The sequence below is a fragment of the Halobacillus massiliensis genome (assembly GCF_900166625.1).
Lineage (GTDB): Bacteria > Bacillota > Bacilli > Bacillales > Halobacillaceae > Halobacillus_A > Halobacillus_A massiliensis.
Map to the genome: position 1 here is coordinate 784,551 of NZ_LT800499.1, position 55,652 is coordinate 840,202.

The window sequence follows — 55,652 nt, forward strand, 5'->3', positions numbered from 1 at the left end:
GGAATGGAGGGAGTTCTGTATCTTTATTGGCGTTAAGGGTTAATTTCTTCTGGCAAAATAAACACTTGTTACCATTAGTGATAAACAATGTAGGACATATAAAATCGCGATTAAGAAAAATGAAAAGGAAATACCTTCGTAAACAATAACAACGGCCCAGGCAATTAAAAACACAACCAATGTGATGTTCCAGGAACTTGCTTTCGCTTGATTCCTTATTTTTTGCTGACGCTCATCAAACCACCTATTTTTCTTACCAATTCTCTTGTTAATAAAATAAGTAATGATAATAAATGCTACACCGATACCTAATCCGGAAAGGGCAACTAAGGTGTTAAAAAGACTTTCAGTCAATATTTTCATCCCCCTCAAAAATAAATAAATCTTCAATCCTACAATTGAAAATTTGGGCGAGCTTGTGTGCTAAAACAAGTGAAGGTTTATACTTGCCTTTTTCAAGCGAAATCACTGTTTGTCTGGACACATTTAATTTGAGGGATAATTCTTCTTGAGTAATGTCCATAAAATTACGCTTCTCCCTGATGAAATTTTTCATTTGTCCTCCCTCATTAATGTAAAGTTAGCTATACGTAAAGCTTACTTTACTTTGAGTGCGATGTCAATTGAATATTTTGCAATAATTTCTTTGACAAACTTGGCGATTTTTTATTGAGTTAACTGTAAGTATATGGAACGATAGAAGGAGAATGGCTTTTTGACCACTCTGGATGATCTTTATGAAAAAGAAAGGGTTCTTTAGGGAGGGATAAGAAACTGAGTAAATATGCGAAAAAATCAGTTGTTATAGGGATCATCACTTTCTTATTATGTGTGATCTTCTTTTTAACCATTTCTTCACCCTCTCCATTTATAGGCGGAGGTGGTTGCTTTTATTATCTTCGAAATTAGCTTTTATCACTTTTATGGTCGAGAAAAAATAAACAACTGTTGAATTTAGTCTAGCAGTTACAAGTGTAGGGGGATAAAGAAATGCCAGGCCTTGAGTCTATGGTTGATTTTAAAAAATTATTAAGTATTGAGCTTCAAATTTAAACGAACTAAATAACCAATTAAGATCTTCCTTTGTAACAGAATCATTGATTGTAGAGGGAGAAATGAACCTTAAGGAATCCGATTTTAATGCAGAAAAGAGCCCTCTTGGTAATTCTTTGTGGAGTTATGAACAAGAGCCCAAAACGGATATAAGCAATAAAGAACTTATAAACGTTACATCTTGTATTTATTTACGAGAAGTCAAGCTTACTCCCATTTCTAATCTAAATGCTCCTATGTTTTTGGAAGAGTTTATACTTTTCTCTGATCACATTTTAGGAATTACATTATTAAAATAAGCGGTTTAGTAATACAACGGATTTTATGAAAGGCTGTCATTTACATGATAATTAAGGACAAGATTTATGGTGAGTTTGAAGTAGAAAAGGTACTGGAAGAGTTAATACATAGCAAACCTGTTCAACGACTAAAAGGAATTCATCAGGGAGGCGCAAGCTATCTTGTTAATAACCAATGGAACGTCACAAGATACGATCATTCCATCGGTGTTATGCTTTTAATCAGGAAGCTGGGAGGCTCTGTTGAAGAGCAGATTGCGGGATTGCTGCACGATGTATCCCATACTGCTTTTTCCCATGTTGTTGATTATGTATTTAAAAATAAAAACGAAGATTACCATGAAATGATTTATAGTTCTGTAATTTTTAAATCTGAAATACCTGAGATATTAGCCAAATTTGGTTACCATTACGAAGATATACTATTAGATGATTCGAAATGGACGCTGCTTGAACAGCCGGCACCTGAACTGTGTGCAGACCGCGTTGATTATACATTAAGAGATATGTTTGAATATGGCCAGATTTCGCTGCATGAGGGAGCCGCTTTTTTAAAGCAAGTAGTCGTGGTGGAAGGGAAAATGTATCTCAAAGATCTTGAAGCAGCCCAATGGTTTGTCAGCACCTATTATAAAGAAGTGATCGACTTCTTTATGGATCCCCTCAATGTATATGGAAATGATGTGTTAGCGCAGACGTTAAAACTTGCTCTGGATAAAGAAATCTTAACACATGATGACTTTCTTGGAGAAGATGAAGCGGTGATTGAAAAGCTAACAGCTGTGAATGATCAAGAAATCCAAGCCCATTTAAGACGTCTTCATCAACAGGTAAGGGCAATCGAAAACGAAAAAGATTATGATATTTACCGAAAAGGCAAGGTTCGCTTAATCAATCCGTCAGTTTTTAATGGGGAAACTTTAGTGAAAGCTTCTCAGCTCTCTAATGAAGTAAAGAAAATGAATGAAGCGGCATATGCAAAATCAATGAAAGGCAGTTATATAAAAGTATTATTCTTTTAAACCGCTTGTTTACTGGGAAAATATTTAGTGTGTAAAAAGTAATATTCAACATGGTTTTGAAAAGAAGAGGTGATCATCAATGATGAAGCAAAAAATAACAACTTTTGTTTTAATTGGAGGCTTTGCAGGGGCAGCAACGGATGGAGTCATGATAGGAGTGGGCGCATCAGCACTTGTATTTATCGGCTATCAGCTTGAAAAACAATTAGAGAAAGAATAATTAAGAGAGGAGTCGAAGAACCATAAATGAAGCGACTATTCAATTAGAATAGTCGTTTTTTTATTATCGTAATTTCGTGTGTGAAAAAGTAAATAGGGAATATTCTGAAAACAATTGACAAACTTACTACATAAGTAGTAAAGTAATTTATGGAATATATATACTACTTAAGTAGTAAAAGGAGAAACGTATGAATGAAATTGTAGGAACATTAAAAGAATTTGGGTTGACGGAGTATGAGGCAAAGATCTATGTCTCTCTCCTTAGCAATCAACCATCCAACGGCAATAATATTGCGAAGTTATCAGGGGTTCCGGCTCCAAAAGTATATGGAGCTTTGCAAAAAATGAAAGAACAAGGACTGGTTTTTACAGTTTCTGGGGGGAAGAATGGAAAACAGGTGCGTTACAGTCCTCTTCCGTATAAAGATTTATTAAAAACGAAGAAAGACACTTTTATGAACCAGCTTGACTTTTTAGATGATTCACTTGCAGAGGTCTCATCAAACAGTGATGTTGACTGGTCGGAATTGTTCATGGTAGAGGGATATGAGTCTTCCATGGAAGTAGTAAAGACTGCTATTGAAGAATGTCATTCACAAATCATTTTAAGCTGCTGGAAAAGGGAGCTTAATGGATTGAAAGATCTTCTTTTAGAAACACACCATCGTGGAGTAAAAGTCGTAACTTTAGTTTTTGACGATAAGCCAGTAGATGTCCCTTGGATCAGTTTCACCCATTTTAAAGAGGGTTTAGCTCTGGAGCGCCATAATGGAGAATTTTCACTCGTAGTTGACAATCGGAAGGCCATTTTGCTTCAGTCCCTGGAGAATTCACCTCACTCCGTGGTATCGAGTCATCCTGTTATGGTTTCAACGACGCGGAATTATATAAGGCATGACATTTATGTCAATCGAATGATCAATGATTTTGAGAAAACAATTACTGAACACTATGGTACTGAATTAGAAAATTTGATTGCAGATTTTTAATTGAACGGAGATAAAGTAGGGATCAATCATTTGGTCCCACTTTCTTCATAGATTTTGAAAGCGCTTTATAATTCTAAATTATTATTGGGAGGAATTTAGCATGGAAAAATTAATAATCACAGTAGCACCAACGGGGGCACAGACCACTCGTGAGCATACACCTTACGTGCCATTAACACCTAAGGAGATTGCAGATTCGATTTATGAGTCATGGAAAGCGGGAGCAGCTATTGGTCATGTTCATGTAAGGGATATTATGGGTGAAAATACAATGGATCTAAAGGTTTACCAGGAAGTAATTGATCGTGTACAAGAAAAGTGTGACATCATTCTTAACTTAACAACCGCTGGGGGATTAGAGACGACAGAAGAAGAACGACTGCGTGTATGTGAATTAAACCCGGAAATGGCTACATTTGATGCCGGCTCAATGAACTTTGGGGAAGGGGTTTTTTATAATACACCTAGCTTTTTAGAGAAACTGGCGGAGGAAACACAGAAGCGGAATATTAAACCCGAAATTGAAGCTTTTGACGTAGGGATGATACATAATGCTTTGCGTATAGCCAAAAAAGGGCTGATTGAAGAACCTTTTCATTTTCAATTTGTTTTAGGTATCGCGGGAGGCATGCCGGCTACTCCGAAAAATCTGATGCATATGGTTGAAAGTATTCCAGACGGCTCTACTTGGTCAGCCATTGGAGCAAGCAAGCATCAGTTAACCATTAATACAATGAGTATTTTATTAGGTGGTCATGTAAGAGTAGGAATGGAAGACAGTATATATTTTAGGAAAGGTGAGCTGGCTCAGACAAACGCTCAGTTTGTAACTCGCATTGTAGAGCTGGCCGATACATTAGGCAGAGAAGTAGCTACTCCAGAGGAAGCTAGACAGATTTTAAGTATGCAGCCTAAAAGCGAAAGCATAGGAGGTAGAACATGAGAATAGCAGTTTTGGGAGCAGGATCACTAGGGATAATTATTGGGGCGCTCATAAAGAAAGGCGGTTATAAAGTTGATCTAATCGATATAAATTCGGAGAACGTAGAGGCGTTAAATCAAAATGGAGCAAGGGTGACTGGATTTTTAGAAGAAACTATTCCCGTCTCCGCCATCCACCCGGAACATTTAAGTCATACTTATGACCTTGTCTTTTTACTTACTAAGCAGGTTTATACGGAGGATTCCTTAACAGCCATTCTTCCATTTCTTCATAAGGAAAGCATTGTTTGTACCCTGCAAAACGGTGTTCCTGAAGAAAAGGTGGCCGCTTTAGTTGGCAGTAATAGAACAATGGGCGGAGTTGTTGGATTTGGAGCGACCTGGTCCGGCCCTGGTGTTTCTGAACTAACTACAGAGCTACACATTATGAAAAAATATGCGTTTGATGTTGGGGAACTGGATGGAAAACCAACAGCCCGGGTTCATACAGTGAAAAAAATTCTGGACAAGGTCGGACATTGCGAGATTACGACAAACATTCAAGGGGTGAAGTGGTCTAAATTATTAATGAATGCGACCTTCAGCGGAATGTCAGCAGCACTTGGCTGTACGTTCGGAGATGTATTAAATAATGCAGTGGCTATGAAAAGCTTAGCAAACATTGCTGATGAGACGATTAAGGTCGCTCGTTCACATCACGTTGAACTCGAAAACATGCAGGGGAAAGATTTTAGAACGCTGGAATTGCAATCACAAGAAGATGTGAAAGATAAACTGGAATTCTATCAGGAAGTATGGGGCCCCCATGCAAACCTTAAAGCCAGTATGCTGCAAGATTTAGAGAAGGGCAGGACAACGGAAATCAGCTACATTAACGGTTATATTGCAAAAAAAGGAGAACAGACAGGTATAGAAACTCCCTTTAATGATTTAGTCGTTCAGCTGGTGAAAAAAGCTGAAGAAGAAACCAAACTTCCTGTGTTTAAAGAGAACATAACGAAGTTCGAGCATTTACTAGAATCATATGCAAGCGCCTTCAAGTGAAGGTGATATTCCTAAGAAAGGTGGTGAATGGCATGCTCACTGCATTAATCATCTGGTTGAGTACGATTATATTTTCGCTCACTTTAGGTACATATTTGTGCTATAGAATTGAGCGTCACGGGGTAGAGCGCTGGGGAGCTAAAGGAAGGCTTTTTAAATATAAGTAAGAGGGAGGAGTGATGGAGATGACCTATTTAATTGTGCTCGGTTTGTATGTTGCTTTTATTATTTGGACATCCATCAAAAGTCTAAGACAAGCAGAATCTATGTCTGACTTCACCACCGGCGGCCATCGGATGGGACTGTTATTAGGGATCGGAACAACTACAGCTACATGGGTTAGTGTGGCTTCAGTTATGGGGGTTCCAGGCTATTTATATAGTAATGGCGTATCTGCGATTATTGGCTGGGTTGCTGGATGGTTTTTGGCAACCGCACTCATGCCCTTAGTTGCTTATAAAGTTCGAAGACCAGAAATTCCAGCACGAACCTTTCCAGAATATATTCATATGAGATTTGAACCCTTTCGAAAAGTCAGCCATTTACGCACAATAGTCGGTGCCATTATGTTTATCGGATACTTTTTATTTGTTCATTTACAGGTAGTTGGATTCGGTATTGTCTTCTCTACAATTACAGGGTTTGATTACAAGTATGCGATATTCGCTTTTTTAATTTTTCTGCTCTTCACTAGTATTGGGGGATTCTGGTCTGTTGCAGCAACCGATACGTTAAATACGACATTAATTGTCGTTGGGGTCGTTTTAGGCGGCGGTGCAGTGCTAGCGGCAACTGGAGGCTGGGATACCATCATGAATACAATCTCTACAACGACAAACCCAATAAATATAGGCGGCAGTGACATTCCAGAAGGGTCAATGATATCTCCAGTAGGTACGTTTGGTTTAGGAGCTTTATTTGCCATTTTCATGTCAAATGCTGTAGGCTCGATAGTCTCCCCGCACTGGGTCACAAGAATGCTGGCTCCTAAAAATATTAAAGTTGCTGTTCTTCAAATCATGGGCTCAATACTTGTCTTAACAGTTATTTTTATTCCATTAATTATTATGGGGTTAGGTGCTAAAACCTTAATACCCAGCCTGCCTGCTGGTCAGACAACAGATTATATCATTCCAGTCATTATACAGGAATATACACCTCCTTTAGTGGGAGCTCTAACCTTAGTGGCTTTATGTGCAGCAGCCGTTTCTTCAGCAAACTCCATGCTGTTACATTGTGCGACTTCTGTATATTACGATGTTTATTTAAATATTTTCCCTAAGAAGAATGTTGATGAGAAGAAATTTAATATGAATCTCAGGATTGGGATGTTCGGAATCGCTTTGATTGCAGTTATAAGTGCCATTACTCCACCTTGGTTTTTAGCTATGGGCTTTACTTATGTTTACGGAGGCTTTGGTGCGGTGTTTTTTGCTGTCGTAATTTTAGGGTTATATTGGAAACGAATGAATCGAGCCGCCGCCTATGTGTCCATGCTAATCGGACTCTTTACATATATCGGCGCGCAATTTGCGAGTGCTACCAATCCATTTTTAATTGCTTTAGCTGCCTCTTTATTAGGTGTTTTATTTATAGTCTTTACTACAAAAAGGTCACCTGTGGAAGGCTATGAGCCTTATTTCACAGCAGAAATCAGTCCATCAACTAAACAAACGATTATTAATATACAGAGGAACCAATCTGATCAAAATGTAACAAGTGATGAACAAGAATTCGCAAAGAAAGACGCATGAATAACGTATTGATTTTGTGAGGTGCTTATAATGAGGTTTTCTGGTCAAACGGTTATGATTACTGGGGGCTGTAAAGGTATAGGGTACTCAACAGCCATAAAGTTTTTAAAAGAAGGCGCTAATGTTGTGATTCTCGATTTAAATACACAAGAGACTGAAGCGGCAGTAAGCCGTCTTCGAGAATACGGAGATAAAATAGAGGGTACCGCAGCAGATGTAACCGATCGATCATCAGTAGCTGCCGCTATTCAGTTTACAATCAATCGATTTGGTTCTATAGATGTATTAATTAACAATGCAGGTATCACTCAGGATGCTCAATTATTAAAAATGGAGGAAGAGCAGTGGAACAGCGTGATAGATGTGAACCTCAAAGGTGTCTTTAATATGACACAAGCCGCTGCTTTACAGATGAAAGAACAAAATAGCGGAGTTATATTAAATGCTTCCTCTGTAGTAGGACTTCATGGGAATTTTGGCCAGACAAATTACGCAGCATCTAAATCAGGAGTCATAGGCATGACAAAAACCTGGGCTAAAGAACTGGGACGCTATAATATTCGTGTGAATGCCGTAGCTCCAGGGTTTGTACTGACGGATATGGTGAAAAAAGTGCCGGAGAAGGTATTAAACTCAATGAAGGAGAAGTCTTTGCTAAAGGATATTGGGTTGCCTGAAGATATTGCAAATGCCTATGCATTCCTGGCATCTGAAGAAGCAAAGTTTGTAACAGGAACCGTGCTGAGTGTGGATGGAGGTCTGACCCTCTAAGAAAGGGGAGGGAAACCATTAAGAAGAGAGAATTAAATGTCTCCCTTCTTTTTTTATGAAGTTAATAGCCTCGTCCTCTTGCACACATTTCATGAATTTCCAAATACGGCATATAAATAGATGAGGGGTGGGAATATGGAGAAGAAAAAAGGGAAATTGGATTGGTCAAAGTTTTCCAATGAAGTGGATCAAGTGCTTGGGGAGGATTTCTGGAATGATCTCACACATGTTATCCCAAAACGAGGGCCGTCCTATGATATGTATGAGACGGATACAGAAGGAATTATTATTTTTGAAATGCCGGGGCTGCAGTCGCTAAACGAGATACAAATTAAGCCACAGGGAACGAATCTTGTACTGGAGGGTATAATTAAATCTCCTTATCATATACCACATGACCAGCTGCTTCATAATGAACGATTTACAGGGAAGTTTAAACGCTCGGTTTCTATCCCTTTTCATTACTCTTCAGAAAAAATAAGTGCTCGATATAAAAATGGGCTCCTCGAAATCCGAATACAAAAAGAGCCAATTAATGAAATTAGGATCAATATGGAAGAAGAATAAGGATGGGATTTCCTCCACCGTAACATGGATCATTTTTGCCGATCCAGAGCAGCTATCTGAATTACTGGGAGGTGAATATCATGACTCCTCATATCCGATTTAACAATTTCACCATTGATAATGTAGCAACTTCCTCAGGTGTGTTCTCAGGTGATAATTTTCAAAAGGGATTCTCTTCAAAAGGCCGCAATTATGAAGGGAACGGATCAATCTCCGGTGATCACAATCTCATCATAAATAACAAACATATCATTAAGAAACATCAAATAGAACAGGAACTTCCTTAATGTGGTTTTCAAGACGGAATAAAAATAGAGACGAGAAGACCGATAAGGATGAAAAAAGCGAAATTGAAAATCTGAAGCAGCAAATTTCTCTTTTACAGCAAGTGTTAGAAGCAAAAAAACAACCAGTTGAATATCATTTTCATATTGATCATGTTGATATTCATCACCCGAAGCTGGAAGAACTCACTTTCCAGCTGGATCAGATCGATATTGAAGACTTGAGCGGGGCATTGAACGTAGGGAATAACTTCGGGGTCACGATTGGGAGTAAGAAGAAAAAGGAAATCGAAGAATCAGATAAACATGGTCCAAAAACTAAAACGACGAAAGATGGGTATTCATTTTCTTTTAATCAAAAGGAGGGATGAGATACATGCTTTCGCCGAATTTTTTCATTCATACGATCAGAATTGGAACGGTAGAGGGAGCGTCATGTGTTAATTTCGGAAATAATGCACCAAACGGTTTTGAAAGTTACCAGAAGCTCAATCAAGGCTTCGGCTCCATCAGTGGAGACAACAATTCCATTGAAGGGCTCCGGTCTTTATTAAATGACTCAGCGATCCTCGACATGCTGATCAATAGTGAGGAACACCAGCTCCCGGAATGGACGCAGGAAATGATAAAAGAAAAGCTAAAAAAGGACGGTTAATTTCCGTTTCCTTCTTTAGCTTTTCTAACGGGAAAATCGATCAGGTCATTGTCCTCAACGACATTCACATTTTGATAAAAGATATTATGTTTCCCGATAATACTCCCTTGCCCAAAGTTATTTTTAATATAGGAGTTCCAATTAGACTGAGTGTTTTCCCCATTAAAAACACCTGAGTTTCCCGATAGATTATTAATATTGATGGAATCGAAAATAATATTCATCATAACCCTTAGTACTGGATATTCGGAAGTGGGTTTCCATATTCAGGGTTGAAGCTTGGTGTATCGATCACATCATTGTCATAGAGTACATTTAAATTATTGAGTGCGATGAAAAAACCAATAGGCATTCCAGCTGCGAAATTGTTTTTCCCCTGCCAATTCCAGTCCTGTTGATTATTTTGCCCTGTAGAAATTGTGGCGTTTTCGTTGATGGAATTGACGGCAATTTGATTGAATACAACGGATACAGGCATGTAATCCCTCCTAATTAAACTCTGTATGGTTAGCCTATTCCTTCACCAAAGTATTGGTGCATCCAACTGATTTAGCCGTCACAGGCATTACTCCACTTGATGATTTCTATTTACTAATCCATCTCTTCCTTTAAGAATGAGAGGTTTTTTATTTTTCACTAAAGGCGATTTTCAATCCGATAAATGCAAAGAGCGAACCTTCCACCATATTGATCTTTCTTGAAATGTATGGATGCTTACGAAGATAATGGCTAATTTGTCCAGAGAGAACACTAATGGCTGAAAAAATAACCAGCGCTTGAACGAGAAAGATTAGGCCATATATAAGCATTTGAGAAGTAACATTTCCGGCCGATTGATTGACGAACTGAGGCAGAAAGGCAAGAAAAAACAAGGAAACCTTTGGATTCAGAAGATTCATAATGACACCTTTTCTATATAAAAAACGATAATTTGAGGTATCTTTTGCTTCAACATTAAGATTAGAAGCTTTTGCCGTGAAAGCTTTATAAGCAAGAAAAAGTAAATATAGAGCACCAGCATATTTAACAATAGAAAAAGCTATTGCCGACTGATAAATAACGGTGGAAATCCCTAATGTGGCTGCAGAGATATGAAATATTAAGCCTGTGCAGAGTCCAAAAGCTGTAGCAATCCCTGAATTTTTTCCATTCGAAATGCTTTGAGCAAGAACAAATAAATTATCTGGACCCGGCATCAAAGTAAGCAGTATGGCAGCACCTAAAAAGGAGAGAAGTAATGTAATTTCCATAGTTATTTCCTCCACACTTAGTAAATAACTAATATCTTAGCATAGATTTCTAGTTTCTTGGAGGAAATATCCCAGGTGGAGGTATGATTACTTCATTAATTTTTGAGATAACGGGTATACTCCAAGGCTTTGTACGACTAAAGAAATTAATACCGCTGCAAATCCAAGAGAAAGAATCATATCAATTTCTCCTCCTCCTTTGGATTGAAGTTCCAGGATGAGGTAAACGGACATTGTTCCTTTAAGACCTGACCATGTGAGCATGATGGATTCTTTTGAATTGATCTTATGCCTCCAGTGAGGGAATAGCTGAGTGGTACCAAAGATAATAACAAACCTTATAACTAGTGAGAGTAAAAAGATAATGATAGCAAATCCCCAGGCTCCAAACATAAGGTGTTGGGCAGATTGGATGCCAATTAAAAGAAAGATTAAGGCTAATACCGTCAGTTCAATAATATTCCAAAAACCATCGAGTTTATCACGCAGGTCATTTTCCTTGATCGCTTTTCCAAACTCAAAGGAAAGCATAATGCCGGCGAAAACTGTAGCAAGTACACCAGAAAGATGGAGAGCCTCCGCCAAATTGAATACACCAAAGGCTAACACAATCGAAAGCATCACCTGATACTCACGGTTATGAGTGAAGTGGACAGCCTTGCTGACGAGCCAGCCAAATAACACACCGATGAGAGTACCGCCGATAGAAACGATTAGGAATTCCCCTAAGAACGAAAGAGCTTCAAATGATTTCGCTTCTGTCAACATGCCTGCCAGGACTGTGAAGATCACTATACTTGTTCCATCATTAATCATCGATTCCCCTTCGACCACATCAGCCAGCTTTTCATTACTTGTCGAACTTTTCAGGATCGAGGTAACAGACACCGGATCTGTCGGTGTTAAAATAGAAGCGATCATTAAGGCGCCTAAAAAGGATAACGAAACAAACGGACCGCTTAACACAAAAATCGCTGCCCCAAGTAATACTACTGTTAATATAATCCCGATTGTCGCAAGGAAACTGATAATACCGGCATTGTTTTTAAGGCCTTTTGATGGAAACCGGTAGGCGGACGAAAACAGCAGTGGAGGAAGGAAGAGGTGATAAATCATATCCTTCGTCACTTCGATTGATGCAAAATAAGGGATAAAAGACAAGCCGATCCCTAGTAGAAGCAATACGGTAGGTACAGGGAAATTCTTTTGCTTTTTATCAATTGTAAAAATAATATAGCCAATAAATATCAGCAGAATAAAAGGTGCAGTTTGCACAACAAAATAACCTCCTTATAGACTAATCCCTGGGTATGAATATTTTGCTGGGATAAGGTCTTAGTTATAGTGGTTGGTTATCCTTTTTCTACTATAATAAAACCTGCTGCATTGAGATGAGGAAGTTCCACCTATGGAAGTTCTAAAAGTGAAGAAGGGTCTTTTTAGTAATGAGAAAAAAGATGTCCATTTAGATAGATATCCTGTAAAATTAACTTGACTGAATTTTCTAAATAAATAGGAGAGGAGCTGGTAGAATGAAACAAAATATGAAGGTGGTACAAACCAGGTCGTTTCGTTAATGTGACTAAAAATTTTTAGGAGATGAGACGTTGAGAGCATTGTTCTTTTTATATGAAGGATATGTCGATTGGGAGATCAGTCCTCTATCCTACATGTTAAATATTTCAGACGTCCAGATTAGGACGACAGCTTTAAGTGATGAAGTTACTCATAAAGGGAATTTTCGAATAAAGGTTGATTTGAATATTGAAGACTGTGATCCCTCTGACTTCGATATTCTGATTATCCCTGGAGGTGAGCCTGCTCCGTTTGATAAGGATGAACGATTGGTAAACCTTGTAAAAGGCTTTGATGAACAAGGGAAAAAGGTTGCAGCCATTTGTGGAGGCCCGGCATTTCTAGCAGCTGCAGGGGTGCTTCGGGAAAGAAAATATTCAACATCTATTGATGACAATCCAGAGTATAGCCACTATTTCAATGAAAAATTTATGAGTGAAAAAGACGTGACCGTATGTGAAAACTTAATTACTGCTGAAGGCAATGCCTATATAGAATTCGCTATTGCTGTTGGGAAAGAATTAAGGATTTTCGAAGACAGGGAAGACGAGTTAGAAACGGTCTTGTTTTTTAAGAATCAATTAAGAGGATAGGGGAATTCCTCTTAAGATACCAAGGATTTCTTTAGAGAGGAGAGCGGTTTATGGGAAATATCCAAAAGATCACCCCAAACTTCTGGTTCGATCATCAAGCGGAAGAAGCGGCACAGTTCTATACCTCTATTTTTCACGATTCAGAGATTTTACAAGTCCATCGTTACATGAATGCAGGGCAGGAAATACACGGAATGGAAGAAGGCTCTGTCATGACGGTAGATATCAAATTAGAAGGGCAGAACTTTGTAGCATTAAACGGAGGCCCGCATTTTAAATTTAATGAAGCCATTTCCTTCATCGTTCACTGCGCCGATCAGGGAGAAGTGGATTACTTCTGGGAAAAGCTGTCTGAAGGTGGAGACGAAGCAGCACAGCAATGTGGCTGGTTAAAGGATAAATTCGGAGTCTCCTGGCAGATCGTCCCTGATCAATTGCCAGAACTGATCAACCATTCAAATCGGGCGGTTGCTGAAAAAGCAATGACGGCAATGCTGCAAATGAAAAAAATTGATATCAATGTTCTAAGAGACATTCAGGAAAGCGGTACTGAATAGGTTTGTTTTTTGGAAAAACTAGAAAAGGTCGATCACTCGCAGTGATCGACCTTCTTGACTTATTCATCAAAAGTATCTGGATAGAAGCCTTCCGCAAACGTTTCAATAGAGTAAGCCATTCGGTTTCCCGGTAGAACACTTTCCAATGAAATCGTTACGAAATTTTCATTTTGTACACTTTCTAATTGGGAGAGTACGGGATGGTTTTTTATTTCTTTTATTTTTTGGTCCAGGGAAGGTTTGTCATAATCATGAATCACAATAACATCCGGATCTCTGGATAATACTTCTTCATAGCTGACAGTGGCCCATTGTTTGTATGTTACATCATCGAAAATATTCTTTCCACCTGCTGATCCAATCAGTAATGTTTCAAAGTTGGTCCCTCCCGCTGTGAACACTCCTTCACCGCCGCTGTCATAAACGAGGACATCGACAGGATCTTCCTGTGAGACTTTATCTTCAACATTAGAAATTCTTTCTTTTTGATCAGCGATAAAGGCATCTGCCTTATCTTCGGCATTGAAAATTTTACCAATGTCGTTAATTTCTTTATAGGTTTCTTCTAAAGTGGAGGCGCTATTTACATAGGTTGTAATGCCATAGTCTTTTAGTTCATCTATATTTAAGCCTTCTTCGCCAAACTCCCAGTCAATTCCATATATAAAATCTGCTCCGCTCGTTAAGACAGCTTCTCTCGTAGCGGATCCATAAGTTAATTCCGGAATCTGTTCATATGCCTCTTCATACTGAGGCAGTGCTCCACGGCTGTGATTATCTAAGCTGTTTCCGATCACATAATCACTGAGGCCTAAGGCTATAAATAATTCGGTTGCATTGGGTCCCAGTGTTAATACTTTAGAAGGCTTTTCGGTAATCGACAGCTCTCTATCATAATTTTTAATAGTGATTGTATCGCCGGAAGCTGCATTTTCGGTTGATTCTTCCTCTGACGATTCTCCACACCCGGCAAGAGCTATACTAATGAGTCCAATCCATATCCATAATCCCCACTTACTTTTGAGCAACGTTGACCTCTCCTTTTGGAATAATACTTTCTGGTAAGTATGTAATCATTACCTTATTTGTGACAGGGTGGATTCTGACATCTGTATTTATTTTAAAAACTTCATGTAAAACTACGGATGTTAATATCTCTTCTGGAGTTCCTGATGCATAAATGGATCCGTCTTTCATGACATAAATCCTGTCACAATAAAGTGCTGCAATATTCAAGTCATGAATGGCGGAAAGTACAGTGACGCCTAAATCCTTAATAACATCAAACAATCGAAGCTGATGATGGATATCCAGGTGGTTTGTCGGCTCATCCAGGATAAGAAAGTCTGTCTGCTGTGATAACACTCGTGCCAGCAGGACGCGCTGTTTTTCACCACCGGAAAGATAGAGATAATTTCTTTCCGCCATTTCCTGCATCCCGACTTTTTTAAGGGAATCATGGATGATTTGTATGTCTTCTTTCGTGTCACCTTCAAAAAGCTTTTTATGAGGGCTTCTTCCCATGGCGACAATATCGTTTACAGCAAAGTCGAACGGTAAGGTATTGTCTTGTCCAATGACGCCTAGCTTTTTAGCTATTTCTTTTACCTTGATATCTTTATAGTTTTTATTGTCTAAGTAAATAGATCCTGAGTCAGGACTGAGCACGCGATACAGGTTTTTCAACAATGTAGACTTCCCGCTGCCATTCGGCCCTATGACGCCAACAAATTCTCCATGAGCAACATTCATACAGATGTCTTTTAAAACTGTACTCTCGTTATATGAAAAGCTGAGGTTTTCTACCTGTAGTTTCATAGTTAGTCTCCTTATTTTCTAGCCTTTCGTTTTAGTAACCAAATAAAGAAAGGACCGCCAATAATGGCTGTTAAAACACCGATTGGCAATTCTTCAGGGGCTATAATTAATCGTGCGGCAACATCTGTCCAGACGACTAATATTCCTCCTATAAAAGCACTGACGGGCAGAACTTTTTTATGGTCAGAACCAATTAACAGTCGAGTAATATGGGGAACCATTAAACCTACAAACCCAATCGATCCGCTTACGGCAATCGTCACACCGGCTAATAGTGAAGCAATTATAACGAGCATGGTTTGGAGGATATTTACGTTAAACCCTAAAGTTCCAGCTGTTTCATCCCCGGCCAATAAGGCATTGAGCGCTCGATAATTGATTAATAGAATCGTCATGCACAGGATCATTGCCAGAAGGGGAAGGGTTAAATAACCCCATTTAGCGCCTGCTAAGCTGCCAGCCATCCAAAACGTAGCATTATGTAATCCTAAGGCATTAGGGGCACTTAACGTAATAAACTTTGTGATCGATTCCATGATCAAGCCTATAGCCACACCTGATAACAGTAATTGAGTGATGTTGATTTTTCCATTCACCCGGGAGAGAGCATACACAAGTATGATGACGAAAGCGGCACCGAAAAATGCACTGATAGATAGGGAATAGGTACCGAGAAAAGAGAAGGTACCAAATAACATACCGAGCGTAGCAGCGGCAGAGGCCCCTGAAGATACACCAAGAATAAACGGATCGGCTAAATGATTTCGCACTAATGCCTGTAAAGTAACACCTGTTAGAGATAAGGCAGCCCCTACTAATAAACCAAGAAGAACTCTAGGCAGTCGTAATCCCCATACAATATTTTCGTCTACTTGAGTCCAGTCACTTTCTATCACATGAGACAATAAGGGAAGTTTACTGGCAAGGATCTTTAATACCGTTGGGGCAGGGACAGAAACCGGCCCTATTCCTGTCGCAAAGATTACAGTAACGATACTTACTAATAGTAAAGCTAGAATAATAATGGTAAGCTTTGTTTCTTTTAAACCTCTAGGTCGTCGTTCTATGAAGTTCAACATTTTTTCATTCCTTAAACTATAATAAAGTCCTTTTATGTAATCATACAGAACATTCTTTAATATGAAAAAGTTAACATATTTTTATAATTCAGAATAGGGCTAATTATCGTCTGGTCTTTATTTTTTTCGAGAATAATAGGGAGAGGTATTTTTAGTAATAAAGAAACTTTTTAATTAGAGGAATCGTATTTAATATATATCGTTTTAAGCGTCTGCAAAGGGGAGTTAAGGTGGAATAGTGGATTTCTACATTTATACTAAAAATAAAAGAGGTGAGGTTATTTAATGAAAACCACTGATTTTTCAAAAGTAGCGCAAGTTTACGATCGCAACCCATTCAGATTTGAAAAACTAGAAATGGATATGGATGTAAGAAACTTTATAAATAATCACCCTAAATCTACATACAAATTGTTAGATCTTGCTTGTGGAACGGGTATTTACCTTCAACATCAACTTTCCTCCTTTAAGAATTACAACATGGACTGGTATGGGCTTGATGCTTCTCAAGATATGCTGGATAAAGCAAAAGAGAAATTAGAAGATGTTGTATTTAATCATGGTCGTGCTGAGAACATGCCTTATGAAGATGAAACATTTGATATCATAACGAATTATTATGCTTTTCATCACTTTACGGAAAAAGAAAAAGTATTAGATGATATTCATAGGGTTTTAAAGAAAAACGGAGTATATAAATTGCATAATATCAATATTTATGGCATGAAGAATTGGTGGCTCTATCATTACTTTCCAGCTGCTTTGCTAGAGGATTATAAAAGGTTTTGGACTCATGAAGTAATTTTTAGGGAGCTTTCTTTAAGAGGGTTTGAAGTAAAGACTGAATGCATATATCAAATGGAACATATAAAGGCAGCAGACTATATAGGGCACATTGAAAATAGAGATATTTCAGTGCTTACACTTATTGCAGATGAAGAATATAACCAGGGTTTTAATAGAATGAAGTACGATTTAAAAAGAAACCCCGAGCATAAGATTCTCAATGACTTTTCGGAAATGGTTTGTATTGCTGAGAAAAAATGAAAGGGGTTTTTACCGTGGGAGATATTAAAGTGGAATTCGAAGTGAAAGCCTTTGGAGAAGAAACGTCTAAGGACTACGAAGAGGCAATAAAAACATTAGAAGTTTTTAGAACAAAAGCTCTTCCTAAAGAGACGACGCTTGCACAACTGGAAGAGAGTATTAGCGAACTGTTCAAGGAAGTAAAACAGAGCTATGAGCATGACGAAATCCAGCTTGGGGCAAAAGTGGTCATAAGGGCGAAAGAGGAAGATGGACATGTCGTGTATTTAGGTTAATTTAAATCTTCAAGGAGGGAGCTTATGGGTGAAAAGAAATCACCTGAACAAGAAAGGGAATCCTTAAAACAAAAGGAGGCAAAGGAAAATTCGGCAGGTAATTTAAATGATGCTTTTCAAAGAGGCTCTAGTGGCAGCTTATTTGATTTAGTAGGAAGTATGAGCTGGAAAGTAACAGGATTAATAATTTTGTTCCTGATCATAGGCTTTATTGTGGCAGCATTCTTGCTTAATTGATTACAGTTTTAATTAGATGGACAGACGTAATCCCAATTGGCGTCTTGCATGGAAGTGTGGAGGAGGTGGCGAATGTGGAGGTTATTAAAAGGAATATCACTATTAGAGAAGGACGGCCAGAGGATGCAGCAAGGATACTTGAAGTTCAGAAGCGTGTAATTGATGAACGAATTTATTTAATTACCGCTCCAGAAGAATTTAATCAAACGAAAGAAGAAACAAAAAGCTGGATACAAAAAATTGAGCAAAACAAAAGAGAGACCCTTTTTATTGCAGAATATAAAGAAACCATTGTCGGGTGGCTGGTCTTTCAAACAAATAATCGTAAGAGGCTGCAGCATACAGGTTCCTTAGGAATGATGATAGCAGAGGGTTATCGAAACATAGGAGTGGGAAAACGACTTATACAAGAACTTTTAGCATGGGCAGTTGAAAGCCCGGGAATTGAAAAAGTCTGCCTGGGAGTATTCCGATAAATGATGCTGTGGATCACCAGCAAAAACATGGAGGATTCCCAAACAGTACAAATGGAAAACTTCCGCTGCCTATTAGGTTGATCGGATACTTCATAGCTGTCGGGATAGTTTTAATCATTCTATCTGCTTTGATTGGAAACTTTATGTTTAATTAAGTAAAGGAGGCGGGAGAATGAATCTCGAAACTGAAAGGCTTAACTTTCGCAGATACAACGATCAAGATATTGACTTTCTCTTTCATTTATTAGCTGATTCTGAAACTGTGAGATATATAGGTGAAGGGAAAACAAGAGATAGAGAAGGTGCTCTTAACTTTCTAAAAAAGATTTATGCTACATATAAACTTGGACCAGACACAGGGCTGATGATCATAGAAAAAAAGGACGACAACATTCCAATAGGCCATGCAGGGCTGATACCACAGGTAGTAGAGGGAGCGGAAGAGCTCGAAATAGGATATTGGGTTTCTCGTGATCAGTGGGGGAATGGATATGCTACAGAGGCAGCAAGAGCTCTTAAAGATTATGGAGTGAAGCAACTAGAAAAACAAAGAATGATCTCGTTGATTCAGTCTGGAAATACGGCATCAAAAAGAGTGGCAAGCAAAATAGGAATGGAATTAGAAAAGAAAATTCAATTAGATGGGCAGAATGTTGAGGTTTATTCCGTTAAAGACTGAAGCTGTACGCTAAGATGACCTTAGGTTGAGGGGAAAAATGAAACAATTCTTTCTTACACCATTAGTATCACGTAAAATCGACAAATACGTCCTCATTCCTGGTGTGATCATTGGCGTTTTTATTTCAAGTTATGGAAGGATGAAGGGACTCTCCCTTATAGAAGAGCTTTTTCTTCTCCTTGCTGTGATCTTTTTATTCACTATAGGTGTCGCAGCGTTCCGGTGGTGGTGGAAGAAAAGCAGGAGAAAGAATTAAAATGCTTCCTTCTAGTACCTCTCTTTTTTAGAGAAGGATAACATGTGAATCCAATCCGCCATAATTGGTATATGGAAAGTCGGGTACATTCGTTTTTTCATTGATAAAATAATCACTGAATGGAAGGTGATAGGATGGATTCGCTAAAAGAAATGAATGAAGCGCTCACTTATATTGAAAAGAACTTAGAGTATGAAATTGATCTTGAAGTAGCTGCACAAATCGCCCATTGTTCAGTTTTTCATTTTAAAAAAGTCTTCTTCTATCTCTCTGGAATCACGTTAATCGAATATATACGGAGACGAAGATTAACCTTAGCGGGTTTTGATTTAATGGAGCCAGATACAAAAGTCATTGACGTTGCTTTTAAATACGGCTATCAATCTCCGGATTCATTTACGAGAGCCTTTCAAAATCTTCACGGAATAAACCCATCTGAGGTTCAAAAAAATAAGCATTCGCTTAAATCCTATCCTCCTATGACCTTTCAATTAACTATTCAAGGAGGAAACGCTATGGATTTTCGTATTGTAGAAAAGAGTGAATTTTTCATTGTTGGAAAAAAGAAGAGAGTGCCTATAGTTTTTAACGGTGTAAATCCTGAAATTGCAGCTATGTGGAAAAGCTTAGACGATAACACAATAGCTGAGCTAAAAAGAATTTCTAATACAGAACCCTATGGTCTTTTAAGTGCTTCTACAAACTTTTCTGAAGGAAGAATGGAAGAAAAAGGGGAGCTTGATCATTACATTGGTGTGGCAGCTGCAAATGCGGATCGTGTAAACTTTTCAAGACTTAAAGTTCCGGCATCGACTTGGGCTGTATTTGAATCAGTCGGACCATTCCCGGAAACGCTTCAAAATATTTGGGGAAGAATATATGCGGAGTGGTTTCCATCTTCTAGCTACGAGCAGGCAGAAGGTCCGGAAATCCTTTGGAATGAAAGCAAAGATATTCATTCACCAAATTTCAGAAGTGAAATATGGATTCCTGTTAAAAAGAAATAAGTGAAAACAAAGCGGCCAACTAAACTGGCCGCTTTTTTGTTATGATGGAATTGGTTGGTACTAGTAATAAATGGTACTTATATATGTGCTGATTCTATGAAAAGGTCGCCCTCAAGAAATGGAATGATTTTGAAGAGGAGGATGCTACATGGATCTCGCAATTTTTGGAGGGGTAGCTTTTCTCGGAACCATTGTGGTTATAATTGGTTTTATAGTGATTATAATAAGGAATATTATGAGACCCAATCGCGAATTACATCAAAAAGTAGATAATTTGGAGAGGGAATTGAAAGAACTCAAAGACAAGCAATAATGGGAAATTCCAAAAAAGCTGTTGAACAGTTTTTTTGTTCTTTATCAAAATCTACGTATACAAGTAGATTCAGCCAGTGTATATTTAAATTAGAATTTGCTCCCGCCCTTTCTATCGTAGAAATCTTCCTTCCAGAGGAGCCCCTTCATCTAGATCCTCATCTGCGAGACAAAAAACATTTTGAGGTGATCCAGGGATGGCTTTCCAATCAAGTGGAATCTTTGTCAATCTGCCGGTAAAAGACTTGGAAAAATCAAAGAACTTTTTTCAGAGTGTAGGGTTTGAGTTTGATCCGAATTTTTCAGATGAGAAGGCAGCCTGCCTTGTGATTGGGGAAAATATTTGTGCGATGCTGCTCGTTGAGGATTTTTTTAAGACGTTCACTAAAAAAGAAGTAGTCGATTCAACACAAGGTACTGAAGTGATCCTGGCTTTAGCAGTAGAGAGCAGAGAAATGGTCGATGAACTCGTTGAAAAGGCCTTATCAAATGGTGGTATGCCATCGAATGAGCCGCAGGACCATGGATTTATGTATTACCGCAGTTTTCAAGACGTAGACGGTCATCTTTGGGAAGTATCGTTTATGGATATGCATGCCGTAGAACAAGAAGAAGCGGGAGCTTAAGCTGGTCTTTGCTGCTGTCTTTTCGAGTTCTTAATCTAAATAAAAAAATAAGAAATAATATAAAAGCCAGATCATTAGGTGTGATCTGGCTTCTTTCTATTTAGTCCTCTAATTCCCATTCAGGGTTCCATACAATTTCCCACAGGTGACCGTCTAAATCAAGGAAATGGCCTGAGTAGCCGCCCCAGAAAGTATGTTTAGCATGATCTGTAATTTCAGCTCCAGCCGCTTCGGCCTGCTGCATAACTTCATCGACTTCCCTTTTGCTCGCCACGTTATGTCCAATAGTAAATTCCGCAGAACTTCTTGGGGATGTGGGTACATTTGCTTCATTAGCTAGACTCTCCCGGCCCCAGATCCCCAGTTTCACTCCATACTGCAAATCAAAAAAAGCTACAGCGCCATTATCGTATTCCTCTCCGATGATTCCCTCTGTCGGAAGTCCGAGTCCGTTTTTATAAAAGTCCAGAGATTTCTTAAGATCATCAACAGCCAGCGTGAGTACTGATACTCGTGGTTTCATTGGGTTTCCTCCTAGATTGTTTGATGTTCCTATTAATCATACTTTTTTAGATCCTAACAGAATTGTAAAAAACGGACATTTTATTTGCGATGCGGGAAAACTCTACTAGGAACCATCCCATAAAACTGCTTAAACTCATTGATGAAGTGAGCCTGATCATAATAGCCATACTTTAAAGCAATCTTTAGAAACTCTTCTTGAGGATGATGATAGAGCTCTTTTAAAAGACTTTGAAATCGGACGATGCGCGAGAATTCTTTAGGGGAGACTCCTAATTCTTCTTTAAAAGCTCTTCTAATGCTTCTCTCACTATAATTAAGTTCTCGCGATAAGGATTGAATGGGCTTTCCGCCACGACCTTCGTATATATACTGTAATCCAGCTTGAAGCAAGTCTAGACTGGGGAGGGATCTCTTCTTATTTAATAAGCTCATTAGTTTAACTTCTACTACTTCAATTTTTTCTTTCATTCCCTGTGCATCCATAACTTCTTGAGTGAATGGAAGGGCCTCTTTCCCCCATATATCCTCAAGAAACACTTGGTATCCTGTCAAGTTTTGAGCGGGATACTTTATAAAGGATCGTGAATAGTTAGAGAAAAAGCGAATTCCAAACAATTCCTGGTTACTTGTAAAATTTATGACTTCAAATCGTGTCATCAGTCCAGTAACAAACGCAGCCTTTGACAGGGAGGGGGCCGTTAAGTCGAATATAATATCTACACAGCCATCTGGCAGTATACGATGAATTTTCTCCTTTTTTGAAGCATAATAATTCAGACTCCAATAACAGGCGACATACTGATGGAGCATTGGATTTGGTGCATATTCTCGGTAAACATAATCGGAGTCCTCTTCTCCTGTAAGAAACGGAGACTGGATGGGAAGGTAGAAATTCATTTGATCACCTTACTAAAGAGTCAGTTACTTTTAATCTTTTACTTTTTAAAAATCCGTATTGGACAGGGTTTTAAAGACATAAACCTTTATATAAAGGGTCGATATTTACTTAGCAGGACGTTATTCTTATTAATAAAGAGACAGGAAGGGAGGGAGCTTAATGAATGGTGATCCGGTCGTATGGTTGAATATTTTCACAGTTGGCTTTGTTATTTTATGTTTTTATTTTACCCTTACATTTATAGAAAATGTACATAATAGAGGAGAGGAAAGGATCACTAAACAGTCAAAAGCAGCAGCCATTATTTGTCTAGTGATCGCTTTGTTTATTCCCATTATCGCTGCTAGTTTAATCTAAAATTGTTCCGCCATTCCTGGGATTAATAGGACAGAAAGACTTCATGCTGCAAAAAAGGAAGAGATTGGTTCCAGCAGTGGTGATAAATGATATACGGAAAGGGATCTAACACAACAGACCCCTTTCCTTTATTTCTTCTATCGATTCATATAGCGGTATTCCATTAACCGTTTTAAAATAGAAACTTCTTCTAACATTTCTTCTCCTACATTTGTTTCCCGCACCTTTTTACGATCAAGTTCTTTGTCCACTAATCGCTTGACCGATAGCACGTCCGTTCCATTCGTCAGCACATCTTCTTTAGAATGGAATTGCTTGTGGGCGACAAGCTGCATGCCGTAAGAATTATATAAGAGCGTATAGCCGGCAATCCCTGTTGTTGATTGATAGGCTTTGGAGAACCCTCCATCAATAACGACCATCTTGCCATTGGCTTTAATCGGATTTTCTCCTTCAATTTCTTTCACTGGAGTGTGGCCGTTTATGATATGACCCTGGTCAGGATCCAGGTCGAATTCCTTTAAAATGCTGCGGCAGACTTTTACATCTTCGCGTAAATAATAGTAGGGATTCTTTTTCTCTTTATGGGTATCTTTATCACTGATGAAATATCTTTCAAAGGTGGTCATTTTTCTTTTTCCAAACAGGGAGGAATATTCTCCTGTCCATAAGTACCACACCATATCTGTTGCCAGATCATCCGTTTCTTCCGGATGGGTGAATGCATATCGGAGAAAACGTTCAAAAATATCAAGCAAATCACGGCCGGCATATGTTTGATCTTCAATCACCATTTTCTCCATCTTCCCGTCTTCATTTAAGGGAATACAGCCATGGATTAATAGGTTTCCATTATATTTTAAGTAAAGACTGCCTTTTTTCATAAGAAACCTCATATGTCTGGCCAGCTTTTCGGAATGCTGCAGAGAAAATAACAGTTTGTCGATAACTTGCTGTTCTTCCTCTAATAATTGAGCCGGATTCTTGGGGTCAACTGTTGCAAAGCAGCTGTTCTCCAGTGGATATGTTTTATCATGAATGGTTAATTCATTGTTCTCATAATCGACGTTTTCCAGTACTAGCCGTTCTGACATATTAAAGTTTGGCCGGCGCTTGATAATCGGGCTTTCAAGCTTAAATTGTATGATTGAAATCGCCTGGTGAATTTTCGTGATTTGTAACTTTTCATGCTCTGTCGTTTTATCAGAAGGGACCTTTGGCCGAAAGGCGGGATTGTCGTCATAATATTTATCCGCCAGATTCAGAAGCGGCCGCAGGTTAATACCATAGACATCTTCTATAATATCAAGGTTATCGTAACGCGCGCAGATTCGAATGATATTGGCGAGACAAACCTTTGAACCGGCAAAGGCTCCAATCCATAAAACGTCATGATTTCCCCACTGAATATCGACAGAATGGTAATTAATAAGGGTCTCCATAATTTTATCAGGTTCTGGTCCCCTGTCGTAAATGTCTCCTACGACATGGAGGTGGTCGACAACCAATCGCTGTGTACTGTAGGCGAGCCCGATAATCAACTTATCTGCCTGTCCTAGAGATATAATCTGCTGAACAATTTGAGAGTAGTATTGCTCCTTATTTGCGGATTCATCTGTTTTATACAGCAGCTCTTCGATAATATAAGCAAACTGACTGGGCAGTGCTTTACGTAATTTAGCATGTGTATATTTGGAAGAGGCATAGGAAACCAGCTTAATCAACCGTCCGATCGTTTCCTTATACCACAGGTTTAATTCTTGATCATTGGCAAAGCTGTTTTTAATCATCTGCAGCTTTTCTTCAGGATAATAGACTAATGTTACCATCTCATTAATTTCACTTTCATAGATGGACCCATTAAAAATATCCCTTATTTTCTCTTCGACCCGGCCTGAACCGTTTCGTAACACATGCTGAAAAGCTTGATATTCCCCGTGTAAGTCACTAACAAAGTGTTCGGTCCCCTTTGGCAGATTAAGAATGGCTTCAAGGTTAATAAGCTCAGCAGCTACTTTTTCTTCACTATCATATTTCTCGGCAAGCAAATCTAAGTATTTTGTATTCACCTTCAGACTGGCCCCTTTCAAGATTATCTCGGTATAAATGCAGCGTCGGAAAATTCTTTTTATTTTATAATCGTACCATATTTCCCTCTTCAAGAAATTGTAAGATTGCTGATTTATATATTTGATCGGCAGGAAGAAAGTGATATATTCCATTATTCCTACATATTGTAAAAATAAAAAGTGGGTGTAGGTTATGTGGGATCGAGAGGGAGGTTCATTGAAATACCCGCACGATATGCTCTCTATCATTAGGGAAGGGCTTGATAAGGCACCGATCCCTAAAAGAGTGATCATTATCGGAGGGGGAATGGCTGGACTTACAGCAGCATCTCTGCTTAAAAATGCCGGTCACCAAGTCGTTATAGTAGAAGGTAACAATCGGATTGGCGGCAGGATCTATACCGTTAGAGAACCCTTTCAGCCAGGAAACTATTTGGATATGGGGGCCATGAGAATACCTGACAATCATAAGCTGGTGATGGAGTATATTAAGAAATTTCAGCTTCCTGTCCATGTGTTTAATAATTCTTCCCCGGAAGATTTGATTTTTACAAATAACGTTTTAACAACTCGAAAAGAATACGAGGCCAACCCTGATATTTTAAATTTCCCTGTAGAAGAGGATGAAAAAGGGAAGACGGCGCTTGAACTGCTTTTAGAAGCTGTCCAGCCTTTTCTCTATCTCTATGAACAAAGTACTCCTGAAGAGCGTGAACAGTTGGAAGAGGAGTATGGCAAATATTCAATAGGAAATTTTCTGCAATATAATCCATTAGGAAAACCTCTCTCGGTAACTGCCATTCGGTACATTGGTGTAATGCTGGGACTTGAAGGATTCCCGAACTTTTCATTTGTTGATATATTAACGGATATTATTTATCCGATTTTCAGTGAAACTGTGAATTTTTTAGAAATAGATGGGGGAAATGATCATCTTCCAAAAGCTTTTCTGCCACAGCTTTATCCTAATATTTATTTAAACCAGAAAGTCGAGCGTATTTACCAGAAGCAGAAAGGGGTCAGGGTGCAGACGAGAAACCCACAAACCGGAGAAGTGAGCAATTTCTATGGCGATTATGCAATTGTAACCGTTCCATTTTCTGTCTTTCAATTCGTAGATGTCATTCCGTATGATTCGATTTCCTTTAAGAAATGGCAGATTATTCGTGAATTAATAAATGTGGCTGCTATGAAAATTGGCATTGAATTTAAAAGCCGTTTTTGGGAGAAAAATCATGCAGGGAATGCAGTTTCAGATCGAACGACACGATTTTCATATGTTCCCAGTCATGGGATTGGTACGCAGGGGCCAGCGGTAATGCTGGCCAGCTATGGATGGGGGGATGATGCGCTCTTATGGTCGAGCACGCCTCCAGAAGTAATGACTCGCGAAGTATTAAGTGACCTGGCTAAAGTTTACGGTACCATTGTCTATAAGGAATATTTGCAAACAGTTTCTTTTAATTGGAGCCTTAATCCTTTTTCGGCAGGCTGCTTCACTCTTTTTTCTCCGGGACAGGGTAAAGAATTTTTCGATATTATCAAACGTCCTGAAGGAAGGCTGCATTTTGCTGGCGAACACACTTCTTCTTTTCATGGGTGGATTGAAGGAGCGATTGAGTCTGGAATCCGGGCAGCTTATGAGGTGAACGTAAAAGAGTTTATAAAACCGGGTCTCTATTTAAAATAAAATGCTTAAAATTTTGCTACTGTGGGTAATTATTTAAATATAATAATTACATAGCAGGAGGACATCATGTTTAGCTTAGAAGTAGGAAGTCTATTAAAGAGTCGATGTAAGAGTTGTTACCACAATGAAATGCAGGTTATAAAAATCATTCCAAAAGAATTCACGAGAAGAGTAGCTTTCGTTGTATGGATGCAGTGCCCTGAATGCGGGCAGAACGACAACAGCCTCACACAAATAAGATAATCAAAAAACTATATAGACCAAACAAAAAAGACACACTATGAGGATTGTCATAGGGTGTCTTTCTCATTTGCCACGTTTTTAAATGGTGTGTAGTGGGAATGGATTACTTAAATACTACTGCAAGGAGCTGTATAATGATTTCACACCATGAGAAGCTCCTATTTGAGAGGGAGAGGTATAGGCTGCTTTTACTTCTGTCTCAGACATGTGACAGAGACAGTTGTGAAATGCTGGAAGGACAAATTGACTGGTTTAAGGAAGTGCTAGAAAAAGAGGAATGATTTCCACTCATTCCTCTTTTTTTAGCGCTTTGTTATGTAAGTTTTGAGGTGAAACCAATTTATTACCTATTTCGTAAATAAGTAAAAGACGAAAGTGATCATTTTTTGTAATAGACCGAATTTGCTATCAATCAGTGAATAACTGGAGGAGGACAAAGGCCATTAATGGAATAGCTATTCCTACACCTCTATAAATAAGCAGTTGATTTTCAGTAACTTTTTCTCCTTTTTGCTCCTTCCAGGCCGGATAAAAAAATCCAAGCACCCAGGCAGAGGTTAGGGTGATAGACATGATGATTGTTCCTACCACAAAAAACATAGAAGCACCTTCCTTAGTATGAAAATACCCTATAGGACTAAAAGAAAACAGCTTTGCTGCCATTATTGTGGCCATATATTTTGTAGGGAACTTTATTACTGTTTTTATTACCAGTCTCTCGTTAATACTTCATCTAAATGAGACTGCGAGTATTTTAAACGGTGGCCCTACAAGGGCCACCCTGGGAGATTCAAATTAAATGGTGCTCGTATCAATAACAAAGCGATATTTCACATCTGAAGCTAAAACTCTTTCATAAGCTTCGTCAATTTGATCGGCATCAATGATTTCAATATTAGGGGCAATCTGATGTTCAGCGCAAAAATCGAGCATTTCCTGAGTCTCACGGATGCCGCCGATCATTGAACCTGCAAATGAACGGCGATGACCGATAAGGGAAAATACATTTACGGGTAATGGTTCAGCAGGTGCTCCCACATTTACAAGAGTTCCCTCTAATGTTAGCAGGGAGAGATACTCATTAATGTCAATACTGGCACTTACTGTGTTAATGATGAGATCAAAGGTACCCGCAAGTTTTTCGAAGGTCTCAGGCTCACTTGTAGCATAGTAGCCTTCTGCACCGAATTGTAAGCCATCTTCTTTTTTATTCAATGTCCTTGAAAGGACGCTGACTTCTGCACCCATAGCATGTGCGATCTTAACAGCCATATGACCAAGACCTCCCATACCGACAACAGCTACTTTTTTGCCTGGGCCAGCGTTCCAATGATGTAGTGGTGAATAGGTAGTAATCCCTGCACAAAGTAACGGAGCTGCGGCATCAAGCTCGATGTTATCTGGAATTTTAACTACAAAATCCTCGGTTACGACAATATGTGTAGAGTAACCGCCTTGAGTCGGCTCTCCGTATTTGTCGACACCGGCATAAGTAGGAACATTTCCTTTCAAGCAGTATTGCTCTTCTCCTTTACGGCAGTTTTCACATTCTCCACAAGAGTCGACCATACAGCCAACCCCGACACGGTCTCCTACCTTATACTTTGTAACGTTCGGTCCTGCCTCTGTAACGATACCTGCAATTTCATGACCGGGTACGAGAGGGTAATTTACAGGACCCCAGTCCCCGTGTGCTGTATGGATATCTGAGTGGCAGATACCTGCATATTTAATTTCAATAAGCACATCCTGTGAATCAAGGTCACGACGTTTAATTTCAGCGGCTCGAAAGGACTTATCGGGTCCGTCAACCGCGCGGGCTTTAACATTTACCATGTAAAAAAACCTCCAATAAGTAGTTTTCAAGAGAAGTATTATTTCTCATACTTTTATTCTCCTGTAAAACAATGGTACGCCTTATAGTTAACTCTAGGTCAAGGAATTAACTTGGAAAATTCTTTTCCCAGCACATTAGAAATCTCAGATTCTATCCCTTCGCGATTTTGACTTTTAAATAAGGGCCATGGTAAGATTCTGCCAAATCATAGAGTTCTCTCGAGGTCTATATTATAAAGAATAAAGGAGATAATACATGAAAACATATTCGATCAGTGAAGTCGCCAAGGAGTTAAATCTGACTGTATATACTTTGCGCTATTATGATAAGGAGGGACTTATGCCCTTTGTGGAAAGATCAGGGAACGGAACAAGATTGTTTAAAGAATCGGATATTGGTGCATTAAAAATAATAGAATGTCTTAAATCTACCGGAATGCCTATTAAGGAGATTAAAACTTTTATAGATTGGTGTTCAGAGGGTGATGGCACTTTACAGCAGAGGTATGACATGTTTATGGAAAGAAAAGCCGATGTGGAAGCACAGATGGAAGAATTAAAGAAGACGATGGAAGTTATTGAGCATAAATGCCTGTACTATAAGACGGCGCTGGAGGCCGGGACAGAGGATATTCATAAGCACGTTCATATTGGAAATTCTGTTAAAAATTAATACAATTAAAAAACACTCCCTGCCTAAGATAGGAAGGGAGTGTTTGAATGGATTAAGCGGCATCTGAATCGTCTTCTATTTTTTTGGTTTTTGACTTAAAGCCGAGAAAGAATGGGATAGCCAGGATTAGAAGGACCGCCGTGATCACTGTGATATTAGAAGCGACCATATTAATCAGGTTACCAAGGATAATTCCGACAACAGCGAAGTCGGCATCCCCGAATGTTGTTCCCTGGAATCCTAGAGAACCTAGGACTGGTAATAACAGGGCTGGCAGGAAGCTGATCATAACACCGTTTGCCATAGAACCGATGATGGCTCCTCTTCGGCCGCCGGTTGCGTTACCGAAGACACCTGCAGCTGCCCCTGTGAAGAAGTGAGGAACTAGTCCGGGCACGATGACTTTTAGTCCGAGTAAAGGTAAGAACAGCATACTGACAAGTCCAGCGATAAAGCTGCAAAGAAAGCCAATGATGACAGCGTTTCCAGCGAATGGAAAAATGGCTGGACAATCAAGTGCTGGTTTAGCGTTAGGGACGATTTTGTCTGCAATCCCTTTGAAGGCAGGAACAATCTCACCAAGGAGCATACGTACACCCGCTAAGATAATATATACACCAGCAGCAAATGTAAGACCCTGCATAAAGGAAAAGACGAGGAAATTCTGTCCGCCGCTTAATTCTCCTTCAACGAAGGCGGGTCCTGCTGCACCGGCGACGACAAAGAAGAGGATAACCATAGTTAAGGAGACTGAAACAGATGTGTCTCTAAGAAAACTGAGGGATTTTGGTACTTTGATTTCCTCTGTTGATCTCGATCCTTTTCCTACTTTTTCTCCAACGTAGGCAGAGACTAAATAACCGAAAGATCCGAAATGACCGATGGCAAAGTCATCTGATCCTGTTATTTTACGTGTGAAAGGCTGGAGCATAGCAGGGAATAGGACCATAAGTGCTCCTAAAATAACGGCGCCAAAAATGATCATCGGTACACCGGAAAATCCTCCAGTGGTCAAGATAACAGAAATGAGACAGGCCATGAACATCGTGTGGTGTCCAGTTAAAAAGATATATTTAAAAGGACTGATTCTGGCAAGCAGTATATTGACAACCATTCCGAAGAGCATGATCATCGCTGTCTCTGTACCAAAGGTTTCCTGGGCGAGTGCTACAATTGCCTCATTGTTAGGAATGACCCCATCAACAGCGAAGGCTTCATTAAACATGCTCGTGAATTGACCGAGGGACTGGACGAGTACATTGGCCCCGGCCCCAAGAATTACAAAGCCCATTACAGTTTTTAATGTACCGGAAACAACATCTCCGGAATTTTTGCGTTGTACTAGGAGTCCGACGAGAGCGAATAGGCCGACAAGGATAGCTGGGGTTCCTAAAACATCCTTCATTATTAAATCAATCATGGTGATCGCTCCTTTTTATTATTGTAAATTTAGATATTTTGTTCTAAAGCTTCGCGAAGTTCATTTTTATCCATCAAGTTCCTAAGCTTCACAACATTTTTATTTCCATCTTCAAGACTTCCTACAATATCTTCTGATCCTAAATAGAGGTCAGCCTGCTCGCTTTTGGCTGTCGTTAAGTCTGTGTGAGAAACTTCCGCCTCTTTTCCCATTTCCTTTAGAGCTGCTTTTACATTCATTTCAACGATCATACTGCTTCCTAAACCATTTCCACATACCACTAATACTTTTTTCATAATAATTCCTCCTTATTTTTTAAACTTCGACAGATTGATAGATTAAATCTAAAACGGTTTGGCTGTCGTTTGCTGAGATTAATTTCTTAATATTTTCTTCATCTGATAACAGTTCTGTAAGCTGTGCTAATGCTTTTAAGTGGGTTTGATTGTCTATCGCTGCCAGCACAATGATTAACTGGGCGCGATGCTTTTCTTTTTCAGAAAAATATACAGGATCTTTCAGTCTGAGAAAACTCATTCCAAGCTGCTCGACACCGGCTTCAGGCCGTGCATGAGGGATAGCGATGTTTGGCGCAATGACAATATATGGTCCTAGTTCATTCACATTATCAATCATGGCCTGCACATATTGAGGGTGAATCGATTGCTGATCGATCAAAGGCTGGGCAGCTGTTTTGATGGCTTCCTCCCAGTTCGACACATTGTCTTTAAATTGGATAGTTTTTTCTGTTAATAATTCATTGAGCATAGGCTTTTTAAGCTCCTTTTTTCTCGGAGAATTTTGATTTAAAAGATAAGCTAAATCTTGTTTGAGCTCTTCTTTCTGGTGGATCGTTGCATAGCGGGTGATCACATCCATCAGCTGATCGGTTAGATCTTTTTCAGATGGTTTTGCATCAAAAAGCTTATTCATTTGCTGGATAACCCGTTCTTTTTCGATGTTGGTCAGAATAGCTGGTACATGGACAACTGGGATGTCCTTCGGTTTTATATAATTTGTTGAAAAAATAACGTCTGCTTCATGATGGCCATTTTGAAATTCTCTCATGGATAGTGTCGTAATGACTTCTAATCCGGCAATCAAGTTCTCGAGCTGGGTCCGAAGCATGTTGGATGTACCAATCCCGTTTTCACAAACGATGATAGCTCGGAGCTTTGGCTCTACCTGCTTCTTTTCTTTCGTAAGCCATCCACCGAAGTGTAAAGTAATGTAAGCAGCTTCTTCATCGGGAATCGGTTTTCCAACATACAGTTCCAGGTGGCGCATGACACGCTTCGTCAAATGGAAAATGTCTGGATAGGTTTCCTGAATGGTGGCCGCCAGATCGTTTGCAATCTGCACCCCATACTTCAGTCTGTAATAGGTCGGCTTAATATGGGAAATTAAGTTTTCCTGTAGTCCTTCTTTGTCATCGAAGACTACACAGGAATACAGTTGAAAATCAGCGATCATCCGGTGAACGACTTCTTTAAGCCCAGACAGTTCTCGCTCGGTATAACGGCTGAAATCATCATGATGGACTTTAGAACCCAACAGGTTCATGGTAATAAAGCACACTTCATCTTCCGGGAAGGCAGTTCCCAATTGGTTTTCCAGTCTTTTTGTAATAAGCAAGGAAGCTTGATAAGCTTTTGTTTGCTTGAGAACCTGTTTTTCCGCAGGCTGCACAGAAATAATCTCCTGTAACTCAATTCGCCTTATAATTACAAGGATCTGTAAAGAAAGAATCTCAACCATTTCATCTGTCAGCGTTAATCCAAGTTCTCTTTCAGCTTCGAAAAGCAAGTGGCTGACTAATAGCTTCTGATCGGTTTCCTCTGATGAGGTATAGGCTTCCGGCTGAATCATCTTGTGAACTTCATTTTTTACGTTCAGCCAATCAGGATTCGAAAAGATTGTGGCCAGAATATTGGAAAGCATTGTTCGCTTCGCTTCCTCCGGCCCTTTCAATCGGTAACCTGAGCCTTTCTTGTAGTACAACTGCAAACCAGCTTGATTGAATTCCTGCTTGATCTTTTTAAGGGCCTTGACTATTGTTCCGCGACTCATACTCGTAAGATCCATAAAGCTTTGCATCGAGGCGTCTCGTTCCTCTAATAGAACTTTCGCTTTTATGAGCACCTCGCGTTCCTGCTTGGATAACTGGTATTGCCAATCCTCAAAACTCTGATCTTTATGAAGTGTCAGCTTTGATTTTGAAGACTCTGGTAAAAATAATCCTACTCCATGTTTACTTTCTATAGGCTCCAGCTTCATCGTCTGCAGCCAATCGTTGATCTGGTCAATATCATAATAAATGGTGCGCTGAGATACATTTATTTTTGAAACTAGTACTTTAGCAGGTATAGGCTCTGTTGACTGTTGAATGATGGATAATAGATGTGCACGTCTTTTATCCAGTACCATAGGGATCCCCCTCGTTTTATCTCATAGGTGTAAGTTTTTGCAAGATTATACAGTTGGGAATGTGATGATCATCTTATGAATCTATTATATACGCATTCTATGGATAATGTAAGGGGTTTCACTGTACAGACTTTGTATCTAGTGTTTTTGCAAAAGTGAACAGTTGGGATTGGGCTAATCACAATAATTGTCCTACAGGTAATAAGGGGCTTTGATTTATATGATTTATCATGTTAAATTTAGAATGATCGTTCTACATAAGGAGGGACTGCATGAAAAAGTCTAAGAAAAAAGAAGATATTATAAACACAGCTCAAAACTTGTTTTATCAGCACGGCTTTCATGCGATTGGAATAAAAAATATTCTTGAGCAGGCCGGAGTAGCAACAATGACAATGTACTATCATTTCAAATCAAAGGAAGAGCTCATTAAGGAAATTTTGCTGCAAAGGGAAGATAAATACTTTCAGTTGCTAGAGGCAAGGATTCATAAAGAAAAGGGCATCGAGCACTATATATACTCTCTGATTGAAGCCCATCTTGAATGGATGGAAAAAGAGGGTTACAATGGCTGTTTATTTTTAAGAGCTAAGCAGGAATACGAGGGTGTTAACGAAGAGATCGCCTCACTAAGCAAAGAACATAAAACAAGACTCATTCATAAAATTGAGCAGGACTTAACGCTTTTCGGTTCTCCAAAACCTCTCAGTGTGCAGCTGGCTGTTGTACTGGAGGGAATTACATCGATGGTGCAAATACTTGAACTAGAGCAAGTGAAAGCCAGTGCTTTTGCTTTAGCGAAAAATATTCAGGTTTAGGGAAATTGATAGATAGGGAGAATAGCGCAGAAGATGGCGCTGATATTCCCTATTTTTATTTTATACATTTGTTATAATGATCGTTCTATATAAAAAAGGAGGATGAAACATGAAGGCACATCAATTAATTATGGCAGGATTGCCGATGATTGCGGTAACCTACGGTTTATCCAGGTTTAGTTATGGTTTAATGCTTCCTTATATTAACGAATCCATTCATATGGAGCAATCGACCAGTGGGATCATTTCCTCTTTGTCCTACTTGGCTTACTGTATAGCTATAGTGGCAGTCATGGTATTTTCAAATAAAGTGAAGTCAAAGACGATTCTTGTAACCGCCGGCTTATCATCAGTAATAGGACTAGGGGTTATTGCCATATCACCCAATCCCGCTGTCCTTGGTTTAGGTATCTTTATAGCCGGGTTGAGTACAGGTCTCTCTTCCCCGCCCTATGCAGATATTGTAAGCGGCCATATTGAGAGGAAGCTGCAGAATCAGACGAATTCATGGATTAATTCCGGCACAAGCATCGGCACAGCCTTTACCGGAATCATTGCGATTCTTATGACAGATAGCTGGAGAGAAACTTATTTAGTGTTTATGATCATCGCTGTTCTCGTGCTGTTGACTAATTATAAAGTACTGCCGAAGCATCAGAAAGCTGAACAAGAAAAAGCAGCCGGCTGGTCAAAAAAGGAGTGGAGGCGTTCAACTCAATTAATCCTTGCTTCTTTATTGTTAGGGGTATCCAGTTCCGCCTATTGGACGTTTTCCAGAGATTTTATTATCCAAGTAGAGAGTGCTCCTGAGTACCTCGGGGAGTGGTTTTGGGTAATAATTGGGACAGCGGGTTTGTTAGGAGGAACGGCTGGTACGGTAATCAATAAGGCTGGTATAAAGAGGGCGTATCGGCTTTCTGTATTCATACTTGCCACTTCGTCTCTTCTTTTAGGAATTTCCCCAGATCACCCTATGACAGGGTTTCTTTCACCGATGTTATTCGGAAGTGCTTATATTTTCGTAACAGGGGTTTTAATTGTGTGGGGGATTTCAGTTTTTAGAACGAATCCTTCCTTAGGATTAGGTGTGCCCTTTTTAATCCTTGCTCTCGGACAGGCTTTAGGGTCGATACTCTCAGGATTAATTGCAGGGGTGTTTGGATACTATTTTCTCTTTGCGGGATTTTCATTGATAGGGTATGTAAGCTTAGTATTTAAACCTGCAGAAGTAAGACAATAGTATCCTGTAAGTCTTATTATATAAGTGTAAAACTGCTTTGGCCGTGTATTTACGTTTACCTCAATCAAAACTTAATTAAGAAGGCGATAAAGAGCCTGTTTGAATGGAATGATAACCATTAAATAATGGATAGCTTTTCAGTCAAACTACAGCTAATCTTAATGTATAAAATCATACTTTGGAAAAAATTTTTTTAATCCATATGTCGATCATGGAGTTTCCCGTTCGTTGTATCTATAAAGAGGTAAAGAAGGAGGGGATTTTTATGCTGTTTATGTTAATTGTCAAAGCCTCAAAAAATTCGGAAGCCGGAAACCTCCCGAGCCAAGAGCTCAGGGAAGCGATGTCAAGATACAATGAGGAATTAGTTAATGCAGGTGTCCGGGTTGCAGCTAAAGGGCTTCATCCAAGTTTAAACGGTATTCGCCTTTCGTTTCCAAATCCAGGGGAAAAGCCTGTGATCACGGATGGTCCATTTACGGAATCGAAAGAATTGATTGCCGGGTTCATTTTGATTGATGTGAAGTCGAGAGAAGAAGCCATAGAGTGGGCCATGCGAATGCCAGACCCGCAAGGACATGGAGAAGGCCAGATTGAAGTGCGTCAAGTATTTGAGTGAAGCCCCGGTCCAGGGCATCTGAAAAAAATGATTACTAAAAAAATCTCCCCCTTTCTCATGTGCTTCAGAAAAGGGGGGGAGATTTTCTATTTATTCATTCAAAAGATTTAAAAACTGCCGGGCCCGCTCATTTTTCGGGTGAGAAAACACTTTTTCCGGATGACCGCGTTCCAATATGTGTCCTCCATCCATGAAGAGCACCTCGTCCGCTACTTCTTTGGCAAAGTTCATTTCATGTGTCACGATTACCATCGTCATTCCTTCTTTGGCTAATTGCTTCATCACTTGAAGAACTTCACCTACCAGTTCCGGATCAAGAGAGGAGGTGGGTTCATCAAAGAGCATAACTTCCGGATTCATAGCGAGCGCGCGGGCGATGCCGACTCGCTGCTGCTGGCCTCCGGAAAGCTGATAGGGATAGTAGTCTACTTTGTCCCCAAGTCCCACTTTTGTAAGAAGCTCCACAGCTTGAGGCTGAACTTCGGATTTTTTTCTTTTTTGCACCGTAACCGGCCCTTCCATAACGTTATCCAGGGCCGTAAGGTGGGGGAAAAGATTGTATGTCTGAAACACCATGCCGGTTTGCCGCCTGATGGCACTTATATCTTTCCTCTGCACCTTCTCTGAAAAGTTCATCTTCTGATTGTTGATTTCCAGAATTCCTTTAGAAGGAGTTTCAAGGACATTGAGACAGCGCAGTAATGTAGTCTTGCCGGATCCTGAGGGTCCGATAACTACGATTACTTTTCCTTTTTCTATATTTAAATCGATACCCTTAAGCACTTCAAGCGTACCGAAGTTAAGGTGTAAATCTTTAATTGATAACATATGGCAGCTCCTCATGTTTTAACATATCGATTAAGTCGGTTCTCCATTTGGTCTTGAATGAGAGAAAGAATAAAGCATAATACCCAGTAAATGAATGCCGCTTCTGTATATAGAAGTAAAGGTTCATAGGTGGTTGCCACAATCTCCTGTGATTTTCTGAACATCTCTGTAACAAGAATAGTGGAGGCAAGAGAGGTATCCTTCACTAAACTGATAAATGAATTAGACAATGGAGGTATGGACACCCTTGTAGCTTGCGGTAGGATGACCCTTTTTAAAGCCTGTGTATAATTCATATTAATGGAATAGGCCGCTTCCCATTGTCCCTTCGGTATAGACAGGATGGCTGCACGGATAATTTCTGACGCATAGGCGCCTGTATTTAATGAAAATCCGATGATGGCCGCAGGAAATGGGTCTATTTTTAATCCGATAGAACCAAGTCCAAAAAAGATGATAAACAACTGAACCAATAAAGGAGTTCCGCGAATAATAGAGACATAAACTCTCGCAATACCGCTCAGCAGTTTAATGCCGGACAACCGAAATAAGGCAGTGACAATTGCAAGGACGAGACCGATTGTGAATGCGATCAGCGTCATTGGTATGGTGTATACCAACGCACCCTTCAACAGTGGCCAAAAAGAGCTTTGAGCGATTTCCAAATATCGCTCAAAGCCTGTGGCTGTAGTTAGTAAAAAATTATTGGCTGGAAACATCTTCGCCAAACCATTCTTTAGAAATTTCTGCTAAGGTCCCATCTTCTTTCATTTCTTCAATCGCCCCATTTACGGCTTCCACCAGATCATCATTTCCCTGACGGAACATCATGGCACTTTCTGCCGCATCGCCAGCTTCATCTACAATCTGAGCGGGAGCATTGTCACCTTTTTGATTTAAGTAGTCAAGTACAGATAAACGATCATTTACTGTTGCGTCAACTCGTCCTGTGGCAATCAGCTCCATAGCTGGGTTAAAGCCTTCCACACTTTGAATCTCTGCCCCGTGTTCTTCCGCTATTTCTGCATAGTTACTCGTTAAAGATTGAGCGGAAGTTTTTCCTTCCAAGTCTGCAAAGGATTTGATTTCCTTATTGTCTTTGCTAGTGACTAAGACGGCTGTTGAGTACGTATAAGGAGTAGAGAAATCATATTTCTCTTCACGGTCAGGCTTGATTCCTACCTGGTTGGCGATCATATCAAACCGTTTCGAGTTCAAGCCCGCAAACATTGAATCCCATTTCGTTTCCTGGAATTCTATTTCTAAATCGAGACGCTTGCCGACTTCTCGGGCCACTTCGACATCATATCCTGTCAGCTTATCCTGATCATCATGAAAAGTGTACGGAGGATAAGTTCCTTCCGTCCCCACCGTGAGAACACCTTTTTCTTTGATCTGCTCATACAGGTTTTCATCAGAAGAAGCACTGTCTGAGCCTCCTTCTTCTGAGTTTTCATTACTTCCGCCACAAGCTGAAAGCAACAAAACTAACGTGAATGTTATGAGATAAAATGATAACTTTTTCATGTCATTCCTCCTATTATTTTTATAACATAGTAATTTGATAGGTATTATAGCAATTATACATATTACAATGGTTATTACCGCTTGTCAATGTTATAGCCTTGATAGGACCAAATACTGATAAAAATTTTAATTATCACAAAAAACTTCAGCACTATGCTGAAGTTTCTGTTTTAAACTTTTCTGGAAACTGTTTCACAACGCCTTCAGAGATAGCATCCGCCATCATGATGATATGTGTAACCCCATCATCAATCGCCACAATACGTTTATCCCAATCTTTTTCTAAGCTTGCGGTTAAGTCATCTGTTACTAATTCTAAATGCCGATACAGCAATTTCTTTAGATCTTCATTTTTTAGATTAGGGTTAGCCCCACTAAGGAAAGCCGCTATATCATCAGCATTTTTATACCATTCTTTGTTTAGCTGATTCACCATGTCGACATTTCCACTTTTAGCTGCATCCACAATTTTGCCAGCGATAATAATATGTTCTTTAAGCAAATCGGTAAGTTTGTTGCCTGCGTCTTCACCATATACCGGCTTGATAGCATTACCTATATCTTCCTGGTTTTTCAAAAGTCTTGATAGTACTTGCTTTTGATCCTCTGCTCCTGCTGTTGTGGCACTAGTAATATAATTACTCGTCCATAGCACATGGTCGATCCAAAGTTTTCTGAATTCATTTTTGAACTCTACTTCAGCTTGGCTTAAACATTTATCCTTTGTTTCAGCATGGACACTCATGGCCCCAGGCAGCATGTTGAGCATAAATACCATAATTAATGTCATCAGCACTAATTTCTTCATTCGTTTACTCCTTTCAAAAATAAAAAGTTCTCTCCTATTATTGTGATGTGCTGTTTTTTCATTCATTAAAATCCTTTTATATAAAAGGAAGTATTATACATAAAAGTAATTTGGCTTTATGGGATTTTTAAATATCATTTAAAAGTGAATTCTTCTTCTCCAAAAGGTGATAATATAATAATTAATATAAGGGAAGCAGACAAGAGGAGGCAGTTTTTAAAACCGTTGCTATGAGTGTTCCTGTATTATTCGCCATTTAATGATGAGATAGCTGTCAATTTATTACGAAAGGAAGCTGATTATGATTTATGTCGCACTTCTTCGAGGGATAAATATTGGCGGGAGAAACAAAATTGATATGAAGCTGCTTAAACAAACCTTTGAAAAAGCCGGAATGAATGATGTCGTCACATACATCAATACAGGAAATATTATTTTTTCAAAAGAGGGACAATCAAGAACTGATCTGTCACGTGTTTTGGAAGAAGTAATACTTGAGGATTTCGGATTACAAATTAAAGTTGTCGTTCGCAGTTTAGAGGATATCAGAGGAATCGTAAAAGAAATTCCTGACACTTGGAAAAATGATAAAGACATGAAAAGTGATGTTCTGTTTTTATGGGATGAAGTGGATAATGAAGCAGTACTGAAGAATGTAGTGATCAAACCAACCATTGATAACGTGAAATATGTTCCAGGCGCCATCCTCTGGTCTGTTGATAAGAAAAATGTAACTAAAAGCGGAATGTCCAGGATCGTTGGTTCAAAGTTATACAAACAAGTTACGGTAAGAAATGTAAATACAGCTCGCAAAATATATGGGCTCATGCTGACTCAAGAGAGTCGGTAAGGGGCTTTTGATGCTAAAAGACTTGAGGAGGTTTTTTAGTGAACAAGAACGAAGTCATAATTATACCGTATCATCCTAAGTATGCAGAACAAACGGTGTTGATGTGGAGAAAAAGTAAAGAGCTGGCGATTGGTCAGAAGGAAATTCATAGTTTCGAAGATCACGTCTATTTCGTACAAGAGATTTTAGCCGAACAGTATCAGATAGAGTTAGCACTAATGGATGAGCAGGTAGTTGGAATGATCGCCTATAATGAAAACGAAATAAACCAATTATATATTCACACAGATTATCAAGGAATCGGAATTGGCAAGACATTAATTAATAAAGCAAAAGTACAATCAAGTGGAAGATTATCACTGTATACATTTGAAATAAATCAGAAGGCCCAACGATTTTATGAAAAGCATGGATTTAAAGTCATCGGCAGAGGACATAAAAATGAAGAAAACTTACCGGACATTTTATATGAATGGATTTCTGATTGAGCGTCAGTTAATAAAGGAAAAATTAATCCACCAAAACGTTTACTCAGCTCTGATGGATTGTTCATTTTTCTCTTCTATTTCATAAGAAGCTTTCTTTTGAAGTGCAAGTAATAGAGTCATGCCGATAATACAAGCCATACCTATCCATTGAAATACCCCAAAAGGTTCTTTTAACCAAATGACCATACTTAACACGGCGGACAAAGGCTCTAGGTTTCCAATGAGACTTGTTTCTTTAGGAGGAAGATATTGCAGGCTTTCAATGTAAAACCAAAAGGCAAGCATCGTACCAAATATTATGACAAACAGGAGATACATATAGATTTCCGGTGTAAAGTTTGAAAAATCTGCTTGCCACGGATGGTGGACAAAGTTTAAGGTTATCCCTCCAATTACCATCGACCATCCCACAACAACAAGGGAATCAAATTCTTTAAGTAAAGGTATGGCGTAAAGAGTATAAAAGGCTAAAGATGCCCCTGATAATATCCCCCAGAAAATTGAGATTGCCGGTACCGATAATTCTGAAATGGATCCGTTTGTAAGTAATAAAAAAGTGCCAAGGAGAGCAAGAGTCACAGTCATAACATCCTGTTTAGTGAAAAGGGTCAGTTTACGTAAGAGTAAGTAAACAATAATCATAACAGGGGCAAGGTATTGTAAAAGCGTGGCAACCGCCGCATTCCCGTGATTGATCGATGCCATATAAGTGTATTGAACCGCCAGCATGCCAAGCAATCCGAAGGTAATCAGCTGAACAGCTGATTTTTTAGTCTTCCAAATCCTCATAATATGGAAAAAATCTTTCCTCACATATTGAACAGTCAAAAGTAATATTCCGGCCAGCAGCAGTCGAACGGTTACCATCCAGTTGACATCAATAGAATGATCCTGAAAAAGCTTCTGGGAAACTGTGCCCCCTACTCCCCAAAAAATGGCTCCTGCCATGACGAGTAGAAGCCCTCTGCTTCTAAGATGACTTTGTATCATTTCCTACCACCTCAATAATATAACGATAATGCTATAATAGTTAAAAAATTACGGAAATAATAGTCAAACCTGATGAAAAATTATAACGATATTGAAGTGGCCATGTGCAGATCAAAGATTTTAAATGAGATGGAAAGTTAAAGGAACTTACAAACCACCGGACTACTTAATTACCTATAGCTTGCTGTGAAAGGACGATTTCCGAAAATGTAAATGGTTATATTCCGCTTCATTGGCATGAAGAAGGGCAGTTTGTACATGTTACGAAAGGTGAAGGCGTTTTTATATAAATGAAGAAAAAATGGTAATAAGAGAAGGAGAGGGACTGTTTATAGTGGCAGACTGCACATGGCTGAAAAAGATTCCACTTCAGGCTGTATCTTCTATAAGAGAGTTATTTTTTTTCAACAATTCGTATTAAATGGTCAGAAAAAGCCTCAGCAATTTCCTCTCCTGATTGAGGCCCATCCTCCTTATACCACTGTAAAATCCAGTTTAAGGCACCCAATATAATAAATCGCACCATGCGAACATCGATACTGTGATCAAATTCTCCTTTTTCGATTCCTTCCTTTATAATCACATCAAAATAATGGGCATACTCTTTTCTTTGCTGAAGCGCATGATCGAGGTGGTCTCCTGAAAAGTTTTGAGTAGGTTTATCCATCATCATAAACATGGATTTTTCGCTTGTAGCAAGCAGTACGTGTGAATGAACAGCTTTTTTTAATTTCTGTGTTGGACTTAAATGACTGTGAACAGCTGCTTCAATTTTATCAATACTCATCTTCATAATCATTTGATGACATTGATAGAGAAGATCATCTTTATTCTTGAAATAGTAATACATCGATCCTTTAGTCATCAGCAGATTTGCCGCCACATCTTCCATAGTCGTACCGTGAAATCCTTTATCAGCAAGGACGGAGGCCGCTGATCTTAAAATCTCTTCTTTTTTCTTCGCTGCTTTTTTTTCACGTAAGGACATGATTGGTCCCCCTCCAACTACCTATTTTTCCTTTTTTTAATAGCTGTTTAAATCGTAGGTGAAAAAATCTGAAAAATCAAGGTCGTTTGGTTATTTTTTAAACTACTGTTCAAAAAATAAATGTATTGTATAAAAATCTGAAAATTGTTAGTATTGTATTTGGAAGCGCTGTCATATAAAGGGATTATTTGAAAGGAGTTATGCTGTGTGTCCTTGCCGCTTGAAGGAATCCGCGTCCTTGATTTAACGAGGCTATTGCCCGGACCTTATTGTTCGTTATTACTTGCTGATTTTGGAGCTGATGTCATTAAGGTGGAAGCCCCAGAGATCGGAGATTACGCCAGGTGGAACGATCCTAAAGTAGGGGATCAAAGCTCTCTGTTTCTTTCACTGAACAGGAACAAACGCAGTATGACTCTTAATCTTAAAGAAACAAAAGAACAGGAGATTTTTCTTGAATTAGTTAAGACAGCAGATGTAGTAGTGGAGTCTTTCCGACCGGGTGTGATGGAACGGCTGGGGCTCGGATATGAAGTGCTGAAAAAATACAATTCAAAATTAATTTATTGTGCGATCACAGGCTATGGTCAGACAGGGCCATTCGCTCATGAGCCGGGACATGATCTGAATTTCCTTAGTTACTCAGGACTTTTACATTTGCAGGGAGAAGCTGGTGGAAAACCAATGATTCCTTCTGTTCAAATCGGCGATATAGGCGGAGGATCGTTGATGGCTGCCATTGGGATATTAGTTTCCATCATTGATGCCAAAAAAACCGGAAAAGGCCAATTTGTGGATGTTTCCATGCTTGATGGAGCGATATCGTGGATGCAGACGATCCTCCCCGATTTATGGGCAGATCCTGAGCGGGTACCCAATCGAGGAGAGCTTACTTTAAACGGAGGGAAAGCCTGTTATGAAGTATACCGGACGAAAGATGACAGGTACCTTTCTGTAGGGGCACTGGAATACAAGTTTTGGAAAAACTTCTGTGAGGTGATCGGCAAGGAAGAGTTGATAGACCAACTCGAGGCACCGATAGAAGAACAGCGGCAAATGAAAATCGAAATCGAAGAAGCGATGGTTCAAAAAACGCTGAAGGAATGGACCTTCCTTTTCGAAGGAATTGATGCTTGCGTTTCTCCTGTCCTTACACCACAGGAAATGGAGAACCATGAGCAAGTTAAACAACGGGGAATTATTGAGGAAGTAAATCATCCAAAAGCAGGGCCTATGAAGCAGATCAACACACCGATTAAATTCTCAGGACAAAAGATGAAATTAAGACGTCACCCTCCTATACTCGGTGAACATAATGAGGAAATTCTCGAAGAATTAGGCAATGTAAGTCAGGATAGTGAAAATTGAACAAAAAGGAGAAGGATAGGCCATGAAAATTGAAGATTCAATAGCTGTTGTTACTGGAGGAGCTTCTGGTCTCGGAGAAGGAACTGTAAGACACCTCGTTCAAAAAGGCGGGAAAGCAGCCATTTTTGACAGGGCAGAAGAGAAAGGAAAGAGATTAGTAGAAGAACTGGGCGAGAATGTTATTTTCATCAAAACCGATGTAACAAGTGAAGAGGAAGTAAAGAAAGCACTGGACCAGACAGAGGAAAGCTTCGGCCACTTTAATACGGTCATCAACTGTGCGGGGATTGGTCTGGGAGAAAAAACAGTCAGTAAGGGGCAGGCACATAATTACGAAAACTTTATAAAAGTCATTCAAATTAATTTGATAGGAACTTTCAATGTCATTCGCCTTGCTGCTGAAAGACTTGTTGATTTACCCGCAAATGAAGATGGTGAACGTGGAGTGATCATTAATACAGCTTCCGTTGCGGCATATGAGGGACAGATCGGACAGGCTGCCTATAGTGCATCAAAAGGAGGAGTGGTCGGGATGACACTGCCAATTGCCCGGGACTTAGCTAAAAGCGGGATTCGAGTAGTCACCATCGCTCCAGGCCTCATTGAAACACCTCTGTTCGGCGGACTGTCTGAAAAAGCGAGAACCGCTTTAGAATCGCAAATTCCTTTTCCTTCCCGTCTAGGCCGCCCATCTGAATATGCGCAGTTAACTCAGTCTATCCTTGAAAATGTCTTACTGAATGGAGAAACGATCCGATTGGACGGCGCCATCCGTATGGCACCACGATAAAAGTTTCCTTCAAGTCTATGAATCTATGTAGGAGAGTGAACAGATGATAGAATTCAAAAGATCAAAGCAGCTCTTAGTTGATCAGATGTTGATTCGCTCAGCGAGAAGATCACCAGATAAGGCTGCTTTAGTAAGCGGGGAAGTAAGGATAACCTATCAAGAGTTGAACGATCGAGTGAACCAGCTTGCTGGATGGTTTCAAAGGCATGGGATCCAAAAAGGAGACAAGGCCGCCATTCTTCTGTACAGCGGAGTGGAATATGTCGAATGTCTTTTTGCACTTGCTAAAATAGGGGCTGTCACTGTTCCGATAAATTTTCGATTGAAAGAAAAAGAGATTCAGTATCTATTAAATGATTCTGATGCGAAAATGCTGATTTTGGATGGCCGCTTTCTTTCAAATATAGAATACATACAGCATGATTTACACTCCTTACAAGACATCGCTTTAGTTGGAGAATCCAATTATAACGATACTCACCTCTCCACCCTTTCTTACCCAAATTCAGCTGAATCCTATCAAGTTAATCTCCCAGAATTACAGGATGAAGATGACTGCTTGATTGGCTATACGTCTGGAACGACTGGACACCCTAAGGGAGCCGTTCTTACTCATAAAAATGTGTTTATGAATGCCATGAATTATAATCTTGAATTTGGCTTAACAAAGCATGACATCCAATTGATGACGACACCTATCTTTCATATCGGCGGAATATCTACTTTAACGATGCTTCTATTCATTGGAGGAACATCGATCATTTCCAACCACTTTGACCCTCAAAACGTCCTGCAAACCTTTGAAGAAGAAAAAGTCAGCTATGCCTTCATGGTTCCTTCCATGTGGAACATGCTGCTGGAGCAAAAGAATTTCCAAACATATGACGTAAGCAGCCTGCGTATTCTTTGTACGGCAGCGGCTTCCACCCCATTAGAGCTGAAGAAAAGGTTGATGACTTACTTTCCAAATGCCGGAGTTTATGATACGTACGGACAAACAGAGACCTCGCCAGGTACAACGACATTGAAGCCGGACGATCCGTTAACTCAGTCAGGATCAGTTGGTTTGTCTTTTACTAATGTAGAAGTTCGTGTAGTAGATGAGAATATGAACGATGTTTCACCGGGAGAAGTGGGAGAAATCGTCTTTCGGGGTCCGACCACTATGAAAGAATACTATAAAAACACTGTAGCCACAGAGGAAGTGTTTAAAGAAGGCTGGCTTCATAGTGGAGATTTAGCTCTTGTAGATAAAGAAGGATATCTTTCTGTCGTTGATCGCAAGAAAGATCTCGTCATCAGCGGTGGTGAGAATATTTATCCGAAAGAAATCGAAGAAGTCCTCTATACCCATCGGGATATCCTGGAGGCTGCGGTCATTGGTGTACCTGATGAGAAATGGGGAGAAACCTTGAAGGCTTTTGTCGTTACGCGTGATGAAAAAACGATGACAGAAGAAGAAGTGATCGATTTTTGTTATGAAAGACTGGCGGGATATAAGAAGCCGAAGTATGTCCAGTTCGTGAAGGAATTGCCTCGAAACGCGGCAGGTAAAATATTGAAGACCGAACTAAGAAAAATAGAGGTTCAATCATAGAAAGGTGATGGATAACATGAAAACTCGCATAACCGAACGATTAGGAATTCAATATCCAATTATTTGTGGAGGAATGTTTCAAGTAGGAAGAGCAGAGCTGGCTGCAGCTGTTTCTGAGGCTGGCGGTTTAGGAACGATTACCTCTAAAACGCAAGGCACACCGGAAAATTTACGAAAAGAAATCCAAAAAGTAAAAGCACTTACAGACAAACCTTTCGCTGTGAATTTAAACCTTTTTCCAAGTCAATCGGCTACCCCTAATGATGAGTTTATCGAAGTCATGGTAGAGGAAGATGTGAAAATTGTAGAAACGAGCGGGCGAAGTCCTAAAGAGATCATGCCCCTGCTTAAAGAGCAGGGCTTTATAGTTCTTCATAAAGTCCCGGGGGTCAAATATGCCGTATCTGCCGAGAAGCTAGGAGTGGATGCCGTGATTATCGTCGGCAATGAAACGGGCGGCCACCCTGGGATGAGTGATGTAGGTAGTTTAGTGATGCTGCCAAGAGTCGCAGATTCTGTAAATATTCCAATCATCGCCGGCGGAGGATTTTCAGATGGAAGAGGATTAGTCAGTGCCATGGCGCTTGGGGCAGAAGGGATTTTAATGGGAACACGTTTTATGGCTACAAAAGAAGCACCTGTCCACGACAATGTGAAAAATTGGATGGTCGCTGCTGATGAAACAAATACCATCGTCGTTCAGCGGAATATTGGAAGTCCTTCTCGTGTGGCTTTAAATGAAGTGAGTAAGGAAGTGGACCGGCTGGAACAGGAAGGAGCTACATTGGAAGACTTACTCCCCCTAATTACTGGACAGCGGAGCAAAAGCGTCTATTTTGAAGGAGATTTGGATGGAGGCATCTGGTCTTGTGGGCAGGCAGTTGGGCTCGTGAAAGAAGTGTTGTCTATCAAAGAGCTTTTCATGCAAATGGAAGAAGAGGCGAAGCAGTCCCTTCAGCATATCCAAGAAAGAATGTCCTCAAATATTTCGGTTTAATCTAAAGGTTACTAGCTAAGTACATTCAAAATTAAGCCTTCAAGCCTTTTGGGAGGGGGCGGCCAGAGATGCAACAGATAAAATATCTGGGGAGTGTGTGATGGAATGGACAGACCTTTTCTAACAGAAAGCCATGAAATATTTCGCAAGTCACTAAGGAAGTACTTAGAAAAAGAAGTGATCCCCAACTTTGAACAATGGGAAGCAGAACGCCAGCTTCCCCGCTCATTTTGGAAGCAGCTAGGAGAACTAGGGTTCCTTTGTCCATGGCTTGATGAAAAATATGGAGGGATGAATGCCGACTTTGGATATTCAGTCGTGCTAGGAGAAGAGCTCGAAAAAGTAGGGACAGGCTTAAGTGGACCTGGGCTGCATAATGACATCGTCATGCCTTATATTGCTTCCTTCGGTTCAGACGAACAAAAGCAGAAATGGCTGCCGAGAAGTACAACAGGAGAGATAATCTCCTCAGTGGCGATGACTGAACCAGGAACAGGATCAGATTTGGCGGCAATCAGAACGACGGCCGTGAAAGATGGAGATGAGTATATTATCAACGGGGAGAAGACGTTTATTTCCAATGGCTATACGTCTAATTTTGTCGTAGTTGTTTGTAAAACAGATCCGAAAGCAGAACCTGTGCATAAGGGCATCAGTCTCCTTGTCGTCGATGCGGTCGATGAAGCAGTGCCTGGCTTTAAGAAAGGAAAAAAGCTGAATAAAATAGGACAGCATGCCGGCGATACATCTGAACTGATCTTTGAGGATTGCCGTATCCCTGCTGAAAATCTATTAGGAGAAGAAGGAAAAGGGTTCCATTATTTAATGGAAAAATTGCAGCAGGAAAGACTCACGGTTGCAATTGCGGCGATGACATCTGCTGAACGAATGCTCGAACTGACCATGGATTATGTCAAACAGCGGGAAGCATTTGGCACGCCGATCAGTAAGTTTCAGAACACCCAATTTAAAATAGCTGAAATGGCGACAGAAATCCAAATCGGCCGTACTTTTGTCGATCAGTTAATCATCAAGCACATGGCAGGTAAAGATATCGTCAATGAAGTGTCCATGGCGAAATGGTGGACAACCGATATGGCTAAAAAAGTAGCAGGAGAATGCATGCAGCTGCATGGAGGCTACGGATATATGGAAGAATATGAGATTGCGCGAAGATATAGAGACATCCCGGTTGCATCGATTTATGCAGGAACGAATGAAATCATGAAAATCATCATTGCAAAAAACATGGGATTATAACCCGGTTAGAGGAGGAGTTTCATGAACGCTGTCCACTTGTTATTCAACACTGCGGATCGCCTGCCAAATAAAGCAGCCGTTGTGTATGAAAATGATTCAATGACCTACGCTGAGCTCAAAGAAAAAGTTTTATCATTTGCCACCGGTCTGAAAAACAAGGGAATTCGTGAAAATATGCATGTCAGCCTTCTGATGACAAACCGTCCGGAGTATATCATTTCGTATTTTGCTATTTTAACGCTTGGAGCAACCGCCGTCCCGCTTAATCCTCAGTTTAAGGAAAAAGAACTGACATATGCTTTGAATGATTCTGAGTCTCAGGCTCTTATTTATGATGATCTTGGATCAGAAGTAGTAAAAGAGGCTAAAGGTGATTTTACATCAACAAAAATATTGATTACTTTTCGAGGAGAAGCTGAATGGATGGAGCTGATTGATCACGAACCATTCACTGGACCTGTCCGAAGAAGCGGAGAAGATACCGCCCAAATCATCTATACTTCCGGAACGACAGGGAGCCCTAAAGGAGCGATGATTACCCATCATAATATAACGTGGATGACGAACGCTATGACCGAAGTGCAGGGGACTAACGAACAAGACCGGATGATCGTTTCTCTCCACTGTTTCATGCGTATGCCAAAATGGCGGGTCTGTGGTGCCCGTTTTATAAAGGAGCGAGCATTTTTCTGGAGTCCTTTCATCCAGACAAAATTCTCGAAATGATTGATCGTGAAAACATTACCATCTTTAGCGGTGTTCCTACAATGTTTACTATGTTCGTTCATTCTCCCAAACTTCGAGAATTCGATTACTCTTCTTTAAGAATCTTTGGGTCTGGAGGTGCGAGTATTCCTGTAGAAATCGTCGAACGAATCCAAAAAGAAATCGGAGTAGGCATCATTGAAGCGTACGGACAGACAGAAGCGACCATTATGATCACAAGGCAGCTCCTTCAGGGAGAAAAAGTGGCAGGCTCTGTAGGACCGGCGGTGGCTGGAGTGGGTCTTAAAATCGTTGATCAGGAAGGACAGGAGCTTGAACAGGGAGAAGTGGGGGAAATCATTTTTCGCGGAGAAAATGCGATGAAAGGCTATTTTAAGAAACCTGAGGAAACGGAGAGGACCATCCGAAATGGCTGGGTTTACACAGGAGACTTAGGATATCAGGATGAAAGGAAAAATGTTTATATTGTGGACAGGAAAAAAGATATGGTTATACGAGGCGGCTATAATGTTTATCCGCGGGAAATTGAAGAGGTGCTTTATTCCCATTCTGATGTTGTGGAATGTGCGGTAATCGGGGAAGCGCATGAAGTGTTTGGAGAAGAAATTGTAGCCTATGTAGTGGTGAAAAATGATCTCGATGAAAAGGAGCTCTCCGCCTATTGTGAACGTAATCTGGCGAAATATAAAAACCCGAGAGTCTTTCGTTTTCTCGAGGAACTTCCGAAAACAGTAACCGGAAAAATATTAAAAGGACCTCTTCGTAAATCGTCTTATAGTAAGCATAAAGCTGAAAAATCTTAAGGGAGTTGATGACAATGGCACCACTTGTCGAGCTTGAAAAAAATCAAGGAATCGCGATCGTTACGATCAATAATCCACCGATGAATGTGTTAAGCGCCCAAGTTACTAAGGAATTAGGGCAAGCCTTTGCAGAGATTGCGAAAGATCCGGATATTATTGTGGCCATATTGACAGGAGCAGGAGAGAAAGCTTTTATGGCAGGAGCAGATATCAAGGAGTTCCCATCTCTGATGGACATGGAAACGGAAGAGCTGAAGCTGAAAAATCAGAAGACACATAAAGTTTTAAATGAAATCGAGAACTTGCCAAAACCTACAATTGCCATGCTGAATGGAATTACGTTCGGCGGCGGCTGCGAATTATCGTTAGCCTGTGATTTGAGAATTGCGGAAGAACATGTGAAGCTTGGACTGCCGGAAGTAAAGCTGGGTCTTTTTCCCGGAGGCGGAGGCACCCAGCGGTTATCAAGACTTGTCGGTCCAGCTAAAGCAAAAGAACTCATGTTTCTGGGGGATCCCATTATGGCAGAAGAAGCTCAGAACATCGGATTAATCAATCAAGTAGCTCAACAAGGCCAAGGGATGGAAATGGCGCTTACGATAGCCAGAAAAATGGCCCGATACTCCCTGCATCCCTTACGCAGCATTAAGCTGGCCGTAAATCAGGGGATAGATAAGTCCCTGGATCAAGGACTCGAGCTAGAAGCCGGCCTCTTTGCCGATATATTCCGTACAGAAGATGTGAAGGAAGGGGTTCAGGCTTTCCTGGAAAAACGTGAACCGAGATTTACCCATCAGTGATGATACTTTGATCTATAACAACAGCACATCCAGGCGGGATGTTTGAGGACGATCCAGGGGAAAGCTAGAATGATAGGTAAGAAGGGAGAGGATGATATGAACGAAGAACAAATTTTTCAACAGATTAACCTGGTCAGAAAAGCAACTTTAAAGACAGTAGACGGTGTTAACGAGGATCAGCTGGACAAACAGCCGGAAGGGTTTAGTAACACGATCCGCTGGAACCTTGGACACATTTATGTCGTGCAAAACTCATTGATTGCTAAGTACGGCGGCAAGCCGATCGAAACACCTTCTCGATACCTTGAGTTGTTTGCCCCAGGCACAAAACCAGCTGATTGGCAGGGCGATGTCCCGTCCCTTGATGAGCTGAAGCAGAAACTTGAAGAACAGCCGTCTAAACTGAAGGAAGAGCTCAACGGACAGCTGAATGAGGAAGCGGCAGGAGACTTCTTATCACTGCCGACAGTTGGAGCGATTCTAAATTTCACGCTGTACCATGAAGGGGTACATACAGGTACGATGAAAGCATTGAAAGCTAAAACAGCAGAGTAAATGGGGAAGCCGGCCAAACAGCCGGCTTTTTCTAGTTTCTAAACAAGCTTTTCCGCACCTGGGCGAAGATGCTCTCTATGGTTTTAATTTAGAATGAGGTGAGGTGTAAAGTCAGTCAATAAGTGGTCGTACATATGCTATAATAGGACATAGAGAAAGCGGTATCATAGGATTTGAGAAAAAGGGGGAATATATTATCGCTAAACATAGGATCTATTCAATGAGTGTCTCCAGTGTCTATCCCCATTACATTACGAAGGCGGAGAAAAAAGGACGTACGAAATCGGAAGTCGATGAAATTATCCGTTGGTTAACAGGGTATAATCAGGAAGAATTTGAAGCCCAGCTGGAAAATAAAACAGACTTTGAGACTTTCTTTGCGGAAGCCCCCCGGATGAATCCTTCCCGGACTTTGATCAAAGGTGTGATCTGTGGTGTTCGAGTAGAAGACATCGAAGAACCAATAATGCAGGAAATTCGTTATTTGGATAAGCTTGTTGATGAGTTAGCAAAGGGAAAAGCGATGGAGAAGATTTTGCGGAAGTGAAGAAAAATTATGCTTAAATGTAGAATAATGAATACACAAACCTTTGTTATGCCAACATCTATGGCCTGTGAAGCTTCTCTGATAGGGGAGCAGCAAATGGTTAGAAGCAATCCACCCAAGAGTCGACAGCTCCAGGGTGGATTATTTTTTTGGCTCATCAATAAACGCAAAGGAGGGTTTTCTATGGGAAAAGTTGTGTTAGGAATGACCATGTCAGTAGACGGATATATCAATGACAGGGAAGGCAGTGTCGCTCGTCTATATCAGGATCTGGAGGAAGTGAAGAAAAGCGGGTTTTTTGATGAATCGATACGTAATACAGGAGCGGTTGTCATGGGCAGAAACACCTTTAATATGGCAGCTGATCCAGATTTGTATGCGGGAAATTATGAATACCAAGTCCCTATATTTGTCCTTTGCGGAAAAGAACCGGAAAAACATCCAAAAGAGACGGAGGAGCTGACATTTACCTTCGTCACTCAAGGGATCGATAGTGCTATTGCTCAGGCGAAAAAGGCGGCTGGAGATAAAGATGTTACCGTTATCGGAGGTCCAAGCGTAGTTCACCAGTGTATAAAAGCAGACCTTGCCGATGAATGGGAGATCGATATTATGCCGGTTCTTCTCGGGGGAGGGATGAGGCTGTTTGAGGACATAGGCGTGGCACCGATAGAATTGGAAAAGATCAAGGTAAGAGAGAGCGGAGAAAGAACGAGTATTCATTTTCGTGTAGTAAAGTAAGGAGAACTATCTAATCATTCAAGGAGGAGATAAATTTGAAAAGAGTTGACTTGCTTTTAAACCTGCTGGATTCCACATTCAGTGAAGAGAGCTGGTATGCCCCTTTTAACGATGCTATCGAAGGACTTACAGCTCAACAGGCTGTTTGGACACCAGCTGGTGAGGCTGTTAAGTCGATTTGGGAAAACGTGAATCATCTGACATTTTATAAAGAAAGACTTGCTGCAAACCTGGAAGGCCGCGAATGGACAAATGATCTGGACGGTGATGAAACCTTCTATCTTACGGAACAGCCAGCTAATGATCAGGAGTGGAAGCGTATCATAGAGCGCTCAGAAAAAGCTCACCATCAGTTAAGACAAGTATTGAGCGCCATTTCTGAGGAAGAGCTTAAGCAACAATCACTGGAGAGAAAATTACTGGACATTATGCTTCACGATGCTTATCATACCGGCCAAATTATTCAATTAAGAAAAATGCAAGGGTCATGGCCATCGCATCGTTAAAGTAACTCTAAGGATTGCTTTTCGATCGGGAAGATAGGCTATAAACCAATCGTGTACCAGCAGCTAAAATAAAACCAATGCCAATACTTATTACGATATTATTTGTGATATAAAGTCCGATGGAAATTCCTAAAAATAGCATTATCCCAATCAATACGCCCATTAAAATTTGAGATTTCAATAGATGTCCCTCCTAAAATAAATCAAAATACTATGTAGCCTGCAGACCATATAAGATATATGTAGACTTAAGATAGTTAATTAAAACATATTTTTTAGATGGAAAACGCGTGAAACCATAATGACTTCACGCGTTTTCTATATTTATTCTGCCTCTTTAAACCTGAACCTCAAACTGCTTGGAATACAGATGTGAGTAAGGACCCTTTCTTTTGAGCAGAGCCTCATGAGTTCCTTCTTCAACAATCGTGCCTTTCGATAGAACTACAATTCTTTCAGCGTTACGAATCGTTGAAAGTCGATGGGCGATCACTAGAGTTGTTCGACCTTTGGCTAATCGCTCGAGAGATTCTTTTACGACACTCTCACTTTCATTGTCTAATGCGCTCGTCGCTTCATCAAGGATGAGAATCGGCGGATTTTTTAAAAATACGCGTACAATGCTAAGGCGCTGCTTTTGTCCACCTGAAAGACGAACACCTCGCTGCCCGATTTCAGACTGATATCCCTGAGGCAGATTCATAATGAATTCATGGGCGTTGGCTAGCTTGGCTGCTGTTATGACTTCTTCATCTGTGGCTTCAGGGAAACCGTATCGGATGTTTTCTATGACCGTTCCTGCAAAAAGGTAGACCTCCTGCTGGACAATCCCAATGTTGTTTCGCAGAAAAGCCAAGTCCAGTTCTTTAATATTTTCACCATCCAAATAGATTCCTCCATCTGTCACTTCATAAAAACGCGGAATGAGGAAGCTCAGTGTAGTTTTTCCAGCTCCCGAAGGGCCAACAATGGCTACATACTCTCCTGGCGAAATATTCAGAGACAAATGGTTAAATACCGGTGTCAGCGAAGAATCATATTGAAAAGATACGTCTTTTAATTCGATTTGGCCGCGGACTTTTTTTGCCCTCTTTGCTTCTGGGCTATTTTTAATGGCTGGTGGAGTATTCATAACTTCCATAAACCGCTGAAAGCCTGTAACTCCTTCCTGCAGCTGTGTGCTCATATGAGTGAGACGCTGAATCGGCTCGACCATAAACCCGATGTACAACAGAAATGTGATTAAGTCAGGCAGATCAAGTGAAGCATTCATGATCTGCATCGAACCGAAGATGACAACTGTAATTGTGATCAGCTGAATGAATGCTTCTGTACCATTAAAAAAGTAGGCTTCTGCTTGATAGGTGCTTTTTCGGCTTTTTAAAAACCGGTCATTTTCTCTGTTGAATTTTTTGATTTCTTCTGCCTCATTGGCGAATGACTGAACGACGCGTATGCCGGAAAGACTGTCTTCCACCTGTGCATTCACATCACCGATCCGTTCTTTATTATGGGTTAAGGCAATATTCAGTTTCTTATTAAAATACAAAGAAAAGAAACCAAGTACCGGCAAAAAGCAAAAAACGGCAATAGTTAAGGGGGCATTAATAAAAAATAAAATGACAAATGCCCCAGTAAAACGAACGAGGTACTTTACATAATCCTCAGGTCCATGGTGATAAAGCTCAGAAACCAATAGCAGATCATTGGTAATCCGAGTCATCAACTGACCGGTTTTCTGCTTATCATAGAAGCTGAAGGATAATCTCTGCATGTGAGAAAATAACTCACTGCGCATATCCCTTTCCATACGCGCCCCGATTTCGTGCCCTTTATAATCGACAAAATAGTTTCCGATGTTTTGAACGATCACTAACAATAACATTAGACCGCCGATCCATAAGACGGTTTGAAAGGAGGCGGCTAAACCTTCGCCCAGCACATCTTTCGTGACATAGCGAACGAGTAAAGGGAACAACAGAGTGAGTGAAGAAGTGATTAACGCACAAGTTAAAACAATAAGGAAAATACGCAAATACGGTTTGTAATACGAAAGAAATTTTTTAACTGGAAAACTCATAGCTTACCCCTTTATTGTGTTTTTAACTAAAACACATATAAGAGGGACCGTACACTTAAGAAGGCGTTCCACCCTTATATGCTGATACGGTTAATGCGGCAATGTTTCTCATGTAATAGCCTCCTTTTGTTTGGTTAATAACATCGTATTCGATTTCACAGTAAAAATGAAGATGTAAACGGTTAAAACTATGAAAAGT

At 40.0% G+C, this 55,652-nt stretch carries 66 protein-coding genes and 1 pseudogene; 42 read left to right on the plus strand and 25 right to left on the minus strand.

Annotated features, from left to right (window positions below; translation table 11 throughout):
• Nucleotides 1-39: 39 nt before the first annotated feature.
• Both B7E06_RS03880 and B7E06_RS03885 read right to left on the minus strand, forming a co-directional pair.
• Nucleotides 40-354 carry a DUF2178 domain-containing protein gene (locus tag B7E06_RS03880; RefSeq protein WP_082232755.1) on the minus strand — a complete coding sequence of 105 codons (315 nt, stop codon included), beginning with the start codon at nt 352-354 and terminating at the stop codon, nt 40-42.
• Nucleotides 347-556: a helix-turn-helix transcriptional regulator gene (locus tag B7E06_RS03885; protein WP_082232756.1), complete on the minus strand. Its 210-nt coding sequence runs from the start codon at nt 554-556 to the stop codon at nt 347-349. The genes B7E06_RS03880 and B7E06_RS03885 overlap by 8 nt, the downstream gene beginning before the upstream one ends.
• A gap of 840 nt (nt 557-1,396) precedes the next feature.
• Here B7E06_RS03885 and B7E06_RS03895 point away from each other — a divergent pair.
• From B7E06_RS03895 to B7E06_RS03940, 11 genes are all read left to right on the plus strand, one after another.
• Nucleotides 1,397-2,374, plus strand: coding sequence for an HD domain-containing protein (locus B7E06_RS03895; RefSeq protein WP_082232758.1), 978 nt, complete (start codon nt 1,397-1,399; stop codon nt 2,372-2,374).
• A gap of 79 nt (nt 2,375-2,453) precedes the next feature.
• A complete protein-coding gene (locus tag B7E06_RS21715) occupies nt 2,454-2,594 on the plus strand; it encodes a hypothetical protein (RefSeq protein WP_179133940.1) in 141 nt (46 codons plus the stop codon).
• A 190-nt stretch (nt 2,595-2,784) separates the two neighbouring features.
• The gene (locus B7E06_RS03900; protein WP_082232759.1) at nt 2,785-3,585 is read left to right on the plus strand and encodes a TrmB family transcriptional regulator; all 801 of its coding nucleotides are present in this window, start codon (nt 2,785-2,787) and stop codon (nt 3,583-3,585) included.
• Nucleotides 3,586-3,685: 100 nt separating this feature from the next.
• The gene (locus B7E06_RS03905; RefSeq protein ID WP_082232760.1) at nt 3,686-4,528 is read left to right on the plus strand and encodes a beta-keto acid cleavage family enzyme; all 843 of its coding nucleotides are present in this window, start codon (nt 3,686-3,688) and stop codon (nt 4,526-4,528) included.
• Nucleotides 4,525-5,571, plus strand: a complete 1,047-nt coding sequence (locus tag B7E06_RS03910; protein ID WP_082232761.1) for a ketopantoate reductase family protein — start codon at nt 4,525-4,527, stop codon at nt 5,569-5,571. Before B7E06_RS03905 ends, B7E06_RS03910 begins: the two co-directional genes overlap by 4 nt.
• Before the next feature lie 185 nt (nt 5,572-5,756).
• A complete protein-coding gene (locus tag B7E06_RS03915; protein ID WP_082232762.1) occupies nt 5,757-7,325 on the plus strand; it encodes a sodium:solute symporter family protein in 1,569 nt (522 codons plus the stop codon).
• Nucleotides 7,326-7,355: 30 nt separating this feature from the next.
• Nucleotides 7,356-8,096, plus strand: coding sequence for a 3-oxoacyl-ACP reductase FabG (gene fabG, locus B7E06_RS03920; protein WP_082232763.1), 741 nt, complete (start codon nt 7,356-7,358; stop codon nt 8,094-8,096).
• 135 nt (nt 8,097-8,231) lie between these two features.
• Nucleotides 8,232-8,663 carry an Hsp20/alpha crystallin family protein gene (locus tag B7E06_RS03925; protein ID WP_082232764.1) on the plus strand — a complete coding sequence of 144 codons (432 nt, stop codon included), beginning with the start codon at nt 8,232-8,234 and terminating at the stop codon, nt 8,661-8,663.
• An 80-nt stretch (nt 8,664-8,743) separates the two neighbouring features.
• On the plus strand, nt 8,744-8,950 hold the full coding sequence (locus B7E06_RS03930) for a hypothetical protein (RefSeq protein ID WP_082232765.1): 207 nt from the start codon (nt 8,744-8,746) through the stop codon (nt 8,948-8,950).
• Nucleotides 8,950-9,318 (plus strand): hypothetical protein, encoded by a 369-nt coding sequence (locus B7E06_RS03935; protein ID WP_082232766.1) that lies wholly within the window; start codon nt 8,950-8,952, stop codon nt 9,316-9,318. Before B7E06_RS03930 ends, B7E06_RS03935 begins: the two co-directional genes overlap by 1 nt.
• A gap of 5 nt (nt 9,319-9,323) precedes the next feature.
• Nucleotides 9,324-9,602, plus strand: coding sequence for a hypothetical protein (locus tag B7E06_RS03940; protein WP_082232767.1), 279 nt, complete (start codon nt 9,324-9,326; stop codon nt 9,600-9,602).
• Here the strand turns inward: B7E06_RS03940 and B7E06_RS03945 are convergent.
• From B7E06_RS03945 to B7E06_RS03960, 4 genes are all read right to left on the minus strand, one after another.
• Complete coding sequence (locus tag B7E06_RS03945; RefSeq protein WP_143414447.1) at nt 9,599-9,829, minus strand: hypothetical protein; 231 nt, start codon at nt 9,827-9,829, stop codon at nt 9,599-9,601. The two genes, B7E06_RS03940 and B7E06_RS03945, sit on opposite strands and share 4 nt — an antisense overlap.
• A gap of 5 nt (nt 9,830-9,834) precedes the next feature.
• A complete protein-coding gene (locus B7E06_RS03950) occupies nt 9,835-10,080 on the minus strand; it encodes a hypothetical protein (RefSeq protein ID WP_082232769.1) in 246 nt (81 codons plus the stop codon).
• Between the two features lie 148 nt (nt 10,081-10,228).
• Nucleotides 10,229-10,852, minus strand: coding sequence for a LysE family translocator (locus B7E06_RS03955; RefSeq protein ID WP_082232770.1), 624 nt, complete (start codon nt 10,850-10,852; stop codon nt 10,229-10,231).
• Nucleotides 10,853-10,939: 87 nt separating this feature from the next.
• Nucleotides 10,940-12,127 carry a cation:proton antiporter gene (locus tag B7E06_RS03960; protein ID WP_082232771.1) on the minus strand — a complete coding sequence of 396 codons (1,188 nt, stop codon included), beginning with the start codon at nt 12,125-12,127 and terminating at the stop codon, nt 10,940-10,942.
• Between the two features lie 332 nt (nt 12,128-12,459).
• Here B7E06_RS03960 and B7E06_RS03965 point away from each other — a divergent pair, with 332 nt between their 5' ends.
• The gene (locus tag B7E06_RS03965) at nt 12,460-13,020 is read left to right on the plus strand and encodes a DJ-1/PfpI family protein (RefSeq protein ID WP_082232772.1); all 561 of its coding nucleotides are present in this window, start codon (nt 12,460-12,462) and stop codon (nt 13,018-13,020) included.
• 50 nt (nt 13,021-13,070) lie between these two features.
• Nucleotides 13,071-13,577 (plus strand): VOC family protein, encoded by a 507-nt coding sequence (locus B7E06_RS03970; RefSeq protein ID WP_082232773.1) that lies wholly within the window; start codon nt 13,071-13,073, stop codon nt 13,575-13,577.
• Between the two features lie 59 nt (nt 13,578-13,636).
• Here the strand turns inward: B7E06_RS03970 and B7E06_RS03975 are convergent, their stop codons facing one another.
• From B7E06_RS03975 to B7E06_RS03985, 3 genes are read right to left on the minus strand one after another with little or no spacing between them, the layout of a single operon-like run.
• Nucleotides 13,637-14,605, minus strand: a complete 969-nt coding sequence (locus tag B7E06_RS03975) for an ABC transporter substrate-binding protein (protein WP_082232774.1) — start codon at nt 14,603-14,605, stop codon at nt 13,637-13,639.
• Entirely contained in the window at nt 14,592-15,395 is an 804-nt protein-coding gene (locus B7E06_RS03980; protein WP_082232775.1) for a heme ABC transporter ATP-binding protein, read from the minus strand. The genes B7E06_RS03975 and B7E06_RS03980 overlap by 14 nt, the downstream gene beginning before the upstream one ends.
• Nucleotides 15,396-15,406: 11 nt before the next feature.
• Entirely contained in the window at nt 15,407-16,474 is a 1,068-nt protein-coding gene (locus B7E06_RS03985; RefSeq protein ID WP_082232776.1) for a FecCD family ABC transporter permease, read from the minus strand.
• A gap of 285 nt (nt 16,475-16,759) precedes the next feature.
• On the opposite strand from B7E06_RS03985, the gene B7E06_RS03990 reads away from it, so the two are divergent.
• The 9 genes from B7E06_RS03990 to B7E06_RS04025 all read left to right on the plus strand — a co-directional run bounded on the left by B7E06_RS03990 (nt 16,760) and on the right by B7E06_RS04025 (nt 21,389).
• On the plus strand, nt 16,760-17,521 hold the full coding sequence (locus tag B7E06_RS03990) for a class I SAM-dependent methyltransferase (protein WP_082232777.1): 762 nt from the start codon (nt 16,760-16,762) through the stop codon (nt 17,519-17,521).
• A gap of 14 nt (nt 17,522-17,535) precedes the next feature.
• A complete protein-coding gene (locus B7E06_RS03995) occupies nt 17,536-17,796 on the plus strand; it encodes a hypothetical protein (protein WP_082232778.1) in 261 nt (86 codons plus the stop codon).
• Between the two features lie 24 nt (nt 17,797-17,820).
• Nucleotides 17,821-18,033 carry a DUF6366 family protein gene (locus tag B7E06_RS04000; protein WP_082232779.1) on the plus strand — a complete coding sequence of 71 codons (213 nt, stop codon included), beginning with the start codon at nt 17,821-17,823 and terminating at the stop codon, nt 18,031-18,033.
• A 74-nt stretch (nt 18,034-18,107) separates the two neighbouring features.
• Entirely contained in the window at nt 18,108-18,509 is a 402-nt protein-coding gene (locus B7E06_RS04005) for a GNAT family N-acetyltransferase (RefSeq protein ID WP_179133941.1), read from the plus strand.
• Nucleotides 18,510-18,681: 172 nt separating this feature from the next.
• Complete coding sequence (locus B7E06_RS04010) at nt 18,682-19,188, plus strand: GNAT family N-acetyltransferase (protein WP_082232781.1); 507 nt, start codon at nt 18,682-18,684, stop codon at nt 19,186-19,188.
• A 37-nt stretch (nt 19,189-19,225) separates the two neighbouring features.
• Nucleotides 19,226-19,444, plus strand: a complete 219-nt coding sequence (locus tag B7E06_RS04015) for a hypothetical protein (RefSeq protein ID WP_082232782.1) — start codon at nt 19,226-19,228, stop codon at nt 19,442-19,444.
• Between the two features lie 134 nt (nt 19,445-19,578).
• The gene (locus B7E06_RS04020) at nt 19,579-20,451 is read left to right on the plus strand and encodes an AraC family transcriptional regulator (protein ID WP_082232783.1); all 873 of its coding nucleotides are present in this window, start codon (nt 19,579-19,581) and stop codon (nt 20,449-20,451) included.
• 148 nt (nt 20,452-20,599) lie between these two features.
• Nucleotides 20,600-20,764: a hypothetical protein gene (locus B7E06_RS21720; RefSeq protein ID WP_179133942.1), complete on the plus strand. Its 165-nt coding sequence runs from the start codon at nt 20,600-20,602 to the stop codon at nt 20,762-20,764.
• A gap of 196 nt (nt 20,765-20,960) precedes the next feature.
• Complete coding sequence (locus B7E06_RS04025) at nt 20,961-21,389, plus strand: VOC family protein (protein ID WP_082232784.1); 429 nt, start codon at nt 20,961-20,963, stop codon at nt 21,387-21,389.
• 100 nt (nt 21,390-21,489) lie between these two features.
• Here B7E06_RS04025 and B7E06_RS04030 read toward each other — a convergent pair whose 3' ends face one another.
• On the minus strand, nt 21,490-21,912 hold the full coding sequence (locus tag B7E06_RS04030) for a VOC family protein (protein WP_082232785.1): 423 nt from the start codon (nt 21,910-21,912) through the stop codon (nt 21,490-21,492).
• Nucleotides 21,913-21,992: 80 nt separating this feature from the next.
• Complete coding sequence (locus B7E06_RS04035) at nt 21,993-22,811, minus strand: AraC family transcriptional regulator (RefSeq protein ID WP_082232786.1); 819 nt, start codon at nt 22,809-22,811, stop codon at nt 21,993-21,995.
• Nucleotides 22,812-22,971: 160 nt separating this feature from the next.
• On the opposite strand from B7E06_RS04035, the gene B7E06_RS04040 reads away from it, so the two are divergent.
• Nucleotides 22,972-23,169 carry a hypothetical protein gene (locus tag B7E06_RS04040; protein ID WP_082232787.1) on the plus strand — a complete coding sequence of 66 codons (198 nt, stop codon included), beginning with the start codon at nt 22,972-22,974 and terminating at the stop codon, nt 23,167-23,169.
• Between the two features lie 137 nt (nt 23,170-23,306).
• On the opposite strand, the gene fbp is transcribed toward B7E06_RS04040, so the two are convergent.
• Nucleotides 23,307-25,238 (minus strand): fructose-1,6-bisphosphatase, encoded by a 1,932-nt coding sequence (gene fbp, locus B7E06_RS04045; protein ID WP_082232788.1) that lies wholly within the window; start codon nt 25,236-25,238, stop codon nt 23,307-23,309.
• 193 nt (nt 25,239-25,431) lie between these two features.
• Between fbp and B7E06_RS04050 the strand changes: the two genes are divergently transcribed.
• On the plus strand, nt 25,432-26,928 hold the full coding sequence (locus tag B7E06_RS04050) for a flavin monoamine oxidase family protein (RefSeq protein WP_082232789.1): 1,497 nt from the start codon (nt 25,432-25,434) through the stop codon (nt 26,926-26,928).
• Between the two features lie 651 nt (nt 26,929-27,579).
• On the opposite strand, the gene B7E06_RS04055 is transcribed toward B7E06_RS04050, so the two are convergent.
• The gene (locus tag B7E06_RS04055) at nt 27,580-27,771 is read right to left on the minus strand and encodes a hypothetical protein (protein ID WP_082232790.1); all 192 of its coding nucleotides are present in this window, start codon (nt 27,769-27,771) and stop codon (nt 27,580-27,582) included.
• A gap of 195 nt (nt 27,772-27,966) precedes the next feature.
• Nucleotides 27,967-29,007 carry an NAD(P)-dependent alcohol dehydrogenase gene (locus B7E06_RS04060; RefSeq protein ID WP_082232791.1) on the minus strand — a complete coding sequence of 347 codons (1,041 nt, stop codon included), beginning with the start codon at nt 29,005-29,007 and terminating at the stop codon, nt 27,967-27,969.
• A gap of 256 nt (nt 29,008-29,263) precedes the next feature.
• On the opposite strand from B7E06_RS04060, the gene B7E06_RS04065 reads away from it, so the two are divergent.
• Complete coding sequence (locus B7E06_RS04065) at nt 29,264-29,680, plus strand: MerR family transcriptional regulator (protein ID WP_082232792.1); 417 nt, start codon at nt 29,264-29,266, stop codon at nt 29,678-29,680.
• A 52-nt stretch (nt 29,681-29,732) separates the two neighbouring features.
• Here the strand turns inward: B7E06_RS04065 and B7E06_RS04070 are convergent, their stop codons facing one another.
• The 3 genes from B7E06_RS04070 to B7E06_RS04080 are packed head-to-tail and all read right to left on the minus strand — an operon-like array spanning nt 29,733 to nt 33,527.
• The gene (locus B7E06_RS04070) at nt 29,733-31,100 is read right to left on the minus strand and encodes a PTS ascorbate transporter subunit IIC (protein WP_082232793.1); all 1,368 of its coding nucleotides are present in this window, start codon (nt 31,098-31,100) and stop codon (nt 29,733-29,735) included.
• A 29-nt stretch (nt 31,101-31,129) separates the two neighbouring features.
• Nucleotides 31,130-31,396, minus strand: a complete 267-nt coding sequence (locus B7E06_RS04075; protein ID WP_082232794.1) for a PTS sugar transporter subunit IIB — start codon at nt 31,394-31,396, stop codon at nt 31,130-31,132.
• A gap of 19 nt (nt 31,397-31,415) precedes the next feature.
• Nucleotides 31,416-33,527 (minus strand): BglG family transcription antiterminator, encoded by a 2,112-nt coding sequence (locus tag B7E06_RS04080; RefSeq protein WP_082232795.1) that lies wholly within the window; start codon nt 33,525-33,527, stop codon nt 31,416-31,418.
• A 272-nt stretch (nt 33,528-33,799) separates the two neighbouring features.
• Here B7E06_RS04080 and B7E06_RS04085 point away from each other — a divergent pair, with 272 nt between their 5' ends.
• The 3 genes from B7E06_RS04085 to B7E06_RS04095 all read left to right on the plus strand — a co-directional run bounded on the left by B7E06_RS04085 (nt 33,800) and on the right by B7E06_RS04095 (nt 36,204).
• Nucleotides 33,800-34,345 carry a TetR/AcrR family transcriptional regulator gene (locus B7E06_RS04085; protein WP_082232796.1) on the plus strand — a complete coding sequence of 182 codons (546 nt, stop codon included), beginning with the start codon at nt 33,800-33,802 and terminating at the stop codon, nt 34,343-34,345.
• A gap of 109 nt (nt 34,346-34,454) precedes the next feature.
• Nucleotides 34,455-35,585 (plus strand): MFS transporter, encoded by a 1,131-nt coding sequence (locus B7E06_RS04090; RefSeq protein ID WP_082232797.1) that lies wholly within the window; start codon nt 34,455-34,457, stop codon nt 35,583-35,585.
• 265 nt (nt 35,586-35,850) lie between these two features.
• A complete protein-coding gene (locus B7E06_RS04095; RefSeq protein ID WP_082232798.1) occupies nt 35,851-36,204 on the plus strand; it encodes a YciI family protein in 354 nt (117 codons plus the stop codon).
• 90 nt (nt 36,205-36,294) lie between these two features.
• Here the strand turns inward: B7E06_RS04095 and B7E06_RS04100 are convergent, their stop codons facing one another.
• From B7E06_RS04100 to B7E06_RS04115, 4 genes are all read right to left on the minus strand, one after another.
• Nucleotides 36,295-37,032 carry an amino acid ABC transporter ATP-binding protein gene (locus B7E06_RS04100; RefSeq protein WP_082232799.1) on the minus strand — a complete coding sequence of 246 codons (738 nt, stop codon included), beginning with the start codon at nt 37,030-37,032 and terminating at the stop codon, nt 36,295-36,297.
• An 11-nt stretch (nt 37,033-37,043) separates the two neighbouring features.
• Nucleotides 37,044-37,751: an amino acid ABC transporter permease gene (locus tag B7E06_RS04105; protein WP_082232800.1), complete on the minus strand. Its 708-nt coding sequence runs from the start codon at nt 37,749-37,751 to the stop codon at nt 37,044-37,046.
• Nucleotides 37,735-38,559, minus strand: a complete 825-nt coding sequence (locus B7E06_RS04110; protein ID WP_082232801.1) for an amino acid ABC transporter substrate-binding protein — start codon at nt 38,557-38,559, stop codon at nt 37,735-37,737. The genes B7E06_RS04105 and B7E06_RS04110 overlap by 17 nt, the downstream gene beginning before the upstream one ends.
• A gap of 151 nt (nt 38,560-38,710) precedes the next feature.
• A complete protein-coding gene (locus B7E06_RS04115; protein ID WP_082232802.1) occupies nt 38,711-39,367 on the minus strand; it encodes a glycosyltransferase in 657 nt (218 codons plus the stop codon).
• A gap of 301 nt (nt 39,368-39,668) precedes the next feature.
• On the opposite strand from B7E06_RS04115, the gene B7E06_RS04120 reads away from it, so the two are divergent.
• Nucleotides 39,669-40,217, plus strand: coding sequence for a DUF1697 domain-containing protein (locus B7E06_RS04120; protein ID WP_082232803.1), 549 nt, complete (start codon nt 39,669-39,671; stop codon nt 40,215-40,217).
• A 101-nt stretch (nt 40,218-40,318) separates the two neighbouring features.
• Nucleotides 40,319-40,705 (plus strand): GNAT family N-acetyltransferase, encoded by a 387-nt coding sequence (locus B7E06_RS04125; RefSeq protein WP_179134120.1) that lies wholly within the window; start codon nt 40,319-40,321, stop codon nt 40,703-40,705.
• Between the two features lie 39 nt (nt 40,706-40,744).
• On the opposite strand, the gene B7E06_RS04130 is transcribed toward B7E06_RS04125, so the two are convergent.
• The gene (locus tag B7E06_RS04130; RefSeq protein WP_082232805.1) at nt 40,745-41,695 is read right to left on the minus strand and encodes an EamA family transporter; all 951 of its coding nucleotides are present in this window, start codon (nt 41,693-41,695) and stop codon (nt 40,745-40,747) included.
• A 394-nt stretch (nt 41,696-42,089) separates the two neighbouring features.
• Nucleotides 42,090-42,683 (minus strand): TetR/AcrR family transcriptional regulator, encoded by a 594-nt coding sequence (locus B7E06_RS04135; protein ID WP_245807666.1) that lies wholly within the window; start codon nt 42,681-42,683, stop codon nt 42,090-42,092.
• Between the two features lie 207 nt (nt 42,684-42,890).
• Here B7E06_RS04135 and B7E06_RS04140 point away from each other — a divergent pair, with 207 nt between their 5' ends.
• From B7E06_RS04140 to B7E06_RS04195, 12 genes and pseudogenes are all read left to right on the plus strand, one after another.
• Nucleotides 42,891-44,051 carry a CaiB/BaiF CoA transferase family protein gene (locus B7E06_RS04140; protein ID WP_082232807.1) on the plus strand — a complete coding sequence of 387 codons (1,161 nt, stop codon included), beginning with the start codon at nt 42,891-42,893 and terminating at the stop codon, nt 44,049-44,051.
• A 22-nt stretch (nt 44,052-44,073) separates the two neighbouring features.
• Nucleotides 44,074-44,841 (plus strand): 3-hydroxyacyl-CoA dehydrogenase, encoded by a 768-nt coding sequence (locus B7E06_RS04145; protein WP_082232808.1) that lies wholly within the window; start codon nt 44,074-44,076, stop codon nt 44,839-44,841.
• A 43-nt stretch (nt 44,842-44,884) separates the two neighbouring features.
• The gene (locus tag B7E06_RS04150) at nt 44,885-46,438 is read left to right on the plus strand and encodes an acyl-CoA synthetase (protein WP_082232809.1); all 1,554 of its coding nucleotides are present in this window, start codon (nt 44,885-44,887) and stop codon (nt 46,436-46,438) included.
• Nucleotides 46,439-46,454: 16 nt separating this feature from the next.
• The gene (locus tag B7E06_RS04155; protein ID WP_082232810.1) at nt 46,455-47,435 is read left to right on the plus strand and encodes an NAD(P)H-dependent flavin oxidoreductase; all 981 of its coding nucleotides are present in this window, start codon (nt 46,455-46,457) and stop codon (nt 47,433-47,435) included.
• Between the two features lie 105 nt (nt 47,436-47,540).
• A complete protein-coding gene (locus tag B7E06_RS04160; RefSeq protein WP_082232811.1) occupies nt 47,541-48,695 on the plus strand; it encodes an acyl-CoA dehydrogenase family protein in 1,155 nt (384 codons plus the stop codon).
• A 99-nt stretch (nt 48,696-48,794) separates the two neighbouring features.
• Nucleotides 48,795-49,735: pseudogene (locus B7E06_RS22005) on the plus strand (long-chain fatty acid--CoA ligase); the annotation flags it as partial.
• A gap of 171 nt (nt 49,736-49,906) precedes the next feature.
• Nucleotides 49,907-50,224 (plus strand): AMP-binding enzyme, encoded by a 318-nt coding sequence (locus B7E06_RS22010; RefSeq protein ID WP_245807796.1) that lies wholly within the window; start codon nt 49,907-49,909, stop codon nt 50,222-50,224.
• Nucleotides 50,225-50,238: 14 nt separating this feature from the next.
• Nucleotides 50,239-51,024, plus strand: coding sequence for an enoyl-CoA hydratase (locus B7E06_RS04175; RefSeq protein ID WP_143414448.1), 786 nt, complete (start codon nt 50,239-50,241; stop codon nt 51,022-51,024).
• Nucleotides 51,025-51,093: 69 nt separating this feature from the next.
• Nucleotides 51,094-51,579, plus strand: coding sequence for a DinB family protein (locus B7E06_RS04180; RefSeq protein WP_245807667.1), 486 nt, complete (start codon nt 51,094-51,096; stop codon nt 51,577-51,579).
• A gap of 196 nt (nt 51,580-51,775) precedes the next feature.
• Nucleotides 51,776-52,126: a DUF2200 domain-containing protein gene (locus tag B7E06_RS04185; protein ID WP_082232815.1), complete on the plus strand. Its 351-nt coding sequence runs from the start codon at nt 51,776-51,778 to the stop codon at nt 52,124-52,126.
• A 183-nt stretch (nt 52,127-52,309) separates the two neighbouring features.
• A complete protein-coding gene (locus tag B7E06_RS04190) occupies nt 52,310-52,867 on the plus strand; it encodes a dihydrofolate reductase family protein (RefSeq protein WP_082232816.1) in 558 nt (185 codons plus the stop codon).
• Nucleotides 52,868-52,902: 35 nt separating this feature from the next.
• Nucleotides 52,903-53,373: a DinB family protein gene (locus B7E06_RS04195; RefSeq protein WP_082232817.1), complete on the plus strand. Its 471-nt coding sequence runs from the start codon at nt 52,903-52,905 to the stop codon at nt 53,371-53,373.
• 7 nt (nt 53,374-53,380) lie between these two features.
• Here B7E06_RS04195 and B7E06_RS21725 read toward each other — a convergent pair whose 3' ends face one another.
• Both B7E06_RS21725 and B7E06_RS04200 read right to left on the minus strand, forming a co-directional pair.
• Nucleotides 53,381-53,554 carry a hypothetical protein gene (locus tag B7E06_RS21725; protein ID WP_179133943.1) on the minus strand — a complete coding sequence of 58 codons (174 nt, stop codon included), beginning with the start codon at nt 53,552-53,554 and terminating at the stop codon, nt 53,381-53,383.
• Between the two features lie 156 nt (nt 53,555-53,710).
• Nucleotides 53,711-55,453, minus strand: a complete 1,743-nt coding sequence (locus tag B7E06_RS04200) for an ABC transporter ATP-binding protein (RefSeq protein ID WP_082232818.1) — start codon at nt 55,451-55,453, stop codon at nt 53,711-53,713.
• Between the last annotated feature and the right edge of the window lie 199 nt (nt 55,454-55,652).

Coding starts and splice junctions, on each gene's coding strand:
- B7E06_RS03885 (WP_082232756.1), bottom strand. CDS start 556: ATGAAAAATTTCATCAGGGAGAAGCGTAATTTTATGGACATTACTCAA.
- B7E06_RS03895 (WP_082232758.1), top strand. CDS start 1,397: ATGATAATTAAGGACAAGATTTATGGTGAGTTTGAAGTAGAAAAGGTA.
- B7E06_RS21715 (WP_179133940.1), top strand. CDS start 2,454: ATGATGAAGCAAAAAATAACAACTTTTGTTTTAATTGGAGGCTTTGCA.
- B7E06_RS03900 (WP_082232759.1), top strand. CDS start 2,785: ATGAATGAAATTGTAGGAACATTAAAAGAATTTGGGTTGACGGAGTAT.
- B7E06_RS03905 (WP_082232760.1), top strand. CDS start 3,686: ATGGAAAAATTAATAATCACAGTAGCACCAACGGGGGCACAGACCACT.
- B7E06_RS03910 (WP_082232761.1), top strand. CDS start 4,525: ATGAGAATAGCAGTTTTGGGAGCAGGATCACTAGGGATAATTATTGGG.
- B7E06_RS03915 (WP_082232762.1), top strand. CDS start 5,757: ATGACCTATTTAATTGTGCTCGGTTTGTATGTTGCTTTTATTATTTGG.
- fabG (WP_082232763.1), top strand. CDS start 7,356: ATGAGGTTTTCTGGTCAAACGGTTATGATTACTGGGGGCTGTAAAGGT.
- B7E06_RS03925 (WP_082232764.1), top strand. CDS start 8,232: ATGGAGAAGAAAAAAGGGAAATTGGATTGGTCAAAGTTTTCCAATGAA.
- B7E06_RS03930 (WP_082232765.1), top strand. CDS start 8,744: ATGACTCCTCATATCCGATTTAACAATTTCACCATTGATAATGTAGCA.
- B7E06_RS03935 (WP_082232766.1), top strand. CDS start 8,950: ATGTGGTTTTCAAGACGGAATAAAAATAGAGACGAGAAGACCGATAAG.
- B7E06_RS03940 (WP_082232767.1), top strand. CDS start 9,324: ATGCTTTCGCCGAATTTTTTCATTCATACGATCAGAATTGGAACGGTA.
- B7E06_RS03945 (WP_143414447.1), bottom strand. CDS start 9,829: ATGATGAATATTATTTTCGATTCCATCAATATTAATAATCTATCGGGA.
- B7E06_RS03950 (WP_082232769.1), bottom strand. CDS start 10,080: ATGCCTGTATCCGTTGTATTCAATCAAATTGCCGTCAATTCCATCAAC.
- B7E06_RS03955 (WP_082232770.1), bottom strand. CDS start 10,852: ATGGAAATTACATTACTTCTCTCCTTTTTAGGTGCTGCCATACTGCTT.
- B7E06_RS03970 (WP_082232773.1), top strand. CDS start 13,071: ATGGGAAATATCCAAAAGATCACCCCAAACTTCTGGTTCGATCATCAA.
- B7E06_RS03980 (WP_082232775.1), bottom strand. CDS start 15,395: ATGAAACTACAGGTAGAAAACCTCAGCTTTTCATATAACGAGAGTACA.
- B7E06_RS03985 (WP_082232776.1), bottom strand. CDS start 16,474: ATGTTGAACTTCATAGAACGACGACCTAGAGGTTTAAAAGAAACAAAG.
- B7E06_RS03990 (WP_082232777.1), top strand. CDS start 16,760: ATGAAAACCACTGATTTTTCAAAAGTAGCGCAAGTTTACGATCGCAAC.
- B7E06_RS04000 (WP_082232779.1), top strand. CDS start 17,821: ATGGGTGAAAAGAAATCACCTGAACAAGAAAGGGAATCCTTAAAACAA.
- B7E06_RS04010 (WP_082232781.1), top strand. CDS start 18,682: ATGAATCTCGAAACTGAAAGGCTTAACTTTCGCAGATACAACGATCAA.
- B7E06_RS04015 (WP_082232782.1), top strand. CDS start 19,226: ATGAAACAATTCTTTCTTACACCATTAGTATCACGTAAAATCGACAAA.
- B7E06_RS04020 (WP_082232783.1), top strand. CDS start 19,579: ATGGATTCGCTAAAAGAAATGAATGAAGCGCTCACTTATATTGAAAAG.
- B7E06_RS21720 (WP_179133942.1), top strand. CDS start 20,600: ATGGATCTCGCAATTTTTGGAGGGGTAGCTTTTCTCGGAACCATTGTG.
- B7E06_RS04025 (WP_082232784.1), top strand. CDS start 20,961: ATGGCTTTCCAATCAAGTGGAATCTTTGTCAATCTGCCGGTAAAAGAC.
- B7E06_RS04030 (WP_082232785.1), bottom strand. CDS start 21,912: ATGAAACCACGAGTATCAGTACTCACGCTGGCTGTTGATGATCTTAAG.
- B7E06_RS04035 (WP_082232786.1), bottom strand. CDS start 22,811: ATGAATTTCTACCTTCCCATCCAGTCTCCGTTTCTTACAGGAGAAGAG.
- B7E06_RS04040 (WP_082232787.1), top strand. CDS start 22,972: ATGAATGGTGATCCGGTCGTATGGTTGAATATTTTCACAGTTGGCTTT.
- B7E06_RS04050 (WP_082232789.1), top strand. CDS start 25,432: ATGTGGGATCGAGAGGGAGGTTCATTGAAATACCCGCACGATATGCTC.
- B7E06_RS04055 (WP_082232790.1), bottom strand. CDS start 27,771: ATGTTTTTTGTGGTAGGAACAATCATCATGTCTATCACCCTAACCTCT.
- B7E06_RS04060 (WP_082232791.1), bottom strand. CDS start 29,007: ATGGTAAATGTTAAAGCCCGCGCGGTTGACGGACCCGATAAGTCCTTT.
- B7E06_RS04065 (WP_082232792.1), top strand. CDS start 29,264: ATGAAAACATATTCGATCAGTGAAGTCGCCAAGGAGTTAAATCTGACT.
- B7E06_RS04070 (WP_082232793.1), bottom strand. CDS start 31,100: ATGATTGATTTAATAATGAAGGATGTTTTAGGAACCCCAGCTATCCTT.
- B7E06_RS04075 (WP_082232794.1), bottom strand. CDS start 31,396: ATGAAAAAAGTATTAGTGGTATGTGGAAATGGTTTAGGAAGCAGTATG.
- B7E06_RS04080 (WP_082232795.1), bottom strand. CDS start 33,527: ATGGTACTGGATAAAAGACGTGCACATCTATTATCCATCATTCAACAG.
- B7E06_RS04085 (WP_082232796.1), top strand. CDS start 33,800: ATGAAAAAGTCTAAGAAAAAAGAAGATATTATAAACACAGCTCAAAAC.
- B7E06_RS04090 (WP_082232797.1), top strand. CDS start 34,455: ATGAAGGCACATCAATTAATTATGGCAGGATTGCCGATGATTGCGGTA.
- B7E06_RS04095 (WP_082232798.1), top strand. CDS start 35,851: ATGCTGTTTATGTTAATTGTCAAAGCCTCAAAAAATTCGGAAGCCGGA.
- B7E06_RS04100 (WP_082232799.1), bottom strand. CDS start 37,032: ATGTTATCAATTAAAGATTTACACCTTAACTTCGGTACGCTTGAAGTG.
- B7E06_RS04105 (WP_082232800.1), bottom strand. CDS start 37,751: ATGTTTCCAGCCAATAATTTTTTACTAACTACAGCCACAGGCTTTGAG.
- B7E06_RS04110 (WP_082232801.1), bottom strand. CDS start 38,559: ATGAAAAAGTTATCATTTTATCTCATAACATTCACGTTAGTTTTGTTG.
- B7E06_RS04115 (WP_082232802.1), bottom strand. CDS start 39,367: ATGAAGAAATTAGTGCTGATGACATTAATTATGGTATTTATGCTCAAC.
- B7E06_RS04120 (WP_082232803.1), top strand. CDS start 39,669: ATGATTTATGTCGCACTTCTTCGAGGGATAAATATTGGCGGGAGAAAC.
- B7E06_RS04125 (WP_179134120.1), top strand. CDS start 40,319: ATGTGGAGAAAAAGTAAAGAGCTGGCGATTGGTCAGAAGGAAATTCAT.
- B7E06_RS04130 (WP_082232805.1), bottom strand. CDS start 41,695: ATGATACAAAGTCATCTTAGAAGCAGAGGGCTTCTACTCGTCATGGCA.
- B7E06_RS04135 (WP_245807666.1), bottom strand. CDS start 42,683: ATGTCCTTACGTGAAAAAAAAGCAGCGAAGAAAAAAGAAGAGATTTTA.
- B7E06_RS04145 (WP_082232808.1), top strand. CDS start 44,074: ATGAAAATTGAAGATTCAATAGCTGTTGTTACTGGAGGAGCTTCTGGT.
- B7E06_RS04150 (WP_082232809.1), top strand. CDS start 44,885: ATGATAGAATTCAAAAGATCAAAGCAGCTCTTAGTTGATCAGATGTTG.
- B7E06_RS04155 (WP_082232810.1), top strand. CDS start 46,455: ATGAAAACTCGCATAACCGAACGATTAGGAATTCAATATCCAATTATT.
- B7E06_RS04160 (WP_082232811.1), top strand. CDS start 47,541: ATGGACAGACCTTTTCTAACAGAAAGCCATGAAATATTTCGCAAGTCA.
- B7E06_RS22010 (WP_245807796.1), top strand. CDS start 49,907: ATGGTTATACGAGGCGGCTATAATGTTTATCCGCGGGAAATTGAAGAG.
- B7E06_RS04175 (WP_143414448.1), top strand. CDS start 50,239: ATGGCACCACTTGTCGAGCTTGAAAAAAATCAAGGAATCGCGATCGTT.
- B7E06_RS04180 (WP_245807667.1), top strand. CDS start 51,094: ATGATAGGTAAGAAGGGAGAGGATGATATGAACGAAGAACAAATTTTT.
- B7E06_RS04190 (WP_082232816.1), top strand. CDS start 52,310: ATGGGAAAAGTTGTGTTAGGAATGACCATGTCAGTAGACGGATATATC.
- B7E06_RS04200 (WP_082232818.1), bottom strand. CDS start 55,453: ATGAGTTTTCCAGTTAAAAAATTTCTTTCGTATTACAAACCGTATTTG.